Annotated in this window: 44 protein-coding genes, 1 riboswitch and 2 other annotated features (1 of these 47 running past the window's edge); of the genes, 15 read left to right on the top strand and 29 right to left on the bottom strand. The window is 27.2% G+C overall.

The genetic code is table 11. The annotated features are described in order from the left end of the window. Positions 1-128: 128 nt before the first annotated feature. From QOZ93_RS08335 to QOZ93_RS08355, 5 genes are all read right to left on the bottom strand, one after another. On the bottom strand, positions 129-458 hold the full coding sequence (locus tag QOZ93_RS08335; protein WP_111940950.1) for a hypothetical protein: 330 nt from the start codon (positions 456-458) through the stop codon (positions 129-131). Between the two features lie 116 nt (positions 459-574). Continuing rightward, a complete protein-coding gene (locus QOZ93_RS08340) occupies positions 575-742 on the bottom strand; it encodes a hypothetical protein (RefSeq protein WP_307355858.1) in 168 nt (55 codons plus the stop codon). A 14-nt stretch (positions 743-756) separates the two neighbouring features. Further along, a complete protein-coding gene (locus QOZ93_RS08345) occupies positions 757-1299 on the bottom strand; it encodes a rubrerythrin family protein (protein ID WP_111940948.1) in 543 nt (180 codons plus the stop codon). 157 nt (positions 1300-1456) lie between these two features. Next, the gene (gene sdaAA / locus QOZ93_RS08350; RefSeq protein WP_307355859.1) at positions 1457-2332 is read right to left on the bottom strand and encodes an L-serine ammonia-lyase, iron-sulfur-dependent, subunit alpha; all 876 of its coding nucleotides are present in this window, start codon (positions 2330-2332) and stop codon (positions 1457-1459) included. Positions 2333-2446: 114 nt separating this feature from the next. After that, positions 2447-4111 carry a nucleoside kinase gene (locus tag QOZ93_RS08355; RefSeq protein ID WP_307355860.1) on the bottom strand — a complete coding sequence of 555 codons (1665 nt, stop codon included), beginning with the start codon at positions 4109-4111 and terminating at the stop codon, positions 2447-2449. 140 nt (positions 4112-4251) lie between these two features. On the opposite strand from QOZ93_RS08355, the gene QOZ93_RS08360 reads away from it, so the two are divergent. The 3 genes from QOZ93_RS08360 to fba all read left to right on the top strand — a co-directional run bounded on the left by QOZ93_RS08360 (position 4252) and on the right by fba (position 6442). Continuing rightward, positions 4252-4944, top strand: a complete 693-nt coding sequence (locus QOZ93_RS08360; RefSeq protein ID WP_111940942.1) for a DUF421 domain-containing protein — start codon at positions 4252-4254, stop codon at positions 4942-4944. Between the two features lies 1 nt (position 4945). Next, on the top strand, positions 4946-5326 hold the full coding sequence (locus QOZ93_RS08365; protein WP_307355861.1) for a DUF4363 family protein: 381 nt from the start codon (positions 4946-4948) through the stop codon (positions 5324-5326). Between the two features lie 165 nt (positions 5327-5491). Then, complete coding sequence (fba, locus tag QOZ93_RS08370; protein ID WP_307355863.1) at positions 5492-6442, top strand: class II fructose-1,6-bisphosphate aldolase; 951 nt, start codon at positions 5492-5494, stop codon at positions 6440-6442. A gap of 102 nt (positions 6443-6544) precedes the next feature. On the opposite strand, the gene QOZ93_RS08375 is transcribed toward fba, so the two are convergent. Further along, a complete protein-coding gene (locus QOZ93_RS08375; RefSeq protein WP_307355929.1) occupies positions 6545-7588 on the bottom strand; it encodes a nucleoid-associated protein in 1044 nt (347 codons plus the stop codon). Positions 7589-7843: 255 nt separating this feature from the next. On the opposite strand from QOZ93_RS08375, the gene QOZ93_RS08380 reads away from it, so the two are divergent. The 5 genes from QOZ93_RS08380 to leuS all read left to right on the top strand — a co-directional run bounded on the left by QOZ93_RS08380 (position 7844) and on the right by leuS (position 13310). Then, a complete protein-coding gene (locus QOZ93_RS08380) occupies positions 7844-8392 on the top strand; it encodes a class IV adenylate cyclase (RefSeq protein ID WP_307355864.1) in 549 nt (182 codons plus the stop codon). A 1-nt stretch (position 8393) separates the two neighbouring features. Further along, positions 8394-9272, top strand: coding sequence for a DUF5685 family protein (locus tag QOZ93_RS08385; RefSeq protein ID WP_307355865.1), 879 nt, complete (start codon positions 8394-8396; stop codon positions 9270-9272). Then, positions 9256-9894, top strand: a complete 639-nt coding sequence (locus QOZ93_RS08390; RefSeq protein ID WP_307355866.1) for a J domain-containing protein — start codon at positions 9256-9258, stop codon at positions 9892-9894. Before QOZ93_RS08385 ends, QOZ93_RS08390 begins: the two co-directional genes overlap by 17 nt. A 111-nt stretch (positions 9895-10005) precedes the next feature. Then, a complete protein-coding gene (locus QOZ93_RS08395) occupies positions 10006-10524 on the top strand; it encodes a hypothetical protein (RefSeq protein ID WP_307355867.1) in 519 nt (172 codons plus the stop codon). 60 nt (positions 10525-10584) lie between these two features. Beyond that, positions 10585-10798: a binding site (T-box leader), on the top strand. Between the two features lie 76 nt (positions 10799-10874). Continuing rightward, positions 10875-13310 carry a leucine--tRNA ligase gene (gene leuS / locus QOZ93_RS08400; RefSeq protein ID WP_422723878.1) on the top strand — a complete coding sequence of 812 codons (2436 nt, stop codon included), beginning with the start codon at positions 10875-10877 and terminating at the stop codon, positions 13308-13310. A gap of 106 nt (positions 13311-13416) precedes the next feature. On the opposite strand, the gene QOZ93_RS08405 is transcribed toward leuS, so the two are convergent. Then, complete coding sequence (locus QOZ93_RS08405; RefSeq protein WP_307355868.1) at positions 13417-13731, bottom strand: hypothetical protein; 315 nt, start codon at positions 13729-13731, stop codon at positions 13417-13419. Between the two features lie 4 nt (positions 13732-13735). Further along, positions 13736-14527 carry a GTP diphosphokinase gene (gene yjbM, locus QOZ93_RS08410; RefSeq protein ID WP_307355870.1) on the bottom strand — a complete coding sequence of 264 codons (792 nt, stop codon included), beginning with the start codon at positions 14525-14527 and terminating at the stop codon, positions 13736-13738. A 181-nt stretch (positions 14528-14708) separates the two neighbouring features. Between yjbM and QOZ93_RS08415 the strand changes: the two genes are divergently transcribed. Further along, on the top strand, positions 14709-15530 hold the full coding sequence (locus QOZ93_RS08415; protein ID WP_307355871.1) for a DUF2225 domain-containing protein: 822 nt from the start codon (positions 14709-14711) through the stop codon (positions 15528-15530). 168 nt (positions 15531-15698) lie between these two features. On the opposite strand, the gene QOZ93_RS08420 is transcribed toward QOZ93_RS08415, so the two are convergent. The 6 genes from QOZ93_RS08420 to QOZ93_RS08445 all read right to left on the bottom strand — a co-directional run bounded on the left by QOZ93_RS08420 (position 15699) and on the right by QOZ93_RS08445 (position 22652). Further along, positions 15699-16388 carry a metallophosphoesterase gene (locus QOZ93_RS08420; RefSeq protein ID WP_307355872.1) on the bottom strand — a complete coding sequence of 230 codons (690 nt, stop codon included), beginning with the start codon at positions 16386-16388 and terminating at the stop codon, positions 15699-15701. A 9-nt stretch (positions 16389-16397) separates the two neighbouring features. Then, positions 16398-16658 carry an EscU/YscU/HrcU family type III secretion system export apparatus switch protein gene (locus QOZ93_RS08425; RefSeq protein ID WP_111940922.1) on the bottom strand — a complete coding sequence of 87 codons (261 nt, stop codon included), beginning with the start codon at positions 16656-16658 and terminating at the stop codon, positions 16398-16400. A gap of 37 nt (positions 16659-16695) precedes the next feature. Beyond that, positions 16696-18615 (bottom strand): hypothetical protein, encoded by a 1920-nt coding sequence (locus QOZ93_RS08430; RefSeq protein WP_307355873.1) that lies wholly within the window; start codon positions 18613-18615, stop codon positions 16696-16698. Between the two features lie 182 nt (positions 18616-18797). Then, positions 18798-20018, bottom strand: coding sequence for a tyrosine--tRNA ligase (tyrS, locus tag QOZ93_RS08435; protein WP_111940918.1), 1221 nt, complete (start codon positions 20016-20018; stop codon positions 18798-18800). Positions 20019-20130: 112 nt separating this feature from the next. After that, the gene (locus QOZ93_RS08440; protein WP_111940916.1) at positions 20131-21255 is read right to left on the bottom strand and encodes a Ger(x)C family spore germination protein; all 1125 of its coding nucleotides are present in this window, start codon (positions 21253-21255) and stop codon (positions 20131-20133) included. Beyond that, positions 21255-22652, bottom strand: coding sequence for a spore germination protein (locus QOZ93_RS08445; protein WP_307355874.1), 1398 nt, complete (start codon positions 22650-22652; stop codon positions 21255-21257). Before QOZ93_RS08445 ends, QOZ93_RS08440 begins: the two co-directional genes overlap by 1 nt. Positions 22653-22746: 94 nt before the next feature. On the opposite strand from QOZ93_RS08445, the gene QOZ93_RS08450 reads away from it, so the two are divergent. After that, positions 22747-23868 (top strand): endospore germination permease, encoded by a 1122-nt coding sequence (locus QOZ93_RS08450; protein WP_307355875.1) that lies wholly within the window; start codon positions 22747-22749, stop codon positions 23866-23868. 38 nt (positions 23869-23906) lie between these two features. Beyond that, positions 23907-24065: a hypothetical protein gene (locus tag QOZ93_RS08455; RefSeq protein WP_307355877.1), complete on the top strand. Its 159-nt coding sequence runs from the start codon at positions 23907-23909 to the stop codon at positions 24063-24065. Positions 24066-24129: 64 nt separating this feature from the next. On the opposite strand, the gene QOZ93_RS08460 is transcribed toward QOZ93_RS08455, so the two are convergent. The 4 genes from QOZ93_RS08460 to QOZ93_RS08475 form a co-directional block, all read right to left on the bottom strand. Next, a complete protein-coding gene (locus tag QOZ93_RS08460) occupies positions 24130-25722 on the bottom strand; it encodes a peptide chain release factor 3 (protein ID WP_307355879.1) in 1593 nt (530 codons plus the stop codon). 251 nt (positions 25723-25973) lie between these two features. Further along, positions 25974-26972, bottom strand: coding sequence for a tryptophan--tRNA ligase (trpS, locus tag QOZ93_RS08465; protein ID WP_307355881.1), 999 nt, complete (start codon positions 26970-26972; stop codon positions 25974-25976). 91 nt (positions 26973-27063) lie between these two features. Next, positions 27064-27304 (bottom strand) — a binding site (T-box leader). Positions 27305-27496: 192 nt separating this feature from the next. Beyond that, positions 27497-29011 (bottom strand): YfcC family protein, encoded by a 1515-nt coding sequence (locus tag QOZ93_RS08470; RefSeq protein ID WP_307355882.1) that lies wholly within the window; start codon positions 29009-29011, stop codon positions 27497-27499. A 169-nt stretch (positions 29012-29180) separates the two neighbouring features. Beyond that, positions 29181-29564, bottom strand: a complete 384-nt coding sequence (locus QOZ93_RS08475) for a desulfoferrodoxin family protein (protein ID WP_307355883.1) — start codon at positions 29562-29564, stop codon at positions 29181-29183. A gap of 75 nt (positions 29565-29639) precedes the next feature. On the opposite strand from QOZ93_RS08475, the gene QOZ93_RS08480 reads away from it, so the two are divergent. Continuing rightward, positions 29640-29861: a hypothetical protein gene (locus QOZ93_RS08480; RefSeq protein WP_111940902.1), complete on the top strand. Its 222-nt coding sequence runs from the start codon at positions 29640-29642 to the stop codon at positions 29859-29861. A 60-nt stretch (positions 29862-29921) separates the two neighbouring features. Here the strand turns inward: QOZ93_RS08480 and QOZ93_RS08485 are convergent, their stop codons facing one another. Together QOZ93_RS08485 and QOZ93_RS08490 are read right to left on the bottom strand one after the other, a co-directional pair. Then, on the bottom strand, positions 29922-38567 hold the full coding sequence (locus QOZ93_RS08485) for a glycoside hydrolase family 94 protein (RefSeq protein WP_307355884.1): 8646 nt from the start codon (positions 38565-38567) through the stop codon (positions 29922-29924). A 203-nt stretch (positions 38568-38770) separates the two neighbouring features. After that, the gene (locus QOZ93_RS08490) at positions 38771-40066 is read right to left on the bottom strand and encodes a M18 family aminopeptidase (protein WP_307355885.1); all 1296 of its coding nucleotides are present in this window, start codon (positions 40064-40066) and stop codon (positions 38771-38773) included. A 224-nt stretch (positions 40067-40290) separates the two neighbouring features. On the opposite strand from QOZ93_RS08490, the gene QOZ93_RS08495 reads away from it, so the two are divergent. Both QOZ93_RS08495 and QOZ93_RS08500 read left to right on the top strand, forming a co-directional pair. Next, complete coding sequence (locus tag QOZ93_RS08495; RefSeq protein WP_307355886.1) at positions 40291-41475, top strand: cation diffusion facilitator family transporter; 1185 nt, start codon at positions 40291-40293, stop codon at positions 41473-41475. An 83-nt stretch (positions 41476-41558) separates the two neighbouring features. Further along, a complete protein-coding gene (locus QOZ93_RS08500) occupies positions 41559-42653 on the top strand; it encodes a PRK06851 family protein (RefSeq protein ID WP_307355887.1) in 1095 nt (364 codons plus the stop codon). A gap of 85 nt (positions 42654-42738) precedes the next feature. Here the strand turns inward: QOZ93_RS08500 and QOZ93_RS08505 are convergent, their stop codons facing one another. From QOZ93_RS08505 to QOZ93_RS08535, 7 genes are all read right to left on the bottom strand, one after another. Next, complete coding sequence (locus tag QOZ93_RS08505; RefSeq protein WP_307355888.1) at positions 42739-44874, bottom strand: HelD family protein; 2136 nt, start codon at positions 44872-44874, stop codon at positions 42739-42741. Between the two features lie 30 nt (positions 44875-44904). After that, complete coding sequence (locus QOZ93_RS08510) at positions 44905-46002, bottom strand: mandelate racemase/muconate lactonizing enzyme family protein (protein WP_307355889.1); 1098 nt, start codon at positions 46000-46002, stop codon at positions 44905-44907. Positions 46003-46140: 138 nt separating this feature from the next. After that, positions 46141-46911, bottom strand: coding sequence for an ABC transporter ATP-binding protein (locus tag QOZ93_RS08515; protein ID WP_307355890.1), 771 nt, complete (start codon positions 46909-46911; stop codon positions 46141-46143). Continuing rightward, positions 46912-47943: a FecCD family ABC transporter permease gene (locus tag QOZ93_RS08520; protein WP_422723879.1), complete on the bottom strand. Its 1032-nt coding sequence runs from the start codon at positions 47941-47943 to the stop codon at positions 46912-46914. Between the two features lie 84 nt (positions 47944-48027). Beyond that, positions 48028-49056, bottom strand: a complete 1029-nt coding sequence (locus tag QOZ93_RS08525) for an ABC transporter substrate-binding protein (protein ID WP_307355892.1) — start codon at positions 49054-49056, stop codon at positions 48028-48030. A gap of 113 nt (positions 49057-49169) precedes the next feature. Continuing rightward, positions 49170-49348: riboswitch (cobalamin riboswitch) on the bottom strand. A 276-nt stretch (positions 49349-49624) separates the two neighbouring features. Beyond that, on the bottom strand, positions 49625-51022 hold the full coding sequence (gene pepV, locus QOZ93_RS08530; RefSeq protein WP_307355893.1) for a dipeptidase PepV: 1398 nt from the start codon (positions 51020-51022) through the stop codon (positions 49625-49627). Between the two features lie 168 nt (positions 51023-51190). Then, positions 51191-52681 (bottom strand): leucyl aminopeptidase, encoded by a 1491-nt coding sequence (locus QOZ93_RS08535; protein WP_307355894.1) that lies wholly within the window; start codon positions 52679-52681, stop codon positions 51191-51193. 244 nt (positions 52682-52925) lie between these two features. On the opposite strand from QOZ93_RS08535, the gene QOZ93_RS08540 reads away from it, so the two are divergent. Continuing rightward, on the top strand, positions 52926-54020 hold the full coding sequence (locus QOZ93_RS08540; protein WP_307355895.1) for an HD-GYP domain-containing protein: 1095 nt from the start codon (positions 52926-52928) through the stop codon (positions 54018-54020). Between the two features lie 37 nt (positions 54021-54057). Here QOZ93_RS08540 and QOZ93_RS08545 read toward each other — a convergent pair whose 3' ends face one another. After that, positions 54058-55857, bottom strand: coding sequence for a DUF2357 domain-containing protein (locus tag QOZ93_RS08545; RefSeq protein ID WP_307355896.1), 1800 nt, complete (start codon positions 55855-55857; stop codon positions 54058-54060). Then, on the bottom strand, positions 55841-57671 hold the 3' portion of the coding sequence (locus QOZ93_RS08550) for an McrB family protein (protein WP_307355897.1). Its footprint extends 239 nt past the window's final position; 1831 of the gene's 2070 nt are visible here — the last part of the coding sequence; the start codon falls outside the window, past its right edge — the gene reads right to left on this strand; it ends in the stop codon at positions 55841-55843. The genes QOZ93_RS08545 and QOZ93_RS08550 overlap by 17 nt, the downstream gene beginning before the upstream one ends.

Genomic DNA, 57671 nt, shown 5'->3' on the forward strand with positions numbered 1-57671 from the left:
TAATTTTACTATAAATCTTTCACTCTTTCGAGTGGGAGATTTATTTTTTACGCAAAAAGCTGTCGCACTATTTTTTAGTGCGACAGCCCCTTATTAGTTACTACAAACTTAATAATATAAAATTTTAATTAATCTTTAAATTTTAATTCTTCCTCTATCTCTTTTAAAACAGTTTTTTCATCCATATATTCTTTTACTATTTTAGATTTTATATCTGAATACTGGGAATAGTTTTTGGTACTATTTTCCAAGCTATTAATCAAACCATCTATTATATTACCTAATTCATTTGCTCTTTTTAATGCTTTTTTTATATCACCTTTTGAGGATAACGCTATTTTGTTTAAAGTATCTGCTCCCCCAATTAAAGTTCCATAGACTCCAACTAGTTTAGTTAAAAGATCAGATAGATTTCCTATATCTGAATAGTAATTTTGTATAACTCTTCTATATGTCATCCTCATCTCACCTTAAAAATTTTTCATCACTATTATATTATTAAATTTATTCTTTTAATATTCTTAAAATATATAACTTGTGATATTTTCTATTAGATTAAATATAAATTTTGCATTTAATAAAAAACTATATCCTGTCTTTTAGCACCTCTCTTTTTATTAAACAATCTAAAATCTTCATATTTATTAAAAGTTAACTCATTTTTAACTGCCTCATTTATATCGTACTTGGATTCTAACTTATCCATATATTTATTAAATTCACTTGGATATATAATTTCCATAACTTTCTTTCCTCTTATTTATAATCTTCACAATATATTTTAAAATATCCTCTTGGATATTTACATAACGGACATTTTTCTGGTGCTTCTTTTCCTTCATAGATATATCCACAATTCATACATTGCCATTTAACAATCTTATCTCTTTTATAAAGAGTTCCATTATCTAATCTTTTTAAGATAGTTGCATATCTTTTAGCATGATTCTCCTCAACTTCCCTTAACTCTTTAAAAAAATCTGCTATTTCTGGAAATCCTTCTTTTTTAGCCTCTTCCTCAAATTGTCTATAAATCTCCTTATTTTCCATCATCTCTCCCATAATAGCATCTCTTAAATTAGATTTTGAATCACCCAATAATCCTAAGTATCTACAAAATACTTCTCTAGCATGTGCCTTTTCATTATCAGCAGTTTCCGCAAAAATTTCTGCTACATATTGGTTTCCTTCACATCTAGCTTTTTCTTCATAAAAAGTATATTTATTTCTTGCTCTTGATTCCCCGGTAAATGTTTTATATAAATTTTTTTCTGTTTTTGTTCCTTTTAAACACTTCAATTTTTATTCTCCTAAATAGTATTTCTCCCTAAATATATTATTCTTAAAAAAAGTAAAAGTTACTGAATTCATAAAAAAATATAAAATTTGCATATTAGTTATAAAAAGGCACTAAATCTATCAAAATAAATTTAGTGCCTTTTTATAATTTATATTTTTACTTATTAAAAATTTTCTTCTGAAGTTTTAATGCTGTTGGTGTAATTGCAACTCCTCCTAAAGCCGTTTCCCTAAGAGAACATGGTAAACTTTTACCAACCTTATACATGGCATCTACTACTTCATCAAAAGGAACTATACTTTCAATACCACTCATAACCATATCCGCCGTAGTTAATGCGCTAACTGCACCAGACATATTTCTTTTTGCACAGGGAGCTTCAACTAGACCTGCTATAGGATCACAAACCAATCCTAAAATATTCTTAATAACTATGGCACCTGCATGCAATGCCATTTTAGGAGTTCCCCCCATCATTTCTACTATTGCCGCAGAAGCCATAGCTGCTGCAGAACCACATTCAGCTTGACATCCTCCTTCTGCTCCGGCTAAAGTAGCATTCTGAGCTATAATATTTCCTACTGCAGATGCTGTAAATAAGGCCCTAATTAATTCTTCTTCACCTTTTCCTAGTTTTTCAGCAGCGGTGATTAATGCTCCAGGTAAAATACCACAAGAACCTGCCGTTGGAGCTGCAACGACTCTTCCCATAGATGCATTAACCTCTGAACAAGATACTGCCCTAGCCATGGCTTTTATCATAACATCACCTGTTAAGCTTTGCTTTTGATTTAAATACTCATAGAGCTTAAAAGAATCTCCACCTATAAGCCCACTTATAGATTTTGTCTTATTATTTAATCCATATTCTGCAGCCTCTTGCATAACTATTAAGTTATGCTTCATCTTTTCCCATATAACCTCTTTAGGCTCATCTAAATTTTCCATTTCCATCTTAAGTGCATATTCCCATATGGTTAAATTATTTTCTTCACAAACATCTATTAATTCCTTCCCCTTGGTGACGAACATGTTTTTTCTCCTTTCGCGTGGCATTAATTTTGATTTATTTAAATATACTATTTTATCTATATTATAAACTATATAACTACATTTTTATAAACTTTATATAAAAAAAGAAAAAAATTAATAATCATAAAAACAACTTCCACCTATAAATTCTCTTAATAGAGAATTTTCAGGGACTAATTCCATATCAATTTCTCTAAAGAAATGTAAAAAGCTTTTTAATCTCCAAGCTTCATAATATACAGGAGAATTTTTTTCTACTTTTTCAAGTTCAGCTAAGGCATACTTCTTTAGTACACATATTTCATAAACTAAATTAGAATTAAACATAATATCAGATTCATCTTCAAAAACAAAAATATTTTTCTTCTCTCCTCTTTTTACTGATGGCCATCTAACTAAAGTATCTTCTGCATCGTATCCCCTAGTTAAACTATCCCTTACAATTCTTCTAACCATTCTTACATCTGTCGTAGGAATTCTATTATGATTATCTATATTTAATTGGGTTAAACAATTAATATAGATTTTAAACTTTTCATCTTTGCTTATAGATGAAGTTAATTTTTCATTTAAGCCATGAATTCCTTCTATTAAAATTATTCCATTTTTAGGGAGCTTGACTTTATCCCCTCTCCATTCTTTTTTACCTGTCTTAAAATTAAATGTTGGAATTTTTACTTCCTCACCATTTAATATTGCTTTCATGGTCCTATTAAATAATTTAATATCTAAAGCATTTATAGATTCAAAGTCATAATTTCCATCTTCGTCTTTTGGTGTAAGTTCTCTATCTACGAAAAAATCATCCATAGAAATTTGTACTGGTCTTAGACCATTAACAGCTAATTGTACAGAAAGTCGTTTTGTAAAAGTAGTTTTTCCTGAGGATGAAGGTCCTGCAATTAAAACTAATTTAGCAGTTTTCTTTTGTGAAATCATATCTGCGATATATGCAATCTTTTTCTCATGAAGTCCTTCATTTATTAATATTAATTTTTTTATATGCTTATCATCTATAATCTTATTTAATGCTCCAACATGTGGAACCTCTAAAATATCTCCCCATGCTTCGGTTTCATTAAAAATTTTAGCCAATTTATTGTGTTCTACAAATTTAGGTATTTCATTAGGTGAATCCAAAGTAGGATATCTTAAGATAAAACCTGAATTATAAGGAACTAATTCAAATGACTTAACAACTCCAGTTGAATATGCCATAGAACCATAAAAATAATCATATCTATCTTGTAACTTATATAACTTAACTTTAGATACTGAAAGTGATTCTAAAAGCATAACTTTGTCAATCATATTATAAGATCTAAATATTTCCATAGCTTTTTCTCTAGATAATTCTTCCTTATATATTGGTTCATTTGCATCTATAATTTCTCTCATTCGATTTTTTATAGCTTTAAGTTCTTGTAAAGTTAAAATATTATCTTTATGGATTTCACAATACAACCCTCTACTTAAAGAATGTTGAATATCTACTTCACATTCTTCTAACACGTCATATGCTGCCTTTACAAGTACGAATTGTAAAGTTCTAATATAGCTTCTTCTTCCTAAATCACTTTTATTTGTAATAACCTCAAAATTACCCTCTGTTTTTAATTTTTCTGTAAGTTCATAAACGTCGTCATTTACCTTAGCTAAAATAATAGGATTTTCTTTATTTATATTAAATTCTTTTACTATGTCATATAACTGAATTCCTTTTTCAACAATAACATTTTTATTTAAATCCCTTAAAAATAACTTTAATTTATCACTCATATTTATTCCTCCCATAAATCAAAAAAAATTACATATAACTTTAAAACATAGGGAACATTATAAACAAGATGTTTTAATTTACACATATTTTTTATCTTTTTAAATTATTTATAATTATTAAATTAAGTGTGGTGATATTTTTGTATATACTTCTAATTAGAACCGTTATTTTATATTTTTTAGCTTTATTAGTTGTACGTTTAATGGGTAAACGACAAATTGGAGAACTTCAACCCTTTGAAATAGTTCTAACTGTAATGGTTTCTGAACTAGCTAGTGTAGCTATGCAAGATAATAGAATTCCCTTAATTCATACCATTATTCCATTAATCGTTTTATTAATTTTACAGGTTATTACCTCCATTGTACAACTTAAAAGTGAAAAAGCAAGAGTGATTTTTTCAGGTAAACCAAGTATCTTAATAGAAAATGGTAAGATCGATGTTAATGAATTACGTTCCCAAAGAATCAATATAAATGATCTTTTAGAGGAGCTAAGATTAAAAGATATATATAATGTAGATGATGTTCAATATGCTATTTTAGAAACCAGTGGACAACTATCTATTATTCCTAAATCTGACATCGATAAAGTAACAAAACAAGATCTAAATATTAAGGTAAAACAGGAGAAAATGCCTGTCTCACTAATTCTAGATGGAAATATAAATAATGAAAATCTTAGACTAATAAATAAAGATAAAGAATGGCTTATGAACGTACTAGAAAATAAAAAGATATATTCTGCAAAAAATGTATTTCATGCTTATATTAATACAGAAGGAAAATTTATGTACCAATTAAAAGATAAAAAGAAAGGAAAGAAAAAATAATATGAAAAACAGCATTATTTCTTGTGTAATTTTTATATCCATGATATTAGGAATAATATTTTGTTTAAACTATTTAAATCAAATTTCAGCAGAAATATTTAGTTTGAATTCCGTAATAGAAGAACATATAGTTGATGAAAAATGGGATTTAGCCTATAAAGCTTCTATGTCTCTTTTAGATACCTGGAATGATCATTCAGTTTTTATTTCGATATTCACTAATGATAATGATTTGCATAGTGTAAGTGATGAAATTGTAAAACTTACTCAATACATAAGATGCAAGAATAAAGATGATTCCTTAGTAAGTGTACACTCTGTAAAGTACTTTATGAACCATATAAAAGACCTTCAAAAACCTAATATTGAAAACATATTTTAAACTTTTCTTATTATTTAATATAAAGTTTTGTGTATTTTACTTTTTTTATATATAATATAAATATAGAAAATTAACAAATTTTAATATATAATATAATTAATTATCAACAAAATTGTCCATACAGGACTTATTGAGTCCCACATGGGGTAGAAAGGTGGAATTTTCATGCCATTAGTTACAACAAAGGAAATGTTTGCAAAAGCCTTCCAAGGAGGATATGCAATTGGTGCATTTAACATTAACAATATGGAAATCGTTCAAGCTATTGTAGATGGAGCAAAAGAAAAAAATTCTCCAGTTATACTTCAAGTATCTTCTTCAGCTATGAAATATATGAGACCTACTTATTTAAAACATTTAGTTGATGCTGCTTGTGAAGAATCTGGAATAGAAATAGCTCTTCACTTAGATCATGGTCCTGATTTTGAAACTTGTAAAAAAGCTGTTGATGTAGGATTTACATCTGTTATGATTGACGGATCTCATTTCCCATTTGAAGAAAACATTAAGGTTACTAAGCAAGTCGTTGAATATGCTCATTCAAGAGGTGTAGTTGTAGAGGCAGAACTTGGTAAACTTGCTGGTGTTGAAGATGAAGTTAAGGTTGCTTCAAAAGATGCAACATATACTGATCCCGATGAAGCTGTAGAATTTGTTAAAGCAACTGGTGTTGATTCTTTAGCTATAGCTATCGGCACAAGCCATGGAGCATATAAATTTAAAGGTGATGCTAAACTAGATTTTGATAGACTTGAATTAATAACTAAAAAATTAGAAGAAAACGGATTCCACAACTTCCCAATAGTTTTACATGGTGCTTCAGCTGTTGATCCTAAATACGTTGAAATGTGTAATAACTATGGTGGAAATTTAGCAGGTGCTAAAGGTGTTCCAACAGAAATGTTAAGAAAAGCATCTTCTATGTCCGTATGTAAAATAAATATGGATACAGATTTAAGACTTGCTATGACTGGATCAATTAGAAAAATGTTTGGAGATAAACCAGAAGTATTTGATCCTAGAAAATATCTTGGCTTCTCTAGAGATAATATACAAAAACTTGTAGAAGATAAGATAGTGGATATTTTAGGTTCTGAAAATGTTTTAAATAAATAAAAAATTTATATCTTAAAATAAAAATACTGAAGTTAAGTAAACAATGCTTATCTTCAGTATTTTTTAATTCTTATTTTCTAAAAGATGATAATATAAGTTATTCTATTTTTCTATATAATTTATAACATGTTTCACTACCATGTCTATACTTCCGTCACCATTTCTTTTAATTTGAAATCTATTAAAATCTTTATAAGCTTCTTCAGTTAAATAAATATCTATATCCCCATCTATCTTTAATCTAATTCTCTTAAGCTTTTTTTCTACCCATGCTTTATCCACTGAAATATTTTCTTCTATACCAGTATCTTTTATGTAATTTACATAATGATTTGCTTTTTCTTCCTCTTCACCAAATACTTCTTTAGAAAATTCGTTTAAATCTATATTTTCTTCTTCTTTTAATGTTTCTTTTACTTTTCTTCTTATCTTTTCTGCTTTCTCTGCATTATCACTAAAGTTTTCTCTCGTCCATTGTTCCGTAGCCTGTAAAAAACCTTTAGTCATATCTCTTTCATTAGTTAAAATCTCACACCCTAAATAACTTTCTAAGAAATAATTAGTACCATAATCTTCTTTTTCCTTTTCCTTAGAACTCTTTTTCTTATCCAGGATCATCAGTTCTACTCCCTCTTCATTAGGTACTGGTTTGATAAATGCAGCCTTTTGTATTCTTTGAGAGCTTGCTGGTAATCCTGTTACTTGAGGAATTATATTAATTCCAATTTTATTTTCTACGAATTCAACTGTATGCATATAATTCTTAACATAATCCATTTTTAAAATTCCCAACATAGGTCCATATTCTGTAGAAACCGATACTATTAATAGATCACAAGAAGGTACATTGCCTTTTGATTTCATAAGAGAAAACATTTGTCTTGCAAGTTCCTTAGAAACTTCTAGAATATTATTGTGTCCTGACAAATACTCCCTTGAAATTTCCTTTACAATTCCCCTACTCTCTTTAAACTTAGCATACTTAAGCTCTTCATCTCTAAAAACTTTCTGAATGTGTTTATATAAAAAACCATATATTTCTTCTGTTAGATCTAATCCAAATTCATTTAATATAGGTTCATCAGAATTATTATCTAATATGTGAATAACCGCTTCATTAATATTAATCTCTTTTATATATTCCAAAAATTCTCCACTTCCTTTAACCTTATAATTCATATTGAAAATTATATCCTTTTACCCTCTTTCATGCAACCTCTATAAACTATATACATTGAATTTATCTACCTTAATAAAATTTATAATTATAATTTATATACACTTTGGCGTAAACTACAATATGTGTAATCTTGCTATTTAAAATTATATTTTATAACTAAGTTTTTACACATATAAATACTTTTATATGATATAATTTCAATATTAAGGAGTGATTTTGTTATGCAAGAAATGGAGACTAGAATAATAGATATAGATGTAGATAACATAAGAAAAATTGCCACTAATATAGGAGCCATTAAAGTTAAAGAAGAAAATCAAATAAATAATATTTATGATTTTGAAAATAGAAGGCTTTTAGAAAAAAAAGGTTATGCAAGAATTAGAATTATTGAAGATTTATTACATAATAAAACCATCTGTTATATGACTGTAAAAAAAATGCTTAGTCAAGAAAAATATAAGATTATGGAAGAGGCAGAAACAGAAATTTTAAATAGTGATATGGGTTCAGCTATTTTTAAATCTTTGGGCCTAAACCTTATTGAATCTATAAAAAAATATAGAGAAAGTTATAAGTATAAAAATACTTTAATAGAAATTGATATAAATGATAAAAAGTTTTGTCCTTTTCCATATATTGAAATAGAGTCTACAAGTGAAAAAGAAATCGAAGAAGTGGTTACTCTTTTAGGATATACAATGAAAGATACTACTTCTAAAAACATATATGAAATCTTAGGTGAAAAAGGCTTTACAAAGGGGCTTTAAAATGTTTGGATATGTTACTCCATGTAAAATGGAATTAAAAATGAAAGATTATGAAAAATTTAAAGCATATTATTGTGGCTTATGTAGAAGTATAAAAAAAAATTATGGTAACTTTCCTAGAATTACTTTAAATTATGATATGACCTTCTTAGCTATATTATTAGATGGTTTTTCTAAGGAAGAAAGAGAACTAGATCGAATTAGATGCATAGTTCACCCTACTGAAAAAAAAATTATTATAAAAAATAATAAAGCCATAGATTATGCCGCCTATTGTAACATCATTCTTAGCTATTATAAACTTTTAGATGATGCTAATGATGATAAGAAGCTCTCCCATAAACTAATGGGTGATTTACTAAAAAGATATTTAAAAAACAATAAAGATACTGAAAAGATAGAAACTTATATAAAAAATTCATTAAGTCAATTAAGCGCTATGGAAAGTGGAAAAATAGAAAATTTAAATTTAGATAAAATCTCTCATCCCTTTGCTGATTTAACAGGTTTTTTAATTAGTAATTATGCATTAGACAAAAATATTAAAGAAAGTTTATATTTTCTAGGGTATAATATAGGTAAATGGATTTATCTTATAGATGCTTTTGATGATTTAGAAAAAGATATGAAGGAAAATAAGTTTAATGCAATAAATAATATTTTAAATGTAAATCAGTTATCATATTTAGATTTTTCTAGTAAAATAGAAGAGAGAATAGATTTTATTTTAACAACTTGTGGAGCTAATGCCTTAAATATACTACAAAGGCTTCCTATAAAAAAAAATATAGACCTACTATATAATATAATTCAATTTGGATTAATGGAAAAAATGGATAAAGTATTTAAAAGGAGTGAAAAAAATGAGAGATCCTTATGAGGTATTACAAGTTAGACAAGGTGCATCAAGAGATGAAATAAAATCAGCTTATAAAAAATTAGCTAAACAATTTCATCCAGATCAATACGGTGATAATCCTTTAAAAGACCTAGCTGAACAAAAAATGATGGAAATAAATGAGGCTTATGAATATTTAATGAAAAATACTTCTGATAGTTATAGTCAAAGACAAAATTCCTATAATAATCAAAGTAATAACTATAATACATCAAATAATCAATCATATGATAATTCAAATGGTGATATATATCAAAGAATTAGAATGGATATCAACTCTGGAAATTTATCGGCGGCTGAGCAACAATTAAATAACGTTGCTTTTAAAGATGCTGAATGGAATTATTTAATGGGTTTAATATATCTTAGAAAAGGATGGTATGATAGTGCAAGTACTTATATAACTACTGCATTTAATTTAAATCCTTCAAATATTGAATATAGAAATGCATATAATAATTTATCTACTCAAAATAATAGTTATAGAAAAAATTATTATGGCAAAAGCACTCGTGATAATGATATGTGCGACTTATGCGTAAAACTTTGGTGTGCAGATTCTTTATGTGAATGTATGGGTGGCGACCTTATTTCTTGTTTTTAAAATTTTGTTCATAAGATTGTAAAACTTATCTTCCTTAAGCTTTATGCCCATATGAAGATAAGTTTTCTTATTAAATAAGTGAAATTAACATTTTAAGGAGAATAGAAATATATGAATAAGAAAAATTTTCTTAGTAACAATATAGCTAAGGGAGGAATTTTTACTGCTATAAGTATAATATGTCTTTACTTAAGTATTTTAATTCCTGTAAATACTCTATTTTTTCTTATAGTTGCCTCTGCTTTAATTCCACTAACTCTTTTAAGTACCAATATAAAAACAACCTTTACCGTATATGGTGCAACATCCCTTTTATCTTTAATATTAATTCCTTCTAAAGGGATCGCTCTAGGTTACATAATTTTATTTGGTATTTATGGAATTATAAAATTTTTTATAGAGTGTATAAATAAACCTTTTATAGAATTATTACTTAAATTTCTATTTTTTAATTCTTCTTTAGGAATTTTATATTGTATTTATAAAACTTTACTCTTTAAAGCTATAAACATAAATTTACCTTATTTTCTCATATTAATATTAGCTCAATTTGCTTTTATAATATTTGATTATGCTTTAACTGTATTTATTAATTATAGTGAAGATCACTTATTAAAAAGGCTAAAATAGTAAGGTTGACATAAATTTTCTTTTACACTATAATAAATTCAATATACAATTTAATATCTTATAAAAACAATGAACAAGAGTAGTAATATATAATGTGTGTAAAGAGAGCTGTTGTTTGGTGAAAAACAGAGGCACTAATATGTGAACTTGCTTGGGAGTTTATCTATGATAATAAATAGATACGGTTATTTACCGTTATTCATAACAAGTTGAGAATATATAATTTATATATTCTAATTAGAGTGGTACCGCGAATACAGCTTTCGTCTCTTATTTTGAGATGAAAGCTTTTTTTAGTTTAAAAATTATATTTATAATAAATTAAAAAAGTTAAAAGGAGGACTAATATTATGAGTTATAATACTGAAATTGATAGAAAATGGCAAAAAAAATGGGAAGAAACTGAGTTATATAAATTTGATCCTAAAAAAGAAGGAGAAAAATTATATGTTCTTGAAATGTTCTCTTACCCTTCTGGAAGTCAGTTACACGCTGGACATTGGTTTAACTATGGGCCAGTAGATTCCTGGGCTAGATTTAAAAGAATGAGAGGATATAACGTATTTCAACCAATGGGATTTGATGCTTTTGGACTTCCTGCTGAAAACTTTGCAATCAAAACTGGAATTCACCCTAAAGATTCAACTGTAAAAAATATTGCTAAAATGGAAGAGCAATTAAAAGCTATGGGTGCTATGTTCAACTGGGAAAATGAAATAGTAACTTGTGAGGAAGATTACTATAAATGGACTCAATGGTTATTCTTAAAATTATATGAAAAAGGATTGGCATATAGAAAAAATGCTCCAGTAAATTGGTGTCCTAGTTGTAATACAGTACTTGCAAATGAACAAGTAGTTGATGGTTGTTGTGAAAGATGTGATTCTGAGGTTATAAAAAAAGATCTTACTCAATGGTTCTTAAAAATAACTGATTATGCAGATGAATTACTAGAAAAATTAGATACCTTAGATTGGCCTGAAAAAACTAAATCAATGCAAAAACATTGGATAGGTAAATCAACTGGAGCTGAAGTAACTTTCAAGTTAGATGGTTCTGATTTAACTTTCAATGTGTTTACTACAAGACCAGATACTCTATTTGGTGTTTCTTATGTAGTTTTAGCACCTGAAAACAAATTAGTAGATGAAATCACTACTGAAGAAAACAAAGCTGCTGTAGATGCTTATAGAGAAGCTGCTAAAAAACAATCTGAAATAGAAAGACAATCTATTTCTAGAGAAAAAACAGGTGTATTTACAGGTGCATATGCTATTAACCCTATAAATAATAAAAAAGTACCTGTTTGGGTTGGTGACTATGTGTTAAATACATATGGTACTGGTGCTGTTATGGCTGTTCCTGCACATGATGAAAGAGACTTTGCATTTGCTACAAAATATAGCCTTCCAATAGAAAGAGTTATTGAAGGTGGGGAAACTCTTCCTTATGTCGAATCCGGTGTACTTGTAAATAGTGGAGAATTCTCTGGTTTAAATTCTGAAGAAGCCAAAAAAGCTATTGTTGATAAATTAGTGAAGGATGGTATTGGTTTATCTAAAACTAACTTTAGATTAAGAGATTGGTTAGTTTCTAGACAAAGATACTGGGGTGCTCCAATTCCTATGATTTATTGTGATAAATGTGGAATTGTACCAGTACCTGAAAAAGATCTTCCAGTAAAATTACCTTACAATGTGGAATTCACTCCTGATGGAAAATCTCCACTTGCTAAATGTGAGGAATTTGTAAATACTACTTGCCCTCATTGTGGTGGCCCTGCTCATAGAGAAGTAGATACCTTAGATACATTTGTTTGTTCTTCTTGGTATTATTTAAGATATCCTGATAACAAAAATTGTGAAAAAGCTTTTGATCCAGAACTAATTAATCAAATATTACCTGTTGATAAATACGTGGGTGGACCAGAACATGCTTGCATGCACTTACTTTATGCAAGATTCATAACTAAAGCTCTAAGAGATATGGGATATTTAAAATTTGATGAACCATTTAAATCTCTTACTCACCAAGGTTTAATACTTGGACCTGATGGACTAAAAATGAGTAAATCTAAAGGAAATACTATTTCACCTGATGATTACATTAGTAAGTATGGTTCAGATGTATTTAGAATGTATTTAATGTTCGGATTTGCTTACACTGAAGGTGGGGCTTGGAGCGACGAAACTATAAAATCTATTTCTAAATTTGTAGATAGAATAGAAAGAACTCTTGATTCATTTATTGAAGAAATAAAGAAAAATGAAAACGGAAAAGATACTATAGATAAGGCTGAAAAAGAGTTAAATTTCTGGAGACATTCTTCAATTAAAGCTGTAACTGCAGATAATGAAATTCTTCAATTTAATACTTCTATAGCTAGATTGATGGAATTTTTAAATGCATTTTCTAAATACGCAAATGAGACTTCTAAAAACTATGACTTCTTAAAAGAAACTATAATAGATTTCTTAAAACTTTTAGCTCCATTTGCACCTCATTTTGCAGAAGAAAAATGGGAAGCATTAGGTCTTAACTTCTCTATTTTCAATGAAAAATGGCCAGAATTTGATGAAAAAGCATTAATTAAAGATGAAGTTGAAATAGCAATTCAAGTTAACGGCAAAATTAAAGCTAGAATAGATATACCTTCTAATTTGGTTGAAGATGAGATAAAAGAATCTGCCTTAAATTGTGAAGAAATTAAAAAAGTTATTGAAGGAAAAACTATTAGAAAAGTTATTGTTATAAAGGGTAGACTAGTTAACATAGTAGCTAATTAGTTTTATAAAACTTTCAATTATAAAATACTTGAATATAATATAAAAAATAGTATTAAGAGAAGAATTTAATTTCTCTCTTAATACTATTTTTATAAACAATAATATTTTAATCTATTATACCATACTTCTTTTTAAATCCAGATATAAATATTTTATTTAATAAACAAACAAGCATACCTGTAACCCAAATATCTTTACCTTTTAGTAAATTTAATATACATAATAATGCTAATATAACAATACTAACTCCTGTTATGCCATCTATGATTCTTTCACATTTTATATATTTATTTATATTCTTCTTATTCTCAATATTCTTTTTCATTATTCTTGATGACAACTTATATTTACCGAAAATTGATGTGAAAATAAGTGCTATCCCAAAAATTATTATAATTAAACTTATTGATAAATTAAACATGATCTTATGCCCTATATACCTTGATTATTTTTTCTGTATTTTGAAGAAGTATACTTAACTCCATTATGTCTCCTTCTTCTAATAAAATATTTAATTGATCTCTAAATCTTGCTACTTCCGCTTTTTTACCTAAAGCTCCTAAAATAGCTAGGTTATCCGATATATTAGAAATCAAACTAGACTTAATTTCAAATAACTTTTGAGCATCTTTAATTTCCTCTTTAATATCCATCATCTCTTGATCTAACACAAATGCTGCATCTGCTGCCTTTTTTAATTTTTCTTTTATATCTGCTGGAATAGCATGTTTATATTTATAATTTAATGAATGTTCTACAGTAGCCCAAAAATTCATGGCTAAAGTTCTTATCTGAAATTCTGCTAATATTTCTTTTTCTCCCTCTGCCATATATACAGGATATTTTATAATTATATGATAACTTCTATATCCACTTACCTTAACATTAGTAACATAATCTTTTTCATAAATTATTTGCATATCTTTTCTTGATCTTATTATATTAACAACCTTTTCAATATCATCAACAAACTGACACATTACCCTTATACCAGCTATATCTTCCATCTCATACTCTATTCTATCTATAGGCATATCAAATTTATGGGCTTTTTCCAATATACTAGAAATTTCTTTAACCCTGCCTGTAACAAATTCAATAGGTGAATATTCATTTCTTCGTCTATATTCTTTTCTTATACTTTTAAATTTTGTTTTTAACTCCTCTACCGCTTGTTCATAAGGTAAAAGAAAACTCTTCCACTCCTTAACAGCCATATTACCCATCCTTTTAATTAAATTAATTTCACCAAACCTCTAAAGTTTTACAACTTTTTAAAGAATATTATAATACAACCTTATATATTATAACTATTTTAATAAATATATTGTACTACAAAAGATTGTTATTATCCATAACAAATCTTTATCATAAATTTATATTAAGGCGTGATACTAAATGAAAAATTATATTTTTAAGGGACTAGAAAAGTTAGGCTTTCAGATGAATAAAAATATAAATATCTATGAAGAAGAAGAAAGAAAAATCAAAGAAACTTGTAAAACTAAAACCAATTCTAGTGATTCTAATAGAGCAAAAACTTACTTATATCACAAAACTGTAACCTGCCCTGTATGCAAATCGACATTCAAAGCCATTGCTGTAAAATCATCAGCTTATAAGTTAAAAAATAGAGATTCCGATTTATTTATGCATTATGAATTTATAAATCCTTACTTATATGATGTTTGGGCTTGTGAAAATTGTGGATATGCAGCATTAAAAGCAGATTTTCCAAAAATTAAGAGTATAGAAATTGATTTGGTTAAAAAGAATATATGTGATCAATGGAAGAAAAAAAGTTATCCTGAAACATATGATGTGAAAATAGCTATTGAAAGATATAAATTAGCTCTTTTAAATTACGTAGTAATGAAATCTAGATCAAGTAAAAAGGGTATTGCATGTTTAAAAATAGCTTGGATGTATAGATTGCTAGATTCTCCTGAAGCTAAAGAACGAGAATTATTTTTTATGAATCAAGCTATAACTGGTCTTGAATATGCTTATCTAAATGAAGGTTTTCCTATATACGGCATGGATTCTAGCACCATAATGTATCTTTTAGGTGAACTTAATAGACGTTGTGAAAATTATGATGTCGCTCTTAAATGGTTTAGCACAGTTATAACTACACGTGGTGTAAAAGAAAGATTAAAAGATCTAGCTAGAACTCAAAAAGAACTTACTCAAGAAAGCCTAGAAAATAAACCTACATAATATTAAAATTTTACCTATAAAATAGACACTTGAAATCTATTCTATAGGATTTTTTTATCTTCTTTATATTCTTAGTACTTAAATAAATTACTTACATTAATAAAAAATAAGATGATTCTCATCTTATTTGAAAATCATCTTACTAAACATAATAATATAATTCTATATTTATTCTTTTATTAACATAGGATTAAAATTTAAATAATCTGAAGAAGTCATTATATATTTTATTCCGTCTCTTTCTTCTTCAAATACTTTTTTAAGTGATGGTCCATGTAAATGTCCATAAAGCACATACTCTACCCCATACTCTTTCAAAACTTTAACAAATTCATTATCCTCCATACCTTCATATATAGGAGGATAATGAGTCATAACTATAAATTTAGAGTATCCTTTTTTAACAGCATCATCTAAAGATAATTTTAATCTAATACACTCTCTCTTATAAATTTTATCATCATGACTAGTAAAATTATTTCCTCCAGGTAAAGTCCATCCTCTAGTACCGCATATAGCATAATCTTTATAATTAAAAGAAGTATTTTGTATAAAATTCAAATCTCCATAAAGATTATTTAATCTCTTTATCCCACTCCACCAGTAATCATGATTTCCTTTAATTAGAATCTTTTTTCCTGGTAAATTATGGATCCAATTTAAATCTTCTAATCCTTCTTCCATATTCATAGACCATGATATGTCTCCAGCAATTAAAATTGTGTCTTCTTCACTTATCTTACTTAACCAATTTTCTTTGATCTTCTCTTCATGTTTATGCCAATTATCACCAAAAATACTCATAGGCTTATCTGTTGTTAATGCTAAATGTAAATCAGAAATTGCCCATAATGCCATATAATCACCTTATTCTATTAAACTGTCTATTTCTAAAACATAGGCTAAAACACTAGCAACAGCATCATAAAGTTCTGCGGGAACATTATCTCCTACATCCACCTTAGTTAAAAGCTCTGTAAGCTCTTTATTCTCTACTATAGGTACATCACTTTCTTTGGCTTTATCTATTATTTTTTCTGCTATTTGTCCCGCACCTGCCGCTGTAACTACTGGTGCCTCATAAGTACTTTCATACTTTAAAGCAGCAGCCTTTCTTCTCTTATTCATAATCTTATCACATCCCAGATAAAAATAAAATACTTTGTTATATCAATGTATTAATTGCCATAAAACTTTGATCCTCAAAAAACTTAGCTGAATTTACTATAGTAACTTCTTCCTTCTTCTCTTCAATTATAACATTACTATAATATCCTATACCATTAAGTGTTTTTATTAATCTATCTTTATGCTTATTTAAAATTTTCATAAATTCTTTATTACATGAAATTTTAACTTCCATACTTTCATTATTGACATTAATATAATTATCAATAGATCCCATATTTAATGTTTTAACACTTGCAAAGATTTTTATACATTTACTATCAAATTTTTTCTTTTCTTTATTTTGATTTTTAATTATTAATTTAAATGGGAACTCTTTCTCCATAAGTTTTAATGGTGTGTCTAGATAATAATATTGATTAGTTAAGGAATTAAAAATTTTTACGTTATTTATAGGTGTTTGTAATTCCTGAAGAATAGCTCTTTCACTTATTTTATCAATTTTACTATCTAATTCTACAACCTTATTGATAAGTCTTTTTAATTCTGAAATTTTATTTTCTATTTCATTTTTTATTTTTTCACTTGATGTAATAATTTTTTTTACATCATCACTAAGATCTAAATCTTTTAAATTTGTATTTTTTATGGAATCACTTAAATTAAATTCTTTTTCTAAATCAAGTTCTTTTATTATAGTATCTTTTATTGAGTTATCTCCTTCTAAAATCTTAGAAAGTCCCGATAAATTTCTCATACTATCTGTATCTTTAATTGATTGTTTATCCTGCGTTACTTTAGGTTCTACAGTATTTTCTTTTTCAGTAATATCTTTTAAAAAATCTTTTATAGAATTTTCTATTTCATCTTTATTTAAAAAATTTTCTTCTATTCCATTTATATACTCTTTATTTAAAATATTACTTTCTTCTTTGTTGGAAAATGTTATATTATTTTCTTCAGTATTAACTTCAATTTTATCATTTTCTTTAAAGATATTTGAATTACCTTCTTGAACTACTTCTTTATTGACATTTCCTATATTTTTATCTATATGATTACTTGAGTTTTTTTCTATATTTTGCTGAATTTTATTTATAAAATCACTTATATCAACATCTTCTTGAGAATTAAATATATTTTGAAAGCTAACCTCTTCCCCTATATTAAAATCTAAATTACCACCTATATTCTTATTTCCTAGTGTTTCATCTAAACTATTAGATAGTTTTCCCTCTTCACTAATCACCTTTTCAAGAGAAGCTGTTATATTCTCTAAATCTTTAAATATAACTCCCTCCCCCTTTTCTATAAGTTTTAAACTATCAATATTTTCTTTACATATATCTAAATTATTTTCTTTTAGGCTTATAAGAAGATCATCTGATGTATTTTTTAATGTTTCAAAAAACTCTTTTAATGTATCACTAATAAATTTTCCCTCTGGGGATGATTCCAAAACATTATTTTTATCTAAAATAAGTTTAATTAATTTATCTTGTTCATCACTACCTTGAAGTAATCTTTCTTTCAAATCTAAAAGATTTTTAACCTCAAAAATATTATCTTTACTAAGAGTTATGTCATGTTTTAGCATTTTTTCTAATAAGGCTAAGTTCTCTTTTGTAGGCTCTAGATTTACAGCTTTTAAAACCTTTTGTAATGACCCTTCAATTTCTTTATTACCCTCTTCTTTAACAACTGTTAATTGTAGTTCATCATCAACAAAATCCTTTACTTCAAGTTTTAAAGCTTTTCCTTCCATAAATTCTGAAGGATTTTTTATTTTACCTTTAATAACCCATCCGTTATTAAGTTTTAAAGTTGCTTCTCCTGACTCTTGGTCCATTTCAGAAACCTTAGCTGTAAATTTTTCTCCTATATTAAATGAAATTTTACTTTGTAATTTCTTTTTATCTACATAATTAAGATAGTTAATACCTTGTACCTTAGCCATTAATTTTTTCCTCCAAAACTCTTTATTCTTTATTTATTATCGTCCTTTATACGAAAATAATTTAATAATAAACCTTATTAATTTGTAATAATATAGATAAAAAAATAAAACATATCTTCTTTATTATCTAATTTAATAAAAATTAAGATAAACCAAAAATATGTTTTAGATAAAACTTAAAATTACTTATTTAAAATAATTCTATAAAATTTCTTTTTACCCTTCTTAACTAATGCTTCTCCATCCTTTAAATTCTCTGATGTAAATACTGCATTTACATCAGTAATTTTTTCATCATTTATATATAATCCACCTTGTTCTATTAATCTTCTACCTTCTTTTTTAGATGGAATAACTTCACCTTTTAATAGAATATCTAATACTGAAGAATTAAGCATATCTTCTGTTATATTCACTGTTGGAGCATTACTCATATCTCCGCCTGCTCCAAATAAAGCTTCTGCAGCCGCTTGTGCTTTTTGTGCTTCTTCTTCACCATGAATTAATTTAGTAACTTCGAAAGCTAAAACTTTTTTTGCTTCATTTATAGCAGACCCCTCTAAGGATGCTAATCTTTTAACTTCGTCCATTGGAATAAATGTTAATAATGATAAGCACTTTTCAACATCATTATCTGCTACATTTCTCCAATATTGATAGAATTCATATGGGGATGTTTTTTCTGGATCTAACCATAATGCACCATTAGCTGTTTTACCCATTTTTTTACCTTCACTATTTGTAAGAAGAGAACAAGTCATAGCATAAGCTCTCTTACCTTCTTTTCTTCTAATTAAATCAGCCCCAGCTAACATATTAGACCATTGGTCATCTCCACCTAATTCCATCATACAATCATATCTCTTATTCAATTCTAAGAAGTCATATCCTTGCATCAACATATAGTTAAATTCTAAGAAAGATAACCCTTTTTCTAATCTTTGTTTAAAACATTCTGCTGTAAGCATTTTATTTACTGAGAAATGCATTCCTATATCTCTTATGAATTCTACATAATTTAAATCTAAAAGCCAATCAGCATTATTTACTAGTATAGCTTTATCATCACTAAAATCTATTAATCTTGAAAGTTGTTTTTTTATGCTATCGACATTATGTTGTATTTGTTCTTTAGTAAGCATTTTTCTCATATCAGTTCTTCCTGATGGATCTCCGATTAATGCTGTTCCTCCACCAACCAAAGCAATTGGTCTATGTCCTGCTTGTTGCATATGAGCCATAAACATCATAGCTATAAAGTGTCCTACATGTAAACTATCTGCTGTTGGATCAAACCCTATATAAAAAGTTACTTTTTCCTCTCCTAATATATCTCTAATTTCTTCATGAGTTACTTGCTTAATGTAACCACGTTCCATTAAGGTATCATATACATTTGCCATTATTTTTCCTCCAACTCTTAAGGTTTTCACTAATTTTCTACTTATTTAATTATATCTATTATTTTATAATTTGCAAACATAGAAGAATACTCATTTTATAATTTATATTTCTTTATTTTGATATTTTAGGGAAAGATTTTTTTTCTCCAAAAGCATCTATCTTAACATTAACACTTAACTTCAGTTGTGCATTTTTTATAGCCTCCTCACCCATATCAATTCCATATTTTCTATAAACATCTTCACCTATATTAAATATATCAATACCTTTTTCTTGAAATTTATTAAATATACTCATAGAATACATCTTTATATTTTTTTCTGCATAGGACTTTAATTCTGAGAGTGTTTTATCATCCACAACTAATTCTTTTTGTATTTCCGATAATAAAACCCTTACATTAATATCCTTATCTAAAATTATTTTATCTCCTTCTTTTTTTATTTTAGTCTTAGTTTTACTATTTCGTATTTCTAAAGAAACAAATTTATCTTTTTCTTTAGGATTAGTAACCTCTAAACTACCACTTTTAATATTATTCATCAAAAAGTTATACCCTTGGCCTTCATTAATTTCAATACCTGCAACAAGTTTTTCATCTTTAATAACTGCATCTCCCATAATTTGAAGTGAATCTCCTGGTCCTATTTTTTCTTTTGAAAGCCCTATTATAGGAATTACATTGCAATTATTTATGAAGTTTTTCTTATTTAAATATTCATTAAAACTACTTAAAGTTACCCTAGAAGAAGTTTTTATATTCTTTACTAATTGATCAATAAATGTTCCTATATATTGTTCTGATTTTAATTCGCAGGTTAAAATTTTTTGTGGATCTCCATTTAACATTACTATATATGGTCTTAATAATGCTTCTTCATCTCTATCAAAAAAATCAGTAAAATTATCTAGTCCATACTTCATTGTTCTTTCTGTAAACATTAATACTTTATTTTGTCCATAATTAACCTTAAAACTTGTTATAGATGCTAAATTTCTAACTGCTTCAAAAACTGTTTTTCCTTTCCCTTTTAATACTAATCTTTGTCCTTGTATAGAATTACTTTGCTCTTTATTTGCCCTGAATCCTTCAACATATAAAAGTGTGTTTTTATTTTCATCTATATCAACAATAACCGCTGTAGCAAAAATAACCTTATCTATATCCTTATAATTAAAACATCCCCCCAACAAAAAAGAACATAAACAAATTATAGCTAAAATTCTTTTTTTCATTATTCTTCATCCTTTTTAAGAAAATCTTTTGATATATTTTTTAATTTTCCTCTAAATATTATATCTCTCAATTTATAATCACTAGTAGTTGTTAATGGGAATAAATATGGATAGTCACAACTTTTTAATGATCCTACACTACTTATCAGTACAAAAAAACCGAGATAAAATCCGGGCAAACCAAGTAATGCAGAAAATCCTATGATAATTAAACTCCATATAGCTATTGAATTGTATAACTTAGGAGTTAATGATGTTGCAATAGAGCAAAGTGCTACAATAATTACTGTACTTTCAGATGCAAGACCTGCACCTACAGCCGCTTCTCCTAAAATTAAAGATCCAACAATACTAATAGAACTGCCTACAGGTACTGGAATTCTTAATCCCGCCTCTCTTAATAGTTGAAAAAAAGATATCATAAGTAGCAATTCTACTATGGTAGGAAAAGGAACTCCGGCCCTTGAATTGGCTAATCTAAATACAAAAATAGTAGGAATTAAAGAAAAATGATATGTAGTGATAGCTAAATACATACCTGGAAGCAAAATAGATATAAAAAATGCTATCCATCTTTGCATTCTTATAAAATTGACAAAATGCTTGTTAAAATAATAATCATCAGGACTTTGAAAGTTTTCTATAAAAAAATATGGCAATGTTAATACAGCAGGTGTACCATCTACAATTATTGCTATTCTTCCTTCAAATAATTGTGATGCTATAATATCCGGTTTTTCACTATAACCCGAAGTTTCAAAAACTGAACTACGTCTATTTAACCCTTCTTCAATATAATTTATATCTAAAATAAAATCTAATTCAGATGTTTGAAGTTTATTTCGAATATAAGAGACTATTTTTGTAGGCGCCACATCTTTTATATAACACAATGCTACCGAAGTATTAGAATTTTTTCCAACTATAAAAGTTTCAAATTTTAAATTTTCATTTTTTACTTTTCTTCTAATTAAAGATACATTATCAACTATGGTTTCAGTAAATCCTTCTCTAGGACCTTTTATGACTGCCTCCGCTGGTGGTACACTGACAGATCTTCTAACGAATCCTTTTGCCTCACAAAATAATATATCATTAAAGTAATTTGAAATAATGATTAGATCTCCTGATAATATATGCAATATTATTTCTTTTTCTTTTTCAACTTCTCCAACTATACTAGCATCTAAAAGCTGGTTTTTAATTATATTTCCATCTATTTTCCCTTCATATGAAATTATTGGTTTTACAATGTAATCTGCTATATATTTAGTATCACAAAGGTTATCAATAAAAACAAAATTAATCATCCCTTCATCTTTAATGATTTTTCTCCACTTTAAGTCAAAGTTACCTTTTAATGTATTTTCTATGGATTTAATTTTATCATCATTCATATATATCACCACGTACTTATTATTTTTATGGGTATTTATTCTTAATTTTTTGTTAATACTATAAAAGTATAATTTTTTTAAAGGAGTAATTTATATGACAAAAATCTCTGAAAAGCATATTATAGTATTTATATTAATATTGACCTCTATATCCATGAAGACCTTTTCAAATATATTTATGATGAATGGTCTAAGAGATTCATGGATATCTGTTATTATTGCTTCAATATTAATACTTATATTTTCTCTATTTTTAATAAAAGTATGTAAGAATACTGAAACTTATAATATAAAAGTTTTATACTACAATGCATTTGGAAAATTTTTTGGTAGCTTTTTTTTATTTACCTTCTTAATCGCCGTATTTTTAACATTAATAGAATGTAATTCTGGACTTTCTAATTCTATTCATGAAACTATGTTTACAGAAACCCCTACGTGGTATATATCTTTATTTTTCACATTATGTGCACTTTATACCATAAAAAAAGGATTTAATTCAATTTTAAGTGTTAGTATAATTTCCCTATTTTTCATAGTTATATCTGGAATTATTCTATTCTTTTTAACCTTAAAATTAAAACATCCTGTATATCTAAAACCTATATTTGAACATGGTATTACCCCAAATTTTATACTAAGTATTTTTCAAGCCTTAGGTATGTATGGATTCTTCACTATAATAATTTGTTTTTTCCCTATGTTACAGAATAAAAAAAATCTTAAAAAAACTGTTTTTATATCTTTATTATTTATTATTCAAATGCAAATAGTATCTATAACTGGTTTAATATCAAGCTTCGGATATAAAAGGACATTAAATATTTGGTATCCAAAGCTTATACAAACCCAACCTGTTGTATACTTAAATTACTTAGAGAACTCAGAATTTTTTACTATTTTTAAATTAGTAGGTGGTATGTTTTCAAAATACATAGTTTGTTTCTATGCATTAAATAAACTTTTACAAGACTTCAATATGTATAAAAAACATTCCAATGAAATAATTTCCGTATTAGTATTTATACTTTCTTATTTCTCAAGCAATAACTGTTATACTTTATTCAAATTATTAAATATTTTTAATTACTACATTCTAATAACATTAATATTTATCCCTTTTATATGTTGTATAATTTTATATGTGAAAGATAAATTTAATAACAAAAAAACCAAAAAAAGTAATACTAAAAATAAACCTTTAAAGGAAAACTAATTTTGTAATTTATTTTAGTCTTATTCAGGAGGTTACGTATGAATTTTTTAAGATGGCTTGGTGGAATATTTATATTCTTTATTTTAATAGGTATGATATTTAGGCTTGGTAGTGTTTTTGTAAATATTCTTCTTATAATAGCCATGTTTACATTTATTATAGATATGATAATGCTTACTAATAATAAACATTCTTAAAATACTATTTAAAAATAACAGACCATATATTTAATAAAAATTTATTAAGTATATGGTCTGTTCATTATTCTGCTTTACCTATATTAGATAATACTAAACCTTTATTATGTTCAAGTGCCCAGCTAATGCCCCAATCACTTTGGAATAATAAAATATTTCTATCTTTTAGATCTTTTACTAGTTTAGTATCAGAAGTTAAACTTAAACTTTCCGCTTTTACTTCTGAACTTTCTATCCATCTAATACTTCTAAATGGTAATCTTTCTAATCTTATTTCTACGTTATATTCATTTTTAAGTCTATACTCTAGTACCTCAAATTGAAGTACACCTACAACACCAACGACTAATTCCTCTATACCTATAAAAGGTTCCTTAAACACCTGAATAGCACCTTCTTGAGCTATTTGAGTGATACCCTTTACAAATTGTTTTCTTTTCATAGTATCCATTGGTTTAACTCTTGCAAAGTGTTCTGGAGCAAAGCTTGGAATTCCCTCAAACTTTAACTTATTTGAATTGCTACAAATAGTATCTCCTATGCTAAATATACCTGGGTCAAATACACCAATAATATCTCCTGCATAAGCTTCTTCTATAATTTCTCTATCTTGAGCTAAAAATTGTTGTGGCTGAGATAATCTAATCTTTTGATTACCTTGTACATGAAATACTTCCATACCTTTTTGGAATTTTCCTGAACATATTCTCATAAAGGCAACCCTATCTCTATGGGCTTTATTCATATTTGCTTGTATTTTAAATACAAAAGCCGAAAAGTCTTTACTATAAACATCTACATTACCTTGATCAGATTCTCTTGCTAATGGTGGCAAACTTAGTTTTAAGAACTCTCTTAAAAATGGCTCTACACCAAAGTTAGAAAGCGCACTACCAAAAAATACAGGAGTTAATCTTCCATTTTTAACTTCTTCATAATTAAATTCATCTCCAGCTATATCCAATAACTCTATATCTTCTAATAATTTATTATAAAAACTTGTTCCTAAAATTTCTTCTGCATTAGGATCATCTACATCTATAATTGTTGATTTTGCTAGTGATTGTCCGTGATTTCCACCATTGAAAAGTTGAATTTTTTTAGTTTCTCTATCATAAACACCTTTAAAATGTCTTCCACATCCGATTGGCCAGTTAAGTGGGTATGATTTAATTCCCAATTCATTTTCTATATCTTCCATAAGTTCAAAAGGATCTCTTATTTCTCTATCTAATTTGTTTACAAAAGTAAAAATAGGAATTTCTCTTATACTACAAACTTGAAAAAGTTTCCTTGTTTGTGCTTCTACACCTTTAGCTCCATCAACAACCATAACTGCACTGTCAGCAGCCATAAGTGTTCTATATGTATCTTCACTAAAATCTTGGTGACCCGGAGTATCTAGTATATTTATACAATAATTATTATAAGAAAACTGTAAAACTGATGATGTTACAGAAATACCTCTTTGTTTTTCTATTTCCATCCAGTCTGAAACCGCATGCTTTGAAGATTTTCTTGCTTTAACTGAACCCGCTTCTCTAATAGCTCCACCATATAACAATAATTTTTCTGTTAATGTTGTTTTACCAGCATCCGGGTGAGATATAATAGCAAAAGTTCTTCTTTTCTCTATTTTGCTTCTTAATTCCTCCACACTTTTCTCCTCTTTCTATATAAATTTAAAATTATATTTACCAAATAGTTAATTTAAAGTATACTCCCTTAAATTTTTCCCATTTTCCACTGTTTTTACACAGTAAGTAGTCTACTTAATGATTTTAACTTTATTAATTAGCTCTGTCAATAAATACGTAAGTGTTATATTATTTTAAAAATAAAAAGTTTGCAAAATTATAAAATAAACTTTGCAAACCTTATAACATATACTACATTAATTTTTTATAATTACATAGGTATAAATCCTATTTTCTTTTGCATTTTTCTTAACGTTTTCCTTGAAATATAATTAGCTTTCTCTGCACCTTTTTTATAAATTTCTTCTAATTCAGTTTTATTATCTAACAATTCTTTTACTCTTTTTTGGATTGGTTCTAATTCATTAACTATAGCTTCCGCTACATCAGATTTAAATTGAGCATATCCTTTTCCTTCATATTTTTTCTCAATTTCATCCATACTTATACCAGTTATACAATTTAAAATAGTCATTAAATTTTTAACTCCTGGTTGATCATCACAATATTTAACCTCTCCTAAACTATCTGTTACTGCTCTGTTAACTTTTCTTCTTATAGATTCTGGTGAATCCATAATTAAAATAAAGCTATTTGCATTATCATCTGATTTAGACATTTTTTTACTTGGATCTTGAAGACTCATAATTTTAGCCCCAGCCTTTGGTATATATCCTTCTGGAATCTTAAATGTTGGACTATATTGTCTATTAAACCTTTCTGCTAAATCCCTTGCAAGTTCTAAATGTTGTGTTTGATCTTTTCCTACTGGTACTAAATCTGCTTGATATAATAGTATATCTGCAGCCATTAAAACAGGGTAATTAAATAATCCCGCACATATATTATCTCCTTGCTTTTTAGACTTATCTTTATATTGAGTCATTCTAGCTAATTCACCCATATATGAATTACAATTTAAAAGCCAACCAGCCTCAGAATGTGCTGGAACATGTGATTGTATAAATAATGTATTTTTATTTGGATCAATACCTGCTGCTACGTAAATAGCTAATAATTCTAAAGTTCTTCTTCTTAAATCTTTTGGTTCTTGTCTTACTGTTATTGCATGAAGATCAACCACACAAAAATAACAATCATATTCATCTTGCAGCTTAACCCAATTTTTTAAAGCACCTAAATAATTTCCTAATGTTAAGTCTCCTGAAGGCTGAATTCCACTAAATATTACTTTCTTATTTTCTTCCATAACTTACACTCCTTACTGTTTTAAATTTATCTTAAGAGATTTCCATATATATTTTAACTTGTAAAATAAAAAGTCCTATGGTTAAAATTAACCATAGGACGTAAATTCAACGTGGTACCACCTAAATTTAAGATTTTTTAAATCTTCTTTATAAGGATACTAATAATATCCTGCTTTTATAACGTAAAGTAAACGTAAAAGGCTACTTTAAAATTTTTCACCTAAAAATCTCCAAGACCCACTTCAATTTAATCATAGCTATCATATTCTCACCAGGTAATGACTCTCTTTAAACCTGTTTTTAAATCTACTCTTCTCTTCATCGACTTTATTAATATTTATTGTTTAATATATAATATGTCTTATAATGTTTTTTGTCAACCTTTTTTCTAATTATTCTCTTACTATTATTTACTTAAACTTTATTATATCTTTAATATTGATTTAAAAATAAAAAGTCCTATTATTATTCATAGAACTTTTTATTTTAGTTACATAAATTTATAAAATTTAAATAATTATTACTAAGCTATTGCACCTTGTACCATAAGTATTATAGCCGCAAGCGCTGCTATAATTCCTATTAAAGGCATAACAAATTTTAACCATTTATCATAAGTTACATCTACAATAGATAAGGTTGCAAGTATAAGACCTGTTGGTGTTATAAATGATATTAATCCTAATCCATATTGGAATGCACTTACAATAACGTGTCTTGGAAGACCTACAGAATCTGCAAGCGGTGCCATAACTGGAATAGATAAAACTGCAAGCCCTGATGAAGATGGTATAAAGAATCCTAATACTATAAACACTACAAGCATTACAAGTACAAATACTATAGGGTTCATTCCTGATACTAGTGAAGATGCTCCATTAAGTATAGTATCTGATATTTGTCCACCTTCTAATACTATATTAATAGATCTAGCAACACCAACAATTAAGCCAACACTAACTAAATCTGCTGCACCTTCTATAAATTTATTTACAAAAGCTTTTTCTCCCATACGAGAAAGTATACCTAAAATTATTCCAACTATTAAGAATAATGAAGTCATTTGACTAAAACTCCAATCTTGACTTGAAACACCCCAAACCATAATACCAAATGATCCGGCAAACATAAGTAACATTAATTTACGTGCAAGTGTAAATTCTGGCACATCTTTTTCATCTACAGTTGCAAATTTCTTTTCAATTTCTTCTTTTTGAGCATAAATTATAGATTTTGTAGGATCTTTTTTAACTTTATTTGCATATTTTATAATATAAATTATACAAATTATAGTACCTACTATAAGACCTCCCAGTCTCATTCCTATACCTTCAGTAAAACTTAAACCTGCAGCATTGGATGCTACAACAGATGAAAATGCATTAACTGTTGAGAACATAGTACCTATAGAAGAACCTACATATATAGATGCTATAGCAACCATGGCATCATAACCTGCCGCAACAAATACCGGAACCAGTATTGGGTATAAGGCAATAGTTTCTTCTGCCATACCATAAGTAGTTCCTCCAATAGAAATAAGAATTGTAACTATTACTATAAGTAAGAATTCTCTTCCTTTTGTTGCTCTTGAAAGACTAGCTATACCGGCATCAAAAGCTCCGGAATTATTAAGTACACCTATACAACCACCAATTATTAAAATAAATAATATGATATCTATACTTTGATATACTCCTTCAATTGGCGCTGAAATTACTTGAAAAAATCCTTGTGGTTTTTGTGCAACCTTTTCATAAGTACCTGGTATTGCTACCGGTTTACTAATCGCACCGCCGGTAAGCTTTTCAATGTCTATTTTTATTTTAAGCTTGTCCAACGTTTCTTTAGTCGCAGGTGATTCACTTACTGACCCATCTGGCTTGGTAATTGTGAATATTTTCTTATCCGCATCAAATGCTAGTTTTGAATAAGTTCCTGCTGGAACTACATAAGTAAGAATAGCCGCTAATATTAAAACAATAAATAACACTGTAAATGCGGTAGGAAATCCCATTTTTTTCTTTTTTTTGCCCATATTTACTCTCCCCTTTTTAATTATTTATTATTTAATTCCATTATACACCTATTCTGAAATTTTTGAAACAATTTTGTGATTTGTTTGTTAATTTTTTATTTTATTTATATTCTCATTAAATACATTTATCTTAATATATTAACAAGACTGTTTAATTACAGTCTTGTATCTACAAATTTATCTCCCATAATCCATGTATATTACAATATTCCCTAACTATTACTATTTCATCTTTGTTAAAATTAAATTCGACTTCTGGTTCAGAATCGTCTTTTAAATCTTTCCTACATACTCCATCTTTCGTTATTATTTCTATCCATTCTATATGATGAGTATCTGTCATAGGATGTCTAACCGCCCCTACAAGAACTTTTACTTTATTGCCTAAATCCTCAATTTTAGGAATATGTTCTTGTGCTACACCTTCACCATCGAAACTGCTTTTTAAAACCATAGGTTTTTCACAACAAGTTAGAACACCATCTCCTTTATGTAAAATTTCAACTTCTATTCCGCATTTATTACATTTATAAATTTCATTTTTTTCCGCCATAAAAATTACTCCTTTTATTTTTTTGAACTTTGAGCAAACTAATATATAAATATTAATTATAAGGGAGGTTTCATTATGAAACATAAAAATAATAAAACTAATTATGGTCCAAATGAAAGAAATTTTTTAGAGGCTGGTAACCATCCAGTAAAATCATACTCTAAGAATCATAAAAGTTATACACCTCTTCCTGATAATGTAGAAGATGATATAGTTGTAAATAATATTGCATACTCAGAATTTGATTATACTTATAGTGATGATTCCAATACTGAATTAAATAAAGAAAATAAATAATTTTTTAATTAAGGACCTCTTTAAATATCTTCATTACTTAAAGAAGTCCTTTTTAATAATTTAAACCTCTACTAGTATATCTATTTTCTTTTTATCACTTATATAGGGAATTATTTCACCTTTTATTTTACTACCGTTTATAAAGATACTTATATTTTTATTACTTTGTTTTCTACCAATATTTTTAACTGTTATATAATACTCGGTATTATCCTTTATATAATCAATATCATATTCTTTCCATTCCCTAGGAACACAAGGATCAATAGTAAATCCTTTTTCTCCCATAAGCTTTAAACCTAATATTCCTTCTATAGCTACTCTATACATCCATGCTGATGTTCCTGTATACCAACTCCATCCTCCTCTTCCTATGTGAGGATATACTCCATATACATCTGCAGACATTACATACGGTTCTACCTTGTATTTATCACATTCCTCTTTAGTTTTAGTATGATTTATTGGACTTATCATAGAAAAAAGTTTAAATGCTTTATCATATTCATTTAACTTACACATGGCTAGAATAACCCAAGTTGATGCATGTGTATATTGACCTCCATTTTCTCTAACACCTGGTACATATCCTTTTATATACCCTGGTTCTAGTTCCGAACTATAAAATGCAGGTGTCAAAAGTAATATTAACCCTTCATTTTCCTTTATTAAATATTTTTCTAGGGACTTCATAGCAATATCTATTTTTTCCTTATCTCCTCCATTGGAAATTACTGCCCATGATTGTGCTAATGAATCTATCTTACATTCTGAATTCTTACTTGATCCTAGAGGTACTCCATTATCAAAATATGCTCTTCTGTACCATTTTCCATCCCAAGCCGATTTATTAGTATTTTCTCTTATAAATTCTTTTAGTTCTGTATATTTTTTTATATTCTCTATATCATTCATTTTTTCACAAATAGGTATAAAATTATTTAATATGGAATATAAAAACCAAGCAAGCCATACACTTTCTCCTTGTCCCTTATTTCCTACAGTACTCATTCCATCATTCCAATCCCCACTTCCCATTAGTGGTAAATTATGAGCACCGAATTTTAATCCTCTATTTAATGCTTTAAGACAATGTTCATAAATAGTACCCTTTTCTTTAGAAACTTTAGATACATCATATCTTTCGTCTTCACCTTCATTTAAAGATTCATCTTCTAAATAGCTTACTTCTTCTTTTAAAATACTATAGTCTCCTGTGTTTTTTATATAATCTGCAGTAACATAAGGAAGCCATAATAAATCATCTGAAAATCTAGTTCTAATACCACTTTCTACTACAGGATGCCACCAATGTTGAACATCTCCTTCCAAAAATTGCCTAGATGCACTATAAAGTATTTGTTTTCTAGTAATACTAGGTTCTAAATATGCTACCGGCATTACATCTTGAAGTTGATCTCTAAATCCATATGCTCCGCCAGATTGATAAAATGCAGTTCTAGACCATAACCTGCAAACTATTGTCTGATACATAAGCCATCCATTTAAAAGTAAATTTATACTTTTATTTGGTGTCTTTACTTTAACTTTTTCTAAAGTTTCTTTCCAATAATTCTTCGAATTATCTAATTCCTTATTGACATTCTCCATTACTGAATACTTTTCAACCAACTGTTCTACTTTTTCCAAAGTGTCTTCTTCACCAAAGGAAATAATAATTTCTTTTTCTTCGCCTTCATTTAATTCTATTTCTCCCTTTATAGCAAAACATGGGTCCATACCTGCTCCAACCATACATGATAAATTTTCTTTTTCTAATGCCTCAGGTTTTTGTAAGGTTCCACCTCTTCCTATAAACTCAGTCCTCCAGCCAGTATATGAAACTTTATCTACACCACTCATATTTATAAAAGCATAATTGCCTGGGAAACTCATACTATATGGGTTTTTTGCATACATAAATCCACTATCATGATGAAAAGTAACTAATCTTGAGGCTGTATGTGCAGAAACTACACCTAAAACTAAATGGGCATAATAACATAAAACTAATTTTTTCTTTTTATCACTTTTATTTTTTAACCTAACTTTTATTAACTTTATTTTTTCATTCATAGGAACAAACATAATTTCTTCACCTTCAACAGAGCAAACTTCATGAAGAAATTTAGAATATCCAAATCCATGAGTTATTAGATAATCTCCTTTGTCCCTTATAGGTTTAGGTGTTATACTCCATATAGCTTTTTCTTCATTATCCTTTATATATAAAACTTCTGAAGGAGCATCACTTATCCAATCATTATTCCATTCTGTTATTTTATTTTCTCTACTATTCTCATTCCATGTGTATGAACTGCCACTTTCTGATATATGAAATCCAAAAGTTTTATTTGATATTACATTAATCCAAGGTGCTGGTGTGTTTTCTCCATTTTGTAAGAAAATGTGATATTCTCTACCATTCTTACTAAATCCGCCATATCCATTATAAAATTCCATGTATGGCTTTTTTAAAACAGCTTTTATTTCATTTAAACATTTTTTATTTTTATTTATTGTTCTCTCAGTTAAATAGCTATAAGGTATTTTTATTTGATTTTTAATAAACTCACCATCACCATATATGAATATTTTTGATAGTGCTTCTAGAAGTTCAACATCCCCTTCCCCAAGTCTACCTTTACTCAATATAAATACTCCACCACTTTTATTTAATAAAGTTCTAGCAGATGTAGAATATATAAGTTCCATTAAAGAACTTTGTAATGGTTCTAAATATGAGTTTTCTTCTTCATTAATTATTACTAAATCTACTTTTAGACCTTTCATTCGCCAGTATTCATGTGCTATCAAAATTTGTCTTACCTTATCTATATCTTCCTCTTTACTTATTTTAATTACCACTATTGGTAAATCGCCGGAAATTCCATAAGACCATAATGCACTTTGACCTTTTCTAATCTTTTTAATGCTTTCTTCCCTTTGCTTCATTAAAGGACTAATATATATAATTCTACTTGCCATTTCAGAAAATAAATTAGCCTGTGGAGATTTTATTCCTAAATACCTTAATTCCATTTGTGCCTGTGAAAATGACACATCAAAGGTTTTATTTATATTACACATATCTCTATATTTAGCTGAACACTTTAGGGCATTTTCTCTACTTGTAGCAATTCCTGTTATAAAAGCTAATACAACCTTTTCTCCCTTTTCTAATGTTACTTTCTCTTTAAAACTTATAATGGGATCTAATACAACACCAGTAGAATTTGTAAATTGTTCTTTTTCTAAACTTATAGGATTACTTTTATTCCTTCCCCTTCCTATAAAATTAATTCTAGCGGTTTCATATTCAATATTACTTTTACCGTCAATATTATCAACTACTGTATGAAACAAATAATTTTCTTGTTTACCTGGAACTCTAGTCCTTCTCTTAGCTATTAGCGTTAGAGGATCTTCTACAAACTCTGTAGTTACAAATAAGTTACTAAATGCAGGATGAACTAAATCTGCATTAAAATCCGATAAAACTACCTCTCCATAACTTATAACTTCTAATTCTCTTTTTTCTTCAGATAAATTTGTAAGTACAATTTTTCTAACTTCAACATCATCTTGTGAACTTAAAGTTATACTTGTGTCACAGACAATCTCCTTATAAACTTTATGAAATTTAGCTTTGTCTATAGCAAAAGTTATTTCATAATCTTCTCCTTCTTCCATAGTTGGAGCATAAGTAGCACTCCAATACTCTTTACTATTTATATCTTTAATATATATAAATAATCCCGTATTGTCTTCGGTTACATCTTCTCTCCATCTATATAAAAATATATCTCTAAGTTTTGCATATCCACTACCGCTATTTGAAATCATTAATGATAATTTACCATTAGAAAGAAGTTGAACTTCTGGGATAGAAGTTTTTGCAGTAGTATACTTTCTTACAATTATTCTTTGATTTTTAATTTTACTTTCTTTTATATCATATTTATATTCCCTATCATAAACTATATTTTTAGGAACTCTTTCTTGTAATAATAATTCTGTTGCTTTAACTCTAGGAATTTTATGAAATCTTTCTTGAAGTATATTATTATTTAAAACATTATCTAGTGCCATTAAACTCATACCCTGATGATGTATCATAAAACATTTAACTATTTCCTTAGTCTTATGTTTTCCTATTCTAGTTTTTGTATAATCTATTGATTCAAAAAAACCATAAGTACCTTCAATACCCATCTTAATTAATTTAATAATATTTTGTATAGATCCCGATAAATCTTTTTGTAAAGCCATAACTGTTGAATAAGGAGATATAACTAGTTCATCTATAAGTCCTCTCTTAAGTCCTACCCCTGGAACGCCAAAAGCTTTGTATTGATAATTATGATGCATATCAAACTCATAAAATGCAGACTCTGAGATTCCAAATGGTACTTTTCTTTTTTTTGCATATCTCTTTTGTCCTTCTATTACTGAATCATATGTTTTATCAAGTATGGTATTAGGATAAGCTTTCATAATAAGTAATGGCATAAAATATTCAAACATAGTACCACTCCATGATACTAATCCTCTACTTTTTCCCATAAGTGTCATAGCCCTACCTAATTTAAACCAATGTTCTTTAGGTACATCACCCTTTGCAATAGCTACAAAACTTCCTTGTCTTGATTCTGATGCCAATAAATCATAAAAGCTATTATTTAATTTATTATTTTCTATATCATATCCAATAGAAAATAGTCCTCTCTCTTTGCTATAAAGAATCTTAAAGTCAGTAAGTTCGGCTAAATCATTAATTCTTTTAATAAGGTTTGTGCTCATTTCTATCATAGATGCTATAAAAATTCTACTATTTTTTATACCAACTTTTAAATTTTCTAAATTAATTGTTTGATTTTTATATTCTTTTTCAATTTTTTCTTCTATACTAAAAAGCTTTTCTGGTAGTTCTTTCATACTTACATTTTCAACCATATATAGAAGTTCTTTTTTTAAGTTTTCATCTATTTCTTCTTTTTCTAATAACTTTATAAATGGAAATGCTTTATCTAATTCATTTAAATAACTTTGAGTATCTTTTCTTACTTTATTACTCCAATAAAGTAGTTCTTTTTTTTCGATTGCAAAAACTTCATTCATAATTTTTAAAATATATACTAGATTTTTTCTAAAAGTTAATAGTTCTAATTGAGTTTGATCTTTTAAATGAATAGTACTTACCTTTTCTTTTGATCCATTTACTAGCTCTTGTTTAGCCAACTCTATAGTAGTATTTAAACCTTGTATTATCTTAGAACTTATTAAAGGTTCTTTGATCCTATCTTCAAGAGTTTTTCCACATAACCAATAGTATCCTACTAAATTTCCACTATCAACTGTGGATACAAATCTAGGATATAATGGTTCTTTAGTTTTAGTATTGTACCAATTATATAAATGTCCATGAAACTTATTTAACATTTCTGTACTTTTTAAAGTTTTATCAGTTCTCTCCATAAATTGTAGAATGCCTATATATCCTTGATCTAAAGCAACTACATTAGATGTTAATGTCATTCCTATATTAGTTGGTGAAGTTCTATATGCCACACCATTTGGTGGATCTTGCTGATAATTATCCGGTCCTAAAAAATTATTTTCTTCATTAACAAAGTCCTCAAAATATGCCCAAGTCTTTCTACTTAATTTTTTTAAAATATTTATTTCTTCTTCATTCAATATTAACTTCTTTCTTTTTAATGGTAAACTAACACGATAAGCTATTAAGGGACTTAAAAACCATATTATACAAGGTGTTATCATAATTATTCCTAAATCTATTGAATTTAAAAAGGCTCCTGCTAAAACTATCAAACCAAGTATACTGCCACTCCACATAAATTTTATAAAGTCTTTCAATTGTCTTCCAACACTTTTTTCTACATCATCTGATGTTTGCCATTGAAGTAAATGTTTCTTACTAAAAAGAACTCTATATAGAGTTCTACATATGGCATCTACCATTAAAATTGCCTTATGTGGTAAAAAAGTAAATATTAAAAAGAATTGTTCAAAAATCATTTTTTCATTTTTTACTTTTCCAGATAAGCTGACTCCTTTCATAGGAAGTACTACATTCTCTGTAACATCAAATAGTATAGGTATTACTAAAGTTAATATAGATAATACTAACCATTTATCCATTCCGTCGGGAAGAACTTCCAATATTCCAAATAAAACAAGAATCATAATACTAGGTGCTACTAGACTCCTTCTTAAATTATCAAAAATTTTCCACTTACTTAAATCATTTAAAGGTGATTTTACTTTTAACCATCTTAATAATTGCCAGTCTCCTCTTACCCATCTGTGAATTCTTTTAGCACTAGCATTATAGTATGCTGGATATCCATCAATTAATTCTACATCTGTAATTAATCCTGCTCTATTATAAGATCCTTCTAATAAATCATGACTTAAAACTAAATTTTCCGGAATTTCTCCTTCTAAAGTATTCATAAAAATGTCTATATCATATATTCCTTTTCCAGTAAATATTCCTTCATCAAATAAATCTTGATAAACATCAGACACCGCAGTACTATATGTGTCTATTCCAGTTTCTCCAGAAAATATTTTTGAAAACATAGTTTTATTGGCACTTACTGTACTTATACTTACTTTAGGTTGTAATAATCCATATCCTCTGAAAATTCTTCCTTCTTCATCAAAATGTGGTTTATTTAAACTATGTGCCATTGCCCCTATAATTTTTTTTGCACTATCTCTTGGAAGTTCTGTATCCGAATCTAATGTAATTATATACTTAGCATCTTTTAATTCTTCTATTGAAGAACTAAAAACATTATATGAAGTATCAACTTTTCCTCTTAAAAGTTGATTAAATTCCATTATCTTTCCCCTTTTTCTTTCCCAACCTAAATAATATCCTTCACTTTCATTTAATTTTCTTTCTCTTGAAAAAAAGAAAAATTTTTCTTTCTTATTAAACCCATATTTTTTATTTAAATTTTTTACGGTTTTTAAAGCATATTCTATTATTCTTTCATCATTTTCTTCTTCTTTTAACTTACTATCATTAAAATCACTTAAAATTGCAAAATATAAATTTTCATCTTGATTAGCTAAATAATAAACTTCTAATTTTTCTAAAAGTTCATTAATTCTTTTCTCACTATTAATCAATGTTGGAATTATGACTACAGTTCTATTTTCTTTTCCTATTCCTTTTTTAAAATCTAATTTAGCAATAAATCTAACTGGAGCTAAATGGGTAATACTCCAATTAATTATGGATATTACTATCTCGCTACAAGGAACTATTAGCAATATAATAGCCACAATATATTTCCATAATCTAAAACTATAATCATTATTAATACTAAGATTTATTATGGCGCTTATCAAAAATACTGTTGTAAAAATAATACCCTCTAAATATAAATAAACACCTTGTTTTTTACAAAACTCAATTATTTTATCGGTTATGCTTAAATTTCCTCTAACCTTCTGTATTAATGCTAATTTTCCTTTATCGAAAATATAATATCCTACGTGTTTTAAATATTTCTTATTTTTTATTTCCTTGGTTTCTTTAGCACATTCTATAGCTTTTTCAGCTATAACTACTTCTCTAGTTTTTAGTTGTTTTGCTAATGCTGAAATTTTATGTCTATAATAATCTCTTGATTTAAAATCCATATTTAAATATTCACCACTAGGATCTTTGCTTAAAACCTGATGTACCTTACTTAAATTTTCAAAATGTGCTTTCCAATCTAATGCTTCTACTTTCCTTATACTATTTATTGAATTTCCCAAACTAATAGCATAATTAGATTGTTTTTGATGAGCTGTTAAAATTAAATTTTCAAATGAAACTCCTTTTTTATTTACTTCCTTTTCGATCCATTTATATAACTTTAAATTATCTATTCCATTATCTCTTAAAATTTTCAAAAATCTTTCACCAAAATAAGGATTAAAATCTATATTTAATTTATATATATTTTTCATTTCCGCTTCTAATCTGTTATCATTAAAAGCATTAATCAATATGTCTGCAATTTCTTCCCCTTTATTTCTTTCTTTTTGAATGTACTGAAGTCTTAAGCTAATTCTTGCTATATTTTGAATTAAAGCTATTCTTATCATTACAGGAATTGCCCATAACTCACTCATAGTTAATGTAGAACTTCTTTCAAAAGAACTAATAAAATTTTCTATAATATGTACATTTAAATCTCCTTCTGTATGGGATACCATTTGCACAGCCAAATAATATACTCTAGGATATCCTTTCATAAAACCACTTTTTATAATAGGTAATTCTCCATAGTATCTTCTTGGCATACTTGTCTTTATTCCCTTATAATCTTTTTCTATAAGATACAAATTATCTAACAACCATTCTGATGAGGATAATACATCTTTTTTACCATTAACCTCCTTATCAAAAAAGTTATGAACCTTAATAATTTGTTGGAAATTTAAATTTAAATTTTTTATAAGGTTTTTTCTATTAACATTTCCACTTTCTTCAGTTAAAGAAGTTGAAATATTTTCAGCATGTTTTTCTAAGCTATCTTTATGTTTTATATTGATTGTATGCATATCATTAATAATATTTTGCCTCTTAAATTCCTCGTATCTAGAAATTAAAACGATTAAAATGATTAATGCTAAAATTAATATAATTGTTTCTAAGTAGAAAAATAAAGTCATAAACTTTTCACCTCTTTAGTTAATACACTAATGCTTTATATAGTATTTCCTATAAGTGAAAAATTATTATAAAAATAAGAAAGTATTAGAATAGTAATCTAATTTACCATAACTAATACTTTCTTAAAACATTTAACTATTATTAATTTTTATTTAGCCTATTAATAATTTAGGTATATTATTAATATTACTACTATATGAAATTATAATGAGTAAAATTCCACAAAAGACTTATAAACATATAAATGGTCATCAACTCCAGCCAATTCTCTTACAGAATGCATTGCTAAAGTTGGATTTCCAATATCTACTGAGCGTATATTTAAATGAGCTGCAGATATTGGTCCTATAGTAGAACCCCCTCTTGAATCTGAACGATTAACAAACTTTTGATAAGGAACTCCAGCCTTTTTACAAATTAATTCATAAACTGCACCTGAATCTGCTTCTGTTGTATAACTTTGATTTGCACTTATTTTTATTACAGGTCCTTTGTTTATTAATGGTCTATTTGTTGGATCATGTTTTTCTGGACTATTTGGATGTACTGCATGAGCATTATCAGCAGAAATTATATAAGATTTTGCAAGAGCCCTAAAATAACCTTCCCTTTCTTTGCCAAGGCATAAAGTTATTCTTTCTAATACATTAGCAAGCATTTCTGAATCCGCACCTTGTTTTGTTGTACTTCCTACTTCTTCATTATCATAACATATCATTATTTTAGTTGACTTTGTTTCCTTACTATCTATTAAAGCTTTTATACCCGCATGCACCATTTGAAGATCATCTAATCTTGAAGCTGAAATAAATTCATTATTTAGACCCATAATACAACCTTTTTCAAATTCATATAGGTATAAATCAAAATCTATTATATCTTCTTTATTAACTTTTAATTCTTCTGCAATTAGATTTATTAAATAATTCCCTTTTTCCAATTCTTGGTTTACTAAAGATAATACAGGTATAGTATCTTTTTGCTTATTTAATTCCATACCAGAATTAACATTTCTATTCATATGAATACAAACATTTGGAATTATTAAAATAGGTCTATTTATATTTAAAAGTTTAGTTTCTGGATAAAATACATCTTCTCCTTTTACAACTACTCTACCAGCTATAGAAAGAGGTCTATCAAACCAAGTATTTAAAATAGCACCACCGTAAACCTCTGTATTCAACCTAACATAATTCTCAACAAACATTTCTGGTGCTGGCTTTATTTTAAATGTTGGGGAATCTGTATGTGCTCCAACTAATCTAAATCCTTCCTCTTCTATTTCACCTGTACCTACTATAAAAGAGATTAAAGCAGTATTATTTTTTGTCATATAATATTTTCTGCCTTTTTCTAAATTCCACTTTTCTTCTTCTTTTAATTCTTTAAACCCAGCATTATTTAAAATGTTTTTTACATTTTTTACAGCATGAAAAGCTGATGGGCTCTCATTAAGAAAATCTACAAGTTCTTGTGCAAACTCTGCTGATTTCATATATAATCCTCCCCTTGAAAATTTTTTTATAATATAAATTTTAATAATATTATCTTAATACTGTGCGAAAATAAACATCCCGTAGTTATTGTATTCTACAAAATACCCAAAAATCCTTTATATTGGATTTTAAAGTTATATATGACACTAGCTATTCGTAATATTTAATTTTCTTGATATAATAGTTAGTATTAGAAAATTTATTTTTAAAAGGAGTGAAAAACATGTTATCTAAAACATTAATAAATAAATTTATAAAAAATTCTTCTAATATTAAAGATAAAAAAGTTAGAAATTCATACGGCTATTTAGCTGGTATAGTAGGTATAATCGTTAATGTGTTATTATTTATGATTAAATTTTTTGTAGGATTTTTTACTAATAGTATTGCTATCACAGCCGATGCATTTAACAATTTATCAGATTCAGGTTCTTCTTTAATTACTGTTTTTAGCTTTAAACTTTCAAGTAAACCTGCCGATAGAGAACATCCTTTTGGACATGGAAGAATTGAATATTTATCTGCCTTAATTGTTTCATTTTTAGTTCTTTTAGTAGGTATAGAATTTATAAAAACTTCTATATCTAGAATAATGAATCCTGTTCCATTGAAATCTACTATTTTTTCTATTTTACTTATGATAGGATCTATTTTAGTGAAAATATGGTTAGGATATTTCTATAATTTTTTAGGTTCTTCTATAAATTCTAATACCTTAAAAGCATCAGCTAAAGACTCCTTTGCAGATGTTATAACAACTTCCGTAATTCTTTTTTCACTTATAAGTAGTAATTTATTTAACTTTCCTATAGATGGATATATAGGTGTAATAGTTTCAATTTTTATAATCTATTCAGGCTTTTCTTTAATAAAAGAAACTATAAACCCACTTTTAGGTGAAGCCCCATCAGAAGAATTAGTGGAAAATATTAAAAATACTCTCTTATCATATGAAAATATACTAGACACTCATGATTTAATAGTCCATAATTATGGTCCTGGAAGAATCTTCGCTTCCATTCATGCCGAAGTTCCTTCTAATATATCATTAGTACAAATTCATGAAACGATTGATAAAGCGGAAAAGGAAATAGGATCAGAGTTAAATATACTGTTAGTTATTCATATGGACCCTGTTAATATTCATTGTGAAGAAGTAAAAAAAGATAAAGAAATGTTACTTAATATACTTAAAAATTATGTTGAGGTTAAATCTATACATGATTTTAGAGTAGTTGGAGAAGGTGAGATTAAAAATTTAATTTTTGATCTAGTTATTAAATTAAACAAAAATTTTTCCAAGGAAAATGAGAATGAACTAATAAACAACATTATAAAAGACATAAAAAAAATCCATCCTCATTATAGTGCTATTATAACAATAGATAAAGATTTCTTAGGTGTTTAAAATATTTTTTTATATTAAGTGTAAACAAATTTAATATAAAAAATATAATGATATTGATAGAACGTAATGGAGTGTGAAATATTTTGAATAGTAAAGGAAACAGATTTTTCCTAGGTGGTAATACTCCAAAAGGATTTTATTCATTTTTCTCTGAAGTTATGCCACTTAAAGATGCTAATAGAATTTTTTGTTTAAAAGGTGGTCCAGGGACTGGAAAATCTTCTCTTATGAAAGAATTAGGGAAAGAATACGAGGATAAAGGTTACAATGTAGAATATTTTCATTGTTCTTCAGATAGTGACTCTCTAGATTGTGTACTACTAAAAGATTTAAATATAGCTATTTTAGATGGTACCGCTCCTCATACTACAGATCCCAAAGTACCAGGAGCTATCGATGAAATAGTTAACTTAGGTCAACATTGGAATGAAGAAGGCATAAAAAAATATAAAACAGATATTTTAAGTGTTCAAAATTCTATAACTAATAATTTTAATAGAGCTTATAAATATTTTAATGCAGCAAGTATAATTCATGAAGATTGGAGCTCTTTAAATAACGAGGCTTTAAACCTAAATAAGTTTAATTTTTTAATGGAAGAACTAAAAGATAAATTATATAAATCTACTGTTTCTTCTATGGGAAGCTGTAGAAATCTATTTATTACAGCCTTCACACCAACTGGAATTGTCACATTTTTGGATAATTTAGTTGATAGATGTGATACTACCTATGTTTTAAATGGACCTCCTGGTACTGGAAAACATGAGATTCTAAGTTATCTTAGAGATGAAGGACTAAAGAGAGGTTTCCATATTGATGTATTCCATAGTCCTATAGTTCCTGAAAAAATTGAGCATATTTATATTCAAGAATTAAATACCTCAGTAATTTCTTCCAACGAATTAAATCAACAACTTTACCATGGACATCAAGTATATATGGAAAACTATTTAAACTATGATACTATAAATTGTTTAAATGAAAAAATAATAGATGCTAAAAACTGTTTCTATACTCTTTTAAATAAAGGTCTTAGCATACTAACTGAAGCAAAAAAAGCTCATGACGATATTGAAAAATACTACATTCCTAATATGAATTTTGATGAAATTAAGGATGTAAAAAAATACATTGTGGATAAGATTACTTCTATTGAATCCTCATTGTCAAAATAGCATATTATTCATTTAACCATGTACTTTTATAAAGAAAAAACAATACTTTAATTAAATAAAGTATTGTTTTTTTCTATCTTAAAAGTTATACAAGCTTATTTATTATAGTTAATTTATGCAATGCTCTTGTAGCAGTTACATATTTCAAGAAAGCTTCTTGTTCCACCTTATCTCCATCAAAAACAGCTATTACATCATCAAATTCCAATCCCTTAGCAAAGTATGTTGGAAGGATTACTATACCGCCCTTATAAAAACAATCTTCCTTATCTATTAACTTTACATTAATTTTATCTTTTATACTTTCATATATTTCTTTACATTGCTCTAGGTTTTTACATATAATACCAGTTGTATTATATTCCTTTTCTCTTGCTCTATATATTCTATCTAATATAAGTTGAATTATATTATTCAATTCACTTAAATTTTTTTCTTCAACTTCTTCCCCATTTCTAACTAATGGTATTATATTATTATTGTTTAAAAATTGATTTGCATATTCCATAATTTCTTTTGTAGATCTATAACTAGTTTTTAAAGCAAATTCTTTTATATCCTTATAATCATATATATTACCTATATTTTTTAACGGAACTTCTTCTTTGATCGGAATCAGTCTTTGATTACTATCACCTAAAATTGTCATTGAAGAAGCACCTGTAATATCTTTTATAACTGTAAATTGAAGTTCTGAAAAATCTTGTCCTTCGTCTATTACTACATGTTTTATTTCTTCTGAGACCTTATAACCTTCTAATTTACATTTTAAATACAAGATAGGCGCTAAATCATCCATAGTAAGTATTCTATTATTATTTATTCTATTATTATATAAATCTATTATATCTTCACCATTTAAATATTCTAAAGAATTTCTTACATTTTTAAGATCCTTTATAACTTCTCTTATAGCTATTTTTCTTCTAAAATCTAAATCATTCTCTTGAAGTAATAATTCTTCTGGAGTTAATGTTTCTTTCTTTTCCTTAAACTCTTTTTGTATTTCTCTTACAAGTTCATCTCTTTTGTCTTTTAGTTTTGAGATAATAATTCTTTTTATTTTTCTACTTCTTCTAAATAGAGGCATATCTTTATAGTATTGGTTAAATAACTCGTTTATTTCTTCCCTTGTTACAACTTTATATCCCATTAAATATATATCTTCATTTTTAAAATGATTTTCTTCAAATTCTTTTATAAATATATTTAATTTTTCTATATATTCTTTAGAAGTTTTATATAATATCTCTTCTATGAACTTTTGATCTTTACTTAATATTTTCTCCATATACTCTGTATATGTCATAATTTTTTCTTCTTCCATACCTAAAAGCTTAAGTGCAAAATCTTTAAATGTACTTTGTTTTACAGCGGTTTCTCCCAATGTAGGCAACACTTCACTTATATATTCCATAAAAATTTCATTAGGGCCTAAGATCAATACTTTATTTTCAAGATTTTTTCTGTAATTATATAAAAGATATGCAATCCTATGCAATGCTACTGTAGTTTTACCACTACCTGCGACTCCATCAACAACTACTGTTGTATAAGGAGAAGTTCTTATAATTTCATCTTGCTCTTTTTGTATAGTCATTACTATATCTTTTAACTTATCTTCTGAATTACTACTTAAAACCATCTGAAGTATTTCATCTTTTACATCTATTTCAGAATTAAACATACCTTTTAAAATTGAATTTTTTATAATATATTGACTTCTTCCTAAAATTTCTACTGGAACTGTTCCATCTGGTGCTTCATAAGAAGCAGCGCCTAACTTCCCTTGATAAAATAATGAAGCTACTGGACTTCTCCAGTCTACAACTATTGGTTCATAATCTTCTTCTCTTATTAATCCGAATCTACCTATATATAAATTTTCCACACCATAGTCTTCTTCTCTAAAATCAACTCTTCCAAAGTAAGGACTAATTTTTAAAATATTAAGTTGTTTTAATTTTTTATCCATAAGATTAAATGCTTCTTCAGTCATAAATCTTTCATGATCAAAATATTCTATTACCTTGTCTTCATCATCTCTATACTCTTCAATAAATTTTTTCCTATATTCCAAAAGTTCATCTAAGAAACTCTTTCTACTCTTTACTACTTTTTGAGTTTCTTCATTAATAATTTGTATAACTTCTTTTAACTTTTCTTTCTCTATTTCTAATTGTAACTCTTTTTCTAAATGTTTCTTTAATTCATCTGCCATTTTAAAGATATCACCTCATTAATTTTAAATCTACAGTTCTATTTTTTCCCATCCTCGCACTTCTTCTATACCTAAACCAGGTTTATCTGGTAAAGTTAAAATATCTTTTTCTAAGCTTACTCCTCCTATTATAGGATTGTGAGAGAATCTTAGCATAGTGTCTAAATCTGATTTTATCATATTTCCTCTAGCTACTGCAAAACTTGCTGCCGCTGTTATACCTATTCTACTTTCTATCATACATCCCATCATACATTTAATTCCCATAGTTTCTGCCATACTATATATTTTCATAGCATTATGAATTCCACCACATTTCATAAGTTTAATGCCTATTAAATCTGCCCCTCTAGCATTTATTATTTTAAATGCTTGTGGTGGTCCCATTACAGATTCATCAGCTAAAATATCTGTATCCACATGATCTGTTACATACTTTAATCCCTCAAAATCCCAAGCCTTTACAGGTTGTTCTACAAATTCAATATCTAATCCCATATTTTCTATTCTTCTTATAATTTTAACCGCCTCTTTAGGACCCCATCCTTGATTACCATCTATTCTAATTCTAGTATCTCTTTTTACAGCCTTTTTTATAGCAAAAACTCTTTCTAGATCACCAGCAACATCATCAGTATATCCTATTTTTATTTTTAGACAATCACATCCACCCATACTGGCTTCTACTGATTTAGTTACCATTTCTTCTACTGTGCCATAATTAATAGTAATATCTGTGCCTATAGAATATCCATATCCCCCCAATAATTTATATAAGGGTATTCCATATTTTTTACAAAACAGATCATATATGGCCATATCTATAGCAGCTTTAGCTGAATTATTGTGAACTAAATTTTTATTTATAACATGCATTATTTCATCTCTACAATCAATATTCATGTCTAAAATATAAGGTTTAATAAAATGTATGGCTCCAATAATAGAAGCTTCAATGTCTCCAGTAATATTAGGAGTTGCTGCCGCACTACCTATTCCTATTTCCCCTGTGTCTGTAATTACCTTAATAACTATTTCCTTAGGGTTTTTTGCCCTTTCAACCCCTAAAGAATATTCAGTATTCAAAGGTAATCTAATTTTTCCTACTTCTATGTCTTTTATTCTCATACATATCCCTCCATCACCCCAAAAATATATAAGCATGCAACTATTTATAAGTGCATGCTTATTGTCAATTATTAAATATTATATCACAATCTTTATATGATTTAACAAATTTATTAATCGTTACCTTGTTAAATTTTCTTAATAATTTACTCCAAAATAAATTATATTGATTTTATTAGTTTTAGGATGAATATATACATCTCCATCTACTTCAAAAACATCTCTTAACATTTCTTTAGTAATGACTTCCTCTGGTTTTCCATAAGATACAATGTTTCCATTTTTCATTATATATATCTTATCACAATACATTGCTGCCAAATTTAAGTCATGTAAAGCTGCTATTACCTCTATATCTAATCCTTTAACTACCTCTAAGAGTTCCAATTGGTATTTTATATCTAAGTGATTTGTAGGTTCATCTAAAATTAAAAATTTAGGTTGTTGTGCTAAAGCTCTTGCTAAAATGATTCTTTGTTTTTCTCCACCAGATAATGTAGCAAATCTTCTATTTATATAACCTTCCATAGAAACCTTTTTTAAACATTCAATTACTATCTCATAATCTTTAGCATTATCCATTTCAAATTTCTTTTTATGAGGTGATCTTCCCATCATTACAACTTCTTTTACAGAAAAATCAAATTGAAAACTATTAAATTGGCTTACTATTGACATTTCTTTAGCACTTTCTTGTATCGGAATAGTATTTAGCTCTTTTCCATTTAAATATATATATCCACTATTAGGCTTTAATACTCTATATATACTTTTTAAAAAAGTAGATTTTCCACTTCCATTTGGTCCTAGTATACCTACAAACTCGCCTTTCTCAACGGCTAAACTTATATTTTTTACTATTTCAGTTTTATTTATATTAACATCAATATTTTTAGTTTCTAACCTCATTTATTCGCTACCTCCAAAACCATATACACGTTTTACCATAAGCCATATAAAGAAAGGTGCTCCAATTATTGAGGTAATTATCCCTATAGGCATTTCAGCATTAGGTACTAATGATCTTGCCATAACATCAGTCCATACTAAAAATATTGCCCCTACTAATGCACTTATAGGAACTAATTTTTTATGATCTGTTCCTAAAATTATTCTAACTACATGTGGAACCATTAGTCCTACAAATCCAACCATACCAGCAACTGATACAATTACTCCAGTGATAAATGAAGTAATTAAAATATAACTCATTCTATGCTTATTTAGATCTGTTCCTAAAGTTATAGCTGTTTCATCTCCCATAAGCATTAAATTTAAAATTCTAAATTGAAAAATAAAGTAAATTACTCCTACTATAGTTGTTACTAATGGAAACAATATATTTTCCCACGTAGCAGATGCTAAACTTCCCATTAACCAAAAAGTAACACTTCTTAATTTTTGTTCATTAGGTGCTATATATATAATAAAACTTGTAAAAGATGAACATATTGTACTAATTACAAGTCCAGATAATATAAGTTTTACAGAAGACGCTCTTCCCTTTATATTGGCTAATCCAAAAACAAACATAGCTGCTAAAAAGGCTCCTAAGAATCCCATAACCCCTACAGAATTAGGTCCAAAAATCCCATTTACTCCTATTAGTATAGCAAATGTTGCTCCTAATGAAGCTCCAGAAGAAATACCTAATGTATATGGATCAGCTAATGGATTTTGGACTATACTTTGCATAACTACCCCTACTACTGATAATCCCATACCCACTATAAAAGATAAAAGTACTCTTGGAAATCTAATAAGCCATATTATTTCATATGCCATTCCCACTTGTTTATTAACTTTTTCTACACCTGGCAGCTTAAAAATATTATATACAAGAACCTTAAATACTTCTGAAAGCTTTATATCAACCTGTCCTAGTGTTATAGAAATTAGTATAGAAAAAATTAAAACTACAATTAATACTGCTAAAATCATTATAAACTTACATTTTTCTTTATATAAGGATTTTTTTATTTCTGCACTTGTTTCGTTCACTTAATTCACCCTTTAATAATTAGACTATTTAATTAAATCTGGATAGAAACCTTTAGCAAATCTATCTAATCCATTAATTATTCTTACTCCACCAGCATATGTTTCTGCAAGAGGTGTATCTATTACCTTATTATTTTTTATTGCATTTACTTTTTGAAGTGCCTTATTCTTTTTCATTTCATCTGATCCTTTATTGTCTGATTTTTGCATTTCATAATTTATTAATACTATTGCATCTGGATTTATTTTTAATATATTTTCTACACTTAAATCTCCACCTTTTGGAGCTGCATTTATTCCGCCTACTTTTTCTACCATGTCACTTGCTAAAGATTTTTCTTTATAAGCATAATATTTATTATTTTCTCCAGCTTCCACAATTAACACTTTAAGTTTTTCTTTTCCTTTTGTTTTATTCTCTACTTCTTTTACTCTATCTTCAATTTTTTTAACTAATTTCTCTGCTTTATCTTCAACATCGAATATTTTTCCTATATCTTTTATATCCTTACATGCATTTTCAATAGTTGCCTTTTTCATTATTCCTGAATTTCTTTGAATAAATGTATTAACGCCTCTTTCATTCCATGATTTAACTGTTCCTAAGTTTTTATCCATAAATACACTTGACCAACCAAAAAGTAAATCTGGTTGTTTGCTAAGTACAACTTCTTTTGATGGATACTTTTCAGATAATACAGGTATCTTATCATATTTTTCTTTTAATTCTGGTAATATAGGATTATCTAAATATGATGTACCTATCATGCAATCCTCTAATCCTAGTGTTAATAATAATTCTGTTGGTGGTTCATTAGTTGTTATAACTTTTTTAGGTTTTTCCTTAAAAACTACCTTTACTTCATTACCATCTTCATCATAATTAGTAATTTCTACTGGATAATTGGATTTCTTTTCTTGCTTTTGTTCAACTTGTGCATTTTGTTTTTTATCCTCAGTCTTACTTTCTGATGATTTAGTCCCACATCCACTCATTAGTACAGTAACAATACTTAAAGAACATATTAAACTAATTAATCTTTTATTCCTCATATTTTTCCCCTTCTCACCCTTATTTTTATAAATAAAAAAACTAGTCATAGAAAGAATGGCTAGTTTAAATATAACAATGTAACAAAGTAAACTAGTACTTCCCTCCGAAGTATAGATTTCCATTCACTAAGGCAGGTATCCTGACTTAAGTTTCTTCCTACTACCCTAACCTTCCCATTTTCACAGTGGTTTTATACAAGGGGTTCGTCCACTTTTACAGTAGCGGGGGCTGTGATGGATTTTAACCATCTTCCCTATTAATCTAAAAAGAACCTTAATGATCTCGTATTCAATTTTATATAAAATATTACAATTATTCTTATAATACATTGATATTTTATCTCAAACAAAAATGCTTGTCAACAAATTATAGCACTTTCATCTTAAAATTTCCTATATATAACTATATATAAGTTTTTATAACTACTTAAACAAAAATCGCTATTATTTTATCTAAAATAATAGCGATTAATAATTTATTTGATCATAAATTTTTATTTAACAACATCATGAATACATGTATTAGCTTTTATTTCGCAAGCTCATATAATGCATGTGTATTAGATCTTTATTTCGCAAGCTCATATAATGCATGTGCATATATTTTTGCATTTAATATTAAGTTATCTACTCTTATATATTCATTAGCTTGATGAATTGTAGATTCTCCACCTGGGAATATAGGTCCAAATGCAAGTGTGTTTGGAATTTCTTTTGCATATGTTCCTCCACCTATAGATAATAATGTAGCTTCTTTACCAGTTTGTTCTGTATAAACTTTTTGCAATGCTTTAACAAGTGGATGACTTTCTTCAAAATATAAAGGTGCTTGATATGCAAAATTTTCAATTGTAAAATCAGTACCTTCTATTTTTTTCTTAAATGGATCCATCATATCATCAAGTTTATTTGTTACTGGATGTCTTATATTTAATGTAAGATCAGCTCTTTCTTCTGTCATTTTAATAACACCTACATTAAATGCCAATTTTCCTGATACTTTATCTTCTAAATAAATTCCAAAAGATTCACCAGAAGTTTCAGTTCCAATATTATTATTTAAGAAAGCAATATATTGATTTATTTCTTTACTTGAAAATTCTATTTCAGCTAAAAATTTAATTAAATGCATTATAGCATTTTTTCCAAGCCAAGGAGTACTTCCATGAGCTCCCATTCCTTTTGCTTTAACTAATATGCCATTTTCTTTCTTTTCTAGTGATAATTCATAAGATGTTTCTTTTATAAATTTCTCTAATTTATCAGTGATTTCTTGTTGATTGTTAGTTTCTATTAAAGCTTCACAATAATCTGCAACTACATTACCTGCTTGACCACCTTTAATGTGTTTAAGAATTACATCTCCATTTTGTTTTTCCTTAAAACATTTAACTAAGTCTAAATCAACAATTCCTTTTTCTCCATTTATTATTGGATATTCAGCATCTGGAGTGAATCCTAGAACAGGAGGTTTTTCTTTTTTTAAATAACGTTCTAACTCATCACTACCAATTTCTTCACTTGTACCAAATATAATTCTAATTCTTTTTGATATCGGTAATCCTAAATCCATAATAGCCTTAGCACCATATAATGTTGCTATTATAGGTCCTTTATCATCTAAAGCACCTCTTCCATATAATTTTCCATCATGTATTTCGGCTGCATATGGCGGATGAATCCATCCATCTCCCTCTGGTACTACATCTACATGTCCAAGTGCAGTTATATATTCTTCACCAGTACCAAACTCTGCATATCCAACATAGTTATCTACATTTACTGTTTTAAAGCCTAATTTTTTTGAAACTTCTAATACATGTTCTAAAGCTTTTACTGGTCCTTCACCAAAAGGCATACCATCTTTAGCCTGTGATTCATCTGCAACACTTTTGATTCTTATAGACTCCTGAGTTGTTTGAATAATTTGTTCTCTCATCTCATCAATTTTTTTATTTAATTCCATAATATTTCCCTAAAATCGCTTTTAGGTACCCCCTTTCACCGTTAGAATTAAGATAAAGTTACAATTTAATTAATATTGCCACAATTCTAGTATAATGTTTATATAGACAGAAATCAACCAACTATATTAGTTATTTGTTAAATTTTATACATTCTTTATTAGTACACTTTAAATATTCTCTTCACTCATTAATTTAGCTAAATAGTACAGTGTTCGAACTCCAACACCTGTTGCTCCTTTGGAATAATAATACTTACTATCATCACTCCAAGAGGTTCCTGCTATATCCATATGCAGCCATGGAATATTATCTATAAATTCACCTATAAATAATCCCGCTACTATAGTACCGGCTCCTTTTGACCCTGAATTTTTTAAATCCGCTACATCCGATTTTAGTTGTTGCTTATATTCTTTAAATACAGGTAATTCCCATATTTTTTCTCCTGATAAATCCGATGCATTTTTTAGTTTATCCAAAAATTTTTCTTGATTTGTTATAACTCCCGTACATACTCTGCCCAATGCAGAATATACAGCACCAGTTAAAGTTGCAATATCAAGAATTTGAGTAACCTTTTCTTTATGAATAGTATAATAAACAGCATCTATTAAAGTCAATCTTCCTTCAGCATCTGTATTAACAACCTCTACAGTTTTTCTTCCCATTGAATTTATAATATCCCCTGGTTTATACGCTTTATCTGAAAGTAAATTTTCACAAGCTGCTATAACTGCAACTATATTTATTTTAAGTTTTCTTTTTGCAATGGCACTAATAGCTCCTATTACCGCTGCTCCACCTGCCATATCTGATTTCATAGTTTCCATAGAACTAGATGGTTTCAAAGAATATCCACCACTATCATAAGTTAATCCTTTACCTACATATCCTAGGATTTCTTTATTATCATTATCACCAAAATATCTCATTACGATTAATTTAGGCTCATTAATTGCCCCCTGAGCTACAGATAAAAACGCCTCCATGTTAAGCTCTCTAATTTGTTCTCTATTTAATATATCAGTTTCAAATCCATATTGTTCTCCAGCCCTTTTAGCATTTTCAGCTAATTTACTCGGGTCTAATTTATTTGAGGGTTCATTTATAAGTTCTCTAGCCACTATGGTAGTTTCAGCTAATATTTTTGCTTCTTCAATTCCATCCTTAATACATTTTTTAATATTCTCATCTAAACCTTCTTGTAATAAATTTATTTTACTAATTTCAAATACTTTTTTATCAGTCTTATATTTGTCAAAAGTATATTTACTTAAAATAGAAGATTCTACTATTAATTCAACAATTCTTTTATAAGATAAATTTATATTATTAAATAATAAAATATTAAGTTCTGATAATTTTAATTCTATAGCCTTTTTTACCGCTTTTGATATTCCCCTTCTAATGCTTTCACTCTCTAGTTCATTTTCATTACCCATTCCTAAAAATAAAATAGTGTTAAACTTACCTTTTTTAATGAAATTTAAGATAAATATTTCTTCCAAATCTCCCTTAAATTTTTTATTTCTTAATAAATCATTTACTACTCCCTTAAATTCTTCTGTTAGATGTGCATTATTTCCATTCTTAAAAACTGGAATAATAAAAGAATTATTATCATATTGTTCATTTTGGCTTAACAAAGTTATATTCACAAATTATCCCCCCAAATATTTTACTTATTATAGTTATTATATTCTAAATAATTTTGTCCTTCAACTTAACTAATTTTAACATTTAATATTTTTTCTTGAAATTTTATTTATTTTCTAGATAAATTTGATATAATTAATATGTATAAATTTTCTTTTTTTTATAAATTTTTAGAATCTTTACCGTTTCAACATATATTATATATTATATGGAAAATATTTTTACATACATTCAAGGAGGAAATTCATGAATTCTAAAGAATGGGTTTTAGTTAAAACTAAGGATTTACAAGAAGGAATGATAGTAGCTAAAGATATTTTTAATGAAAAAGCAAAACTTATTACTAAAGACTTAAAATTAAACAATAAATTAATAAAAAAAATTCAATATATTTTTCCTTTCGGGAAAATTGAAATTTATAAGCACTCTGTTCCTAATGCCTTAGAAATTTGTGCTAAAGAAATATCTACAAAAAAATTAGAAAAAGTAGAACAAGTTTTTGAAGATATTTCGTCAAATGTTGATCAAATGTTAAGTTATATTACCATAAATACAAAACCAAAATTAAATAATATAAAAGAAATATCCTCTAATATATTAGAAGAAGTTAATGATTACACATATGCATTAAAAACCATAACTAATGAAAGAGAAATTGATGAATATTTGGTTAGACACTCTGCCAATGTTGCTGTACTTGCGTCTATTTTAGGTAGATGGCTAAATTTTTCTGATAGAGAAATAACTTTATTAAGTCATGCTGGTCTTTTACATGACATTGGGAAAACAAAAATAGATCCTAAAATATTAAATAAACCAGCAAAATTAACAAAAGAAGAATTTGAAATAGTAAAAAAACATCCTGTTTTAGGATATGATTTATTAAAAGATTTACCATATATATCTCCTCTTGTTTCTAATGCTGTACTGATGCATCACGAAAGAATAGATGGTTCAGGTTATCCACTAGGTATAAAAAATGATAAGATAACTAATTTAGCTAAAATTATAAGCATTGTAGATATATTCGATGCCATGACTTCCAATAAATCTTATTCTAATAAAGTATCTCCTTTTAAAGCACTAGAAGTTTTACAAAAAGAATATATAAATAAACTAGATCCTATCTATTTAACAACATTTATTGAAAAAGTAGGAGATTATTTTACTGGGGAACTTATAGTTCTAAATACAGGGCATATAGGTAAAATAATTAAGACAAATATATATGATATATCACGACCTCTCATTTTAGTAGATGAACAATTTATCGATCTAAGTAAAACCACAGAATTATATATTGAAGACTTATATATTGAGGAAGTTTATTCAAAAAATTAAAGTGTATAGGAAATCCCATACACTTTTTTCTTTATATTTATAAATTATAAAAAGACATAATTTCATTAACTTGATTTTTAAGTTCCATATATCCTTGGCTTTTTTTACAATCTATAGAAGGTTTAATCCCTATAAAATTAATATCATAAAATTCATGTTGTATTTTTGAATTCACATCTTGCATTGGATAAACAATTATAACTCTATTAATACAATTTCTTTTAACTCGTTTTGTTATCTTATCATATATACTTACTGTTAAATAATCTCTAACTTGCTCTATGGTGTCTGTCTGTGCATATTCATTATATATATATGAAAATTTTCTACACTTAACTTCTACTATAAAAGATTCAAGAAATATACTATCCTTAAATATTGAAACAATTATATCAGGTGATCTATGATAAGCATTGGATATAAGTTCATAATTATTTAAATCTGTTGGATTTTTCTCTATCCTCTTTTCATATTGTATAGAAACTGTATAATTATCTTTTTCTAATGTTATTTTAGTATTCTTAGGTAACTCATTAAAACAATTAAAAGTTTCATCTTTGTCCATAAGCCAACCTTTCATCCATCTAAAACCAAAATCTTCTATAATTTGTTTTATAGTTAAAAAAACATAATATTCAAATAGCTTAGGTGTATTTTTATATGGAAATTTACTTATACTATTTCCTTTATCCTGTAACTCAAATAACGCTTCATAAAAATGATATACCTCTGAATATCTTCTATCCTTCATAACTTTAAAAGATGGTTTTATAATTTCTTTATATCCATTAATTTCTTTAAGCCATGTATCATTTATATAGTATGCGAGTTTATCCCTTAGTTTAGTTATATTACTTAAATAATAATTTAGGTTTTTTTTTCGTTTATCTATTTTTAATAATGTTCTATCAATCTCTTTTAAATCTCTAATTCTATCTTTCATAAAACCCTTGCTAAAAAGTTCACTTTTAAATCTATTTTTATCTTTTTCTTCTAAAAAGCTTCTTTTTTCACACAATGTTTGCTCTTCTCTTAAAACTTTACATAATAAATTATAGTAATAATTTTCAATATTTTTCATTTCTAAAAACATGTCACTTAATATCTTTTTTAGCCATTTATTTTCATAATTATCTTTAGTAAAATCAGTATGTTTTTCATAAAACTTTGTTGGATTATAGGTATTACTATTTAAACTCATTCCTTTATTAACCAACCAGCGTTGAGATTTTAAATCTACTTTATTAGAATAGTCTCTCTCACTATATTTTTTAGTAACCTCTCTTATGGGATCTCTAAATATATTCAATAAAATACTATCTAAATTCTTATAATTTTCTTCAATATATTTATAAAATTCTAAAAAACCCCAATCACTATTTTTTGAATCATTAGTTACTATATTCTTATTTTTATACACATCATGAGAGAGTCCTTTTAAAATACTTTCTAAATATACTCTCATGTTAGTTAATCCTTCCCAAGACATTGCAGAAGGTCTAACCGTAAAATATGTTTCAAAACTATTATTAATAGTTTTTACTTTTAGTACATAATTTCCAGGAACCAACATTTTATCAGTTGTATTTATAGATGATAATTGATATATCTCTCCAACTTTAAGTTTCTTTACTTCCTCATCTATCTCGTACAATTTAAGATATGCATCTTTATCATTGCTCTCTAAACATATATTAATACTTTCATATTCATAAAAGTAAAATAATTCTTTCTCAGTATTTACATTAAAATTATTATTAAGTGAAAATATCTTTTTTTTATTTTCATTTTTAGCTTTATTTTCTATTTCCAAGATAATATTAGCTTGTATATCCATACATACTTAACTCCTTAGCTTTTCTACATATTTCTTTTTTAGTAAGTCTAAAATGACTTATCTTTTGCGCTTCTGCACTATTAAAGAAATTATATAGTTCGCTATTTAAAGGTTCCCCCTCCATTTCTTTAAGTATGCCTATTAACCTTTCAAATTGTTTTTCACTTCCTCTAATTTTAGTAAGCAATCTTTGCTTAATTTGAATATCAAAAGCATCTTCTCTAGAAATCAAGTACTCATCTTCATTGATTTTAGGAATATTATTCAAATAAGATCCGATTCTATTAAATATCCTAAAAGAGACCCCTTTTTGATAATCATACTTTTGAATTAACTCATGTAAATCATCCAAAAATTTAAGTTCTTCATCTTTATATGCTTCCAAAGGTGTCTTTTCATTATTAATCCATGTTTTATATTGTGAAAAACTATATTTATTTCTAAAAGTCCTAATTATCTTTCTATCCTTGTTTTCTTCTTTCTGTATTTTTAAAGAAATAAATGTTCTTTTTTGGGGTACTACTATATTAGCACGATCCAAAAGTCTATCCGAAAAATCCCTAGTAGTTTCATCCATATTAACAGTTCCTACAAAAATAATGTTATTTCTTAAATGTATATATCTTGGATACTTATCTTTATTGTCACATATTACATTTTCAGCATATAACTTAATTTTTCTTTCCTCACCCTCAAGTTCTAATACTGATATAAATGGAGCAAACCAATGTTCTATTTGTGATAAATTCATTTCATCAAAAATTACCATATGCATTTTATAAGGGTTGTTTTGAGCATGAACAAGTAAATCTACAAGTCCAGTTTCTGAAGGCATGTACATTTTATTTATATTATTTAAATATCCCAATATATCTCCTGGCTCAGTATAAGATGGACTAACTGGCAGAATCAACAGTGTATCTTCTGATTCCTCAACTCCTAAAATTTTGGCATAGGCAGAAGCAAGTCTAGTTTTTCCTGTTCCACTCATGCCCGCAATTATAGTTAAGGGATTTGTTTTAACACTTAAATGAAAGTTATATAAATCTTTTTCATCATAACAAAGTTCATTTTCTATAGTATATTCTTTTAAACATTGTAAAAATTTTAATTCCGTATTATCCTCCTGAGTCTTATTAATTCTTTCTATTTCCTCTGTATTTTCTGCTGAATCTATAAAACTTTCCTTTTCTTGAGTTTCTATAGATTTGTTTTCTATTTTCTCAAAATTGAACTGAACCGTATTCATAACTATTTCAAATTTATCTTTAAGTTTTTCAACAATATCATTTTCTAAATATATTCTCTCTGCAAACTCAAGATTTTTTGTTCCAATTATAAATTTTTTACGTACATCTTTATTTTTAAAATCCAACTTTATTTTTTTTATATTGTTTCCCATATGGCGCCATAATTTATTTTTATTCTCTACTCTTTTCCATTTTGTAAAATTAGTATATAAATATTCTCCACATAAAATATACTCTGGAGAAGTAACCATATAATGACTATAATCTTTTAATATTATATATTCCTCGTTTAATAATCTTTTTTCAAACTCCCCATTACTTATATCTATCCTTGGCACATACATAAATTCCATATTTAAATTTAATCCTACATAATCCTCTGTGGCTATAACATCTAAATTTTTATAAATTTTTTCAGTTACTTCTTTTATATTTATTTTGGGCTTGAACAATATTAATTTATTTTCAAATTTTTGCCTAACCATTGAAATCTTTTTATTAATATCGGAGGTTAATCTATAAGAACTATCAAAAATTGATTGTGACTGATACACATCAATTCCA

The organism is Hathewaya limosa, assembly GCF_030815255.1.
GTDB classification, from domain to species: Bacteria; Bacillota; Clostridia; order Clostridiales; family Clostridiaceae; genus Hathewaya; species Hathewaya limosa.

Excerpts from the sequence above, each read along its gene's own strand:
- QOZ93_RS08480 (WP_111940902.1), top strand. The coding sequence starts at position 29,640 with ATGAAACATAAAAATAATAAAACTAATTATGGTCCAAATGAAAGAAAT.
- QOZ93_RS08355 (WP_307355860.1), bottom strand. The coding sequence starts at position 4,111 with ATGAGTGATAAATTAAAGTTATTTTTAAGGGATTTAAATAAAAATGTT.
- QOZ93_RS08515 (WP_307355890.1), bottom strand. The coding sequence starts at position 46,911 with ATGAGGTTAGAAACTAAAAATATTGATGTTAATATAAATAAAACTGAA.
- QOZ93_RS08425 (WP_111940922.1), bottom strand. The coding sequence starts at position 16,658 with ATGAATAAGAGAAGAAAGGCTGCTGCTTTAAAGTATGAAAGTACTTAT.
- pepV (WP_307355893.1), bottom strand. The coding sequence starts at position 51,022 with ATGGAATTAAATAAAAAAATTGATGAGATGAGAGAACAAATTATTCAA.
- QOZ93_RS08390 (WP_307355866.1), top strand. The coding sequence starts at position 9,256 with ATGAGAGATCCTTATGAGGTATTACAAGTTAGACAAGGTGCATCAAGA.
- QOZ93_RS08395 (WP_307355867.1), top strand. The coding sequence starts at position 10,006 with ATGAATAAGAAAAATTTTCTTAGTAACAATATAGCTAAGGGAGGAATT.
- QOZ93_RS08525 (WP_307355892.1), bottom strand. The coding sequence starts at position 49,056 with ATGAGGAATAAAAGATTAATTAGTTTAATATGTTCTTTAAGTATTGTT.
- QOZ93_RS08380 (WP_307355864.1), top strand. The coding sequence starts at position 7,844 with ATGCAAGAAATGGAGACTAGAATAATAGATATAGATGTAGATAACATA.
- QOZ93_RS08340 (WP_307355858.1), bottom strand. The coding sequence starts at position 742 with ATGGAAATTATATATCCAAGTGAATTTAATAAATATATGGATAAGTTA.
- QOZ93_RS08520 (WP_422723879.1), bottom strand. The coding sequence starts at position 47,943 with ATGATTTTAGCAGTATTAATTGTAGTTTTAATTTTTTCTATACTAATT.
- yjbM (WP_307355870.1), bottom strand. The coding sequence starts at position 14,527 with ATGGCTGTTAAGGAGTGGAAGAGTTTTCTTTTACCTTATGAACAAGCG.
- QOZ93_RS08440 (WP_111940916.1), bottom strand. The coding sequence starts at position 21,255 with ATGAAAAAAAGAATTTTAGCTATAATTTGTTTATGTTCTTTTTTGTTG.
- sdaAA (WP_307355859.1), bottom strand. The coding sequence starts at position 2,332 with ATGTTCGTCACCAAGGGGAAGGAATTAATAGATGTTTGTGAAGAAAAT.
- QOZ93_RS08455 (WP_307355877.1), top strand. The coding sequence starts at position 23,907 with ATGAATTTTTTAAGATGGCTTGGTGGAATATTTATATTCTTTATTTTA.
- QOZ93_RS08385 (WP_307355865.1), top strand. The coding sequence starts at position 8,394 with ATGTTTGGATATGTTACTCCATGTAAAATGGAATTAAAAATGAAAGAT.
- QOZ93_RS08510 (WP_307355889.1), bottom strand. The coding sequence starts at position 46,002 with ATGAGAATAAAAGACATAGAAGTAGGAAAAATTAGATTACCTTTGAAT.
- QOZ93_RS08495 (WP_307355886.1), top strand. The coding sequence starts at position 40,291 with ATGTTATCTAAAACATTAATAAATAAATTTATAAAAAATTCTTCTAAT.
- QOZ93_RS08445 (WP_307355874.1), bottom strand. The coding sequence starts at position 22,652 with ATGAATGATGATAAAATTAAATCCATAGAAAATACATTAAAAGGTAAC.
- QOZ93_RS08470 (WP_307355882.1), bottom strand. The coding sequence starts at position 29,011 with ATGGGCAAAAAAAAGAAAAAAATGGGATTTCCTACCGCATTTACAGTG.
- tyrS (WP_111940918.1), bottom strand. The coding sequence starts at position 20,018 with ATGGCAAATGTATATGATACCTTAATGGAACGTGGTTACATTAAGCAA.
- QOZ93_RS08540 (WP_307355895.1), top strand. The coding sequence starts at position 52,926 with ATGAATTCTAAAGAATGGGTTTTAGTTAAAACTAAGGATTTACAAGAA.
- QOZ93_RS08450 (WP_307355875.1), top strand. The coding sequence starts at position 22,747 with ATGACAAAAATCTCTGAAAAGCATATTATAGTATTTATATTAATATTG.
- fba (WP_307355863.1), top strand. The coding sequence starts at position 5,492 with ATGCCATTAGTTACAACAAAGGAAATGTTTGCAAAAGCCTTCCAAGGA.
- QOZ93_RS08335 (WP_111940950.1), bottom strand. The coding sequence starts at position 458 with ATGACATATAGAAGAGTTATACAAAATTACTATTCAGATATAGGAAAT.
- QOZ93_RS08545 (WP_307355896.1), bottom strand. The coding sequence starts at position 55,857 with ATGGATATACAAGCTAATATTATCTTGGAAATAGAAAATAAAGCTAAA.
- QOZ93_RS08420 (WP_307355872.1), bottom strand. The coding sequence starts at position 16,388 with ATGGCATTATGGGCAATTTCTGATTTACATTTAGCATTAACAACAGAT.
- QOZ93_RS08430 (WP_307355873.1), bottom strand. The coding sequence starts at position 18,615 with ATGGCTAAGGTACAAGGTATTAACTATCTTAATTATGTAGATAAAAAG.
- QOZ93_RS08475 (WP_307355883.1), bottom strand. The coding sequence starts at position 29,564 with ATGGCGGAAAAAAATGAAATTTATAAATGTAATAAATGCGGAATAGAA.
- trpS (WP_307355881.1), bottom strand. The coding sequence starts at position 26,972 with ATGGAAGAAAATAAGAAAGTAATATTTAGTGGAATTCAGCCTTCAGGA.
- QOZ93_RS08365 (WP_307355861.1), top strand. The coding sequence starts at position 4,946 with ATGAAAAACAGCATTATTTCTTGTGTAATTTTTATATCCATGATATTA.
- leuS (WP_422723878.1), top strand. The coding sequence starts at position 10,875 with ATGAGTTATAATACTGAAATTGATAGAAAATGGCAAAAAAAATGGGAA.
- QOZ93_RS08415 (WP_307355871.1), top strand. The coding sequence starts at position 14,709 with ATGAAAAATTATATTTTTAAGGGACTAGAAAAGTTAGGCTTTCAGATG.
- QOZ93_RS08490 (WP_307355885.1), bottom strand. The coding sequence starts at position 40,066 with ATGAAATCAGCAGAGTTTGCACAAGAACTTGTAGATTTTCTTAATGAG.
- QOZ93_RS08485 (WP_307355884.1), bottom strand. The coding sequence starts at position 38,567 with ATGACTTTATTTTTCTACTTAGAAACAATTATATTAATTTTAGCATTA.
- QOZ93_RS08405 (WP_307355868.1), bottom strand. The coding sequence starts at position 13,731 with ATGTTTAATTTATCAATAAGTTTAATTATAATAATTTTTGGGATAGCA.
- QOZ93_RS08505 (WP_307355888.1), bottom strand. The coding sequence starts at position 44,874 with ATGGCAGATGAATTAAAGAAACATTTAGAAAAAGAGTTACAATTAGAA.